The organism is uncultured Campylobacter sp. (genome assembly GCF_938030145.1).
Taxonomy (GTDB): Bacteria; Campylobacterota; Campylobacteria; order Campylobacterales; family Campylobacteraceae; genus Campylobacter_B.
Window position 1 is genome coordinate 1 of the sequence record NZ_CALHGM010000038.1, and the last position, 56,228, is coordinate 56,228.

Sequence of the window (56,228 nt, forward strand, 5' to 3'; positions counted from 1 at the left end):
TGGCCGATAGAGCTTTGGGATATGGTGCAGACGACGGAGATTTCGTTTTTGATATGAGTTCGTTAGTGCAAGATAGGCTTAAAAAATACGATAAAGTTTTAATAATCGGACCGTATCCGCCTCCTCTTGGCGGAGTGTCGGTTTATATTTATAGGCTTAGTAAGTCGCTAGATAATTCGCAAGTATTTGATGTGTCCAAAAATAGTTTTAAAAAATATATCGATTTGTTTGCAGTATTGTGTAGGACAAAATTTCGAGCTATAAATATCCACTCGTTTAGCATAACGATAGCTTTTATGCTTATGATTGCTAGACTTTTTAAAAATTTTGATTTAATTGCCACTAGCCATAATCCAAGGTTGTTTGAAGAGTCCTCTAAATTTAAGGCATTGGTTTATAGGGTTTTTTTTCATTACGTAGATGTTTTGGTGGTAGTTAATAAACATATTTTAGACGATTACAAAAGTAGAGATTTGCATATTCCAAAAAGCATTATAATCGAGCATGCTTTTTTGCCGCCGCCGTTAGAGGAGGAAGATAAAATTTTAGCTACCTACCCAGAATCTTTTTACGATTTTATAAAAAGTAAGACGCGAATAATAACGGCAAACGCATTTCAAATATCTTTTTATAAAAATACCGACCTATACGGACTTGATATGTGCATAGAACTTACGGCTAAGCTAAAAAACGTATATCCAAATTTGGGATTTGTTTTCGCACTAGCAAACGAAAAGGTTAATACGGAGTATATAGATAAAATGCATCTGCGTATAAAAGAGTTAAATTTAGAGGAAAATTTTTATTTTCTGACTGGGCAAAAAGAGCTTTGGCCTATATTTAAAAAGGCTAGTTTAATGATAAGACCTACGAATACCGATGGCGATGCCCTTAGCATTAGAGAGGCTTTATATTTTAAATGCCCTGCGATAGCTAGTGATGTATGTGATAGGCCAGAGGGAACAATTTTGTTTAAAAATAGAAATTTAGATGATTTATGTGATAAAGTAAAGGACGTTTTATGTTAGATAATGTGATTTTTAGAAAAGATGAAATAATAAAAATATGTTGTGATAAAAAAGTTTTACACCTAGGATTTATACAGCATAAGTTGTATGAACAAAAAATCAAATCCAACGATTGGCTTCATAGTAAAATTGCAGAAGTTGCTAGCTCCTTGGTCGGTTTCGATTATTTGCAAGAAGATGTAGAAATTTTGAAAGATAAATACGGATATATTGCATATTACGCAGATGTTACTCAACTGGATAAGCTTGAATATCAAGATAAATTTGATATTGTGGTATGTGGAGAACTGATTGAGCATATTGAAAATCCTGGCCTAATGCTGGATGGTATAAAAAGGTTTATGCATGATGAATCATTATTAATCATCACTACGCCAAATCCTTGGTCTAATGAGCGTATTAGACTAATAAAGTCTGGAAAGCTCGAAAATTTATGGTTAAATAAAGAGCATGTTTGTTGGTATAGCTTTGAGACATTAAAGCAATTATTGGACAGAAAAGGATATGTGGAGAAAAAATATGACTATTATTACTCAGAAAACAAAAATATGTTTTTTAAGACAAAATCCTTTTTAGATTATATTAAAATTTTGAAAAGAATATTAGTATACCGGTTCACTAAAAGACAAAATTATGACGGTCTATTTTTTATTGCTAAAGCAAAGAGTAGAGATGATTAGTAAAGCGAAATGGTTTTTAGATAAAACCTCCCCCATTATTTTCGGCATAGACGATATTACAAATTCAAAATGTCAGTCACGTTTTTTAAGAGAGCAATGTGATTGCGGTTATCTTGGATTAGGTGATGGAGGTCTATACAATTATTTTGTAAACTATTTATTAAATAAATATCCGGAAATTAGAGTTACATATTTTTTGGTAATGAATTCGCACTCAACATATTTAGATAACGGTAAAACTGGATCTATATACAATAATGATGATTTTTTAAAGCTATTAAATTCTATTCTTGGTAGATCTGATGAGATAGCATACCATGGACATAATCATGGATATTCAAATGCTACATTGATGGATAGAAAATGGTGCAGAGAATTTGAGCAGTATTCTCCGAGCGAATATTTTAATATTATAAAAAACGATTTAGATCTTTTCAAAAAAACATTTGGCTACCAAATTTTGGGAGGAAGGACTCCGTGCTATAGTTTCAGAGAGGATTTGGTTGGAGGACTAATTGACTTAAAATTTCGTTGGTGGTCCTTTGACTTTAAGCCTTTTACCAATAACATTTCTTTGAAGTATGGCGATAATAAAATTATAAAAATGCCGTCAAATATAAGCGGTGATGCTTTTATATATGGAGGAAATGCAATAAAAAGTAAAATTAAACACTTGCTAAATATCGTAAAGATAGAAAAAATGATGAAAAGTAGATATGCGATTAGTATAGCGGAGCATTTTATGAATGCTAGACCAGATGGAAAGAGGCAAACACCAAATGTTTATGATGATATAAATTCTTTAGATTTTCTCTTTGGCTATTTAAGGAATAAAGATGTTTGGTATGCTACTTTTAGCGAATGTGCTAATTATTACGAGAGCTATAATAATACCGATATTTTAGATATGGGAGACGGAGTGTTTGAAATAAGATATAAAGGTAATTGGAAAATGCTTCTAACATTTATCTCGAAGCATAGGTACTTAGAAAACATACAAACTAAAGAAATTTATGAAGGCTTTATGAAAAATAATAGATGGCTTTTTAATGATTTGGTCGAAGGAACATATAGGGGACATAAAGATGTATTTTGACAGACATTTTTCTTTGATTACCGGATATAGATTCTTGTTAAAAGACGTTATAAAATATATAGCGACAATAGATTCTTTTTTTGATTCTAAGTATAAAATTTTAGATATAGGTTGCGGAAAAAAACCATATAAGAAATTACTAAAAAAATCTGATTACGTAGGTCTTGATGTGTGTGAATGCGAATATGCAAATCCGGATATAATAGGTAGCTCTGAAAATATCCCTTGCGAGAATGATAATTTTGATGCAATTATGACAGTTTTTGTTTTAGATGATTCTTTTTATATTAAGAAGACTTTTTATGAAATTTCAAGAGTGCTTAAAGATGGTGGGTATTATTTTGCTCTTGAAGCGCAAAATGCAAGCATACATAATCCCCCCTTTGATTTTTTTAGATTTGCTCCAAATGCCATGATTAAGCTAGCAAAAAAAGTGAATTTAGAACTTATAAGATATGATACATATGGTGGAGATTTTGCAAACGTAGGCTTTTGTTTTATATCAATTATACGAAATACACTAAGTAGTCTCAGGATAGAACCCTTTTTGGGTCCTATATTTTACTTGCCGATAAACGTAATTTTTAGACTTTTAGATCTAATAGGTAGATTAAAGGTATTTAAAAATAAATATAAAAATAATTCCTTGGGGTATTTCTATGTTTTTAAGAAAGTAGAGAATGCTTAAAAGGTTTCTTAAGACGATATCTTTATATACTATTTTTTTGATGATTGAAAAAATTTTATCTGTACTATTTTTTTCATATATTGCTCATACTTTAAGCATGAATGATATGGGTGCATATGGACTGTACATGACTATATATGTATTTTTATCTTTTTTACTATCGCTAGAATTTAAATCCGGATACGCAAGATATTACTACGAATATTCTACAGAAGAATCCAGATATAAATTATTTTGCGGCATCGTTAATGTTACATTTCTTTCTCATGTAATTATGGGTATATTGTTATTGTGTATTATAAATTATTTTAATTTATTGAGTTGGAAAATTTTTATTGCTTTGTCTATTTTGTCATTTTCTGATAGCATGATATATCTTATACAGTATCAAAAAAGGTTGGAAGAAAAGGATATGCAATATGGAGTAATTATAATTAGTAAGATACTCTTAACAATTATATTTTATTTTATTATAAAAAATTACGATATAGGGGGTAATGCGATCAATATAATATATGCTATGTTGTTTTCTAGCACAGTTGTCTCCCTGGTTAGTTATTTTAGCTTTTTTATTAAAGGTTGGCTGTTTGGCGTAAATTATCACATCATAAAAAATTCCTTTTTATTTTCCATAAAAATTGCGCCCGGTATTGTCGGGTCATACCTATCATCATTAAGCCCACAATTTATCATTGATAAAGTTTTTTTAAATAGAGAATTTAATGGAATTTTTTCGGTTTATCAAAAAATCGCATCAACTATTTATATTATGTTTGATCCGCTTTATATAGTTTTTTCTCAGAGAGTCCTTAAATTTTATAAGGAAAAAAATTTTATCGGAATCTATAAGATGATGCTTAATATAATTTTTAACGGATATGGATTTATGATGTGCATTTTTATTTTGGGCTCATATTATGCCGTATATATATTTGCGGGAGAGAAATATATAGAGTATCAGCACTTCCTATTCATATTTTTATTCAGCGGATATTGCACATTGATTTCGAGAATTCTTGAATTAAATATTCAGATTTCTGGGAAAAGTCATTATTTTTCTTATTTGGAGATATTTGTAGGAGCGCTAAGCGTATCTTCTCTTTTGTTTTGTGCATATTATTTTGATTTTTACTTCTTTATATATTGTATAGCGGTTATTTCATTTTTTAGATTCGTTGTATATATGATAGTTTCCAAAAAAATATATCCAAAATTATTTTTAGGGTATTTTTATTATTTGTTATTTTTATTCTTTCCTAGTATAATTTATATATTTAAAATATTTAACATGCTATCGGAAGTTTTATTATTTCTATTAACTCTGATTTTTTATAGCTGGTTGGCTATTAGGGCAATCAAAGAATACAAAAGCTGTCCGCGTATAGGGAAAGCATAATGTTATATTATCTAAAGCGACTATATTCTACTCCATTTCGCATAGTTTTGATAAAGCTATTTAATAAAATAACTGTTTTTTTAAATAACTTTATCAATTGTCGCACTGATTTTATAAATAAAAATACTCACATAAATTTTAACGTTCCGACCATAAAAACTAGCTATATAAATATAAAAAATTTAGATGTATCAAATATCGATCCGGATGCCGCAAAATATCTATCTAAAATGTACATTGAGCATAAATTTGATCTGCTCGGTAGCGGCTGGGTAAAAAATAGCTATGATAGCGCGGCGCTCGGGCTTGAGGGCTACAAATACGATATGAATGTCACAGCGCCCGCGAATGTGCCAGAGGGCTACGAGCCGATCGATTGGCAGAAGGATTTCAAAAGCGGCTTTCGGTGGAGCGAAAAAAAATGGTACAAAGATCAACGCATAGCCCATAAGCCCGGCAGCGATATAAAGGTGCCGTGGGAGCTTGCGAGGTTGCAGCATCTGCCGCAGCTTGCTATTTTTGCGATGGCGGATCCGAGTTTAAAGGAGCAAAATTTAAAGGAATTTAAAAACCAAATTTTAGATTTTATCCGCAACAATCCGCCTCGAATGGGCGTAAACTGGACCTGTACGATGGACGTGGGAATTAGAGTTGCCAATATGCTGGCTGCTTACGATATGTTTTGCCAGATGGATGAGGGCGGAATTTTGGATCAAAATTTCAGGCAGACCTTTTCAAATAGCATCTATGAGCACGCTCTCCATATCGTAAATAATCTGGAATATTCGCCGCATCTTACATCAAATCACTATCTAAGCGACATCGTGGGCCTGCTGTTTGCGTGCGCGTATTTGGACGGCGGCGAGACAGACGCGTGGCTGGCGTTTGCCGTGCAAGAAGTAATTAGCGAAATGAAAAAGGAATTTTACGAAGACGGCGGAAATTTCGAGAGTTCTACGAGCTATCACCGCCTAAGCGGCGAGCTGATGGCGTATGTCACGGCTCTGATACTGGGTCTAAAAAGCGAGAAAATTTCATCTTTGCAAAATTACGATGCAAAGCTTTGGCGCAAAAAGCCGAAGCTTTTGCCGCCGGAGAAGCAGGAATTTAAAATTCTAAACGGTCAAATCGCGCTGCCGCAGTGGTTCGTGGACAGGCTGTATAAAATCGGCAGGTTTACCGCGGACATTACAAAGCCAAGCGGCGAAGTACCGCAATTCGGCGATAACGACAGCGGTAGGTTTTTTAAATTTAGCCCAAACGGCGAGTTCTTGAGCAATGAACAAGTCGCGCGAAAATATCTAAATTTAAGCGGCTTTGAGGGCGGTGACGAGCCGTTTTGGGACGAGAATATCTTAAACCACTCCACGCTAATTAGCTGCATGGGCGGAATTTTTGACTATAAGATATTTAAAAACGATATGCGCTTTGAGAGGAGCTTTGCTCACTCGCTCGCAGGGCGCACGCTGCAAGCAGGAGATAAAACATATAAAAGTCCGATTGCTTCGGGCGTGAAATTTAGCGAATTGCCGCACCGAAAAAGCATGGAATTTAAAATTCCAAATTCGCAAGAAATCAAAAATCTATTTTATCCGGACAGTGGAATTTTTATCTTTAAATCAGGTAATTTTTACCTAGCCGTCTGCGCTACGCCGCTCGGGCAAAGGGGTCACGGCGGACACACGCACAACGACAAGCTAGGCTACGAGCTGTGGATAGACGGCTGCGACATAGCGAGGGATCCCGGCACCTATCTTTATACGCCGATCCCCGGCAGAAGAAATGAATTTCGAAGCATCAAGGCCCACAACGCGCCGATTGTGGACGATTTGGAACAAAATAGTTGGGGCGAGAGAACGATAGGGCTATTTGGAATGTTTGCGGAATGCAGATGCGAAGTGGCGGATTTTGGAGAAAATTTTATAAGTCTAACCGCAGAATACAAAGGCGTAAAAATTATTAGAAAATTTGAGATAGAAGAGGGCAGGCTGGAGATTATCGATATGGCAAATAGGGAATTTTATTATAGTAAATTTGAGTTATATTCAAATGGATATGGGAAGCTGATGAAAAATGTCTAAAAAAGTTTTAATGGCCGTTGCAAATTACTATACTTCGCCGTTTCAGGTCGGCAGTCATCATTATGCCAGAGCGTTTGAAAAGCTAGGATATGAGGTGCTTTTTATCTCAAATCCCATCTCGCCGATACATAAAATTTTTGCAAATAGTAGCGAATTAAAAGAGCGGGAAAGAATTTATAAAAAAGGAGGCGAAAGCGCGGGCGGTATTTTTTATTATGTTCCACGCTCCCTTTTTACTCCTCAAAACAAGCCATTTCTATCGTCGAATTTCGTTTTAAATAATTGGCAAAATTTTACGTATCCAAATTTATTAAATTTTATAAAGGAGCGTGGTTTTGGCGAGGTTGATATATTGTGGTTTGATAGCCCATTATTTGGCTTTTTATTGGATGCTATAATTTATAAGAAATCTATTTTAAGGATAGCTGATTATTCAAAAGGCTTTAATGCGGTTTCGGACACGCAGTTTAATGCCGAGATAAATATCGCAAACAAGGTAGATGCAGTCATTTATACAGCGAAAAATTTAGAAGAAAAATACGATCAAATAAAAGATAAATCTAAAATGAAATATGTGCCAAATGGCATTGATCTTGATTTCTTTAAAGCGGCAGATAGGTCTTTGCCGCATGAGCTTGAAGATATTCCTGAGCCTAGGGTAATTTACGTAGGCGCAATACATGATTGGTTTGATGTGGACCTGGTGCATTACTGCGCTAAAAATTTGCCAAATTATAGTTTTATTATAATAGGTCCGGAGCAAAAAGACCTATCTTTACTTAAAAAGCTAAAAAACGTGCATATTTTAGGCTCTATTCCATACACTAAAATCCCCGCGTTTTTATATAATTCGCAAGTGGGCATAATTCCTTTTAATGTTAAGGATTATCCTGATTTAGTAAATAGTATAAATCCTTTAAAGATGTATGAGTATCTTGCCTGTGGATTAAAAGTCGTCAGTGTTGAGTGGGAGCAGATTAAAGATATGAGTGATATAATTTATTTGGTTAATACAAAAGACGAGTTTTGCAATGCAATAAAATATAGCCATGGTAAAGAATATGATTTGCAGAAACTTTCTTGGTTCTGTATCTTAAAATTTTTTTTGAAGGGAATCGGTATATATGTGGATTAAATATTATATTATAGGTATAAGATATGCTGTTTGTCAATGCTAGGTTTTTAACCCAAAATATCACTGGAGTTCAAAGATTCGCAATTGAAATTTCATTGTGGCTTAAAAGGATATTGAAAGATAATATTCGATTCATTGCTCCAAAAAATATAATTCACATAGATGTGGCAAAAGAGCTAGATGTAATTTGTATTGGAAATTTACAAGGATATCTATGGGAGCAATTGGAATTACCAAGGTTTTTGGTAAAGAGACAGAACCCATTGTTATTAAATTTAGCCAATATGGCGCCAGTATTCTATAAAAATAAAGTTACGGTCATACATAGTTTGTCTTTTTTAAATAAGGAATGGAATTCTTTTTTATTTCATAATATGTATAAATTTCTAATTCCGTTGATAATAAAAAATAGTAAATTCATTTTTACGGTAAGTAATTATACAAAACAGGAAATATTATCATACTATAAAAATATATATAATTTATATCGCAATATAGATGTAGTATATAATAGTTATATTGTTCGAAGTAAAAATAACATTGTAAGTAATATTTTTAATGGCAATATTGAAGAATATATTTTATATGTTGGATCAGTCTCTAAGAGTAAAAATATAGTAAATTTGATTGAAGCTATAAATAACATCAATAGTAAAAGCAAAAAAATTTTATTATACATAGTGGGCGGCTGTGATCAAAAAATATTTCGTTCAAGCGATATAGCTAGTAACGAATACGTAAGATTTGTCGGACAAATTAATGATGAAAATATCTTAATGGCTTATTATCAGAATGCGATCGCTTTTGTTTTTCCATCATTATATGAAAGCTTTGGAATTCCACCAATTGAAGCTCAGGCATGTGGTTGCCCGGTATTGTGTTCAGGAACTACGAGTTTGCCGGAGATCTGTGGTAGCGGTGCTTTGTATTTTGATCCAACAAATATTCATGACATAGAAGCAAAGATAGAATTGGTTTTAGATAATAAAAATTTACAAAACGAGCTTCGCGCTAAAGGTTTTGAAAATATTAAGCGATTCAGCTGGGAGGAATCAGCACATAAAATTATAAATTTAGTAAATAAGTTGTGAAGTATAAAGATATTCGCAACCAAACAGCTTGCCAATATGGTTTTTAGGATTACTTTTAAAAAAGGTCAATAAATTGTTTCAGATAATTTATATACCAATTGTAGGTTGTGGATTTTGTAAAATTAAGCCTTGGAGTAATAGAATTCTGGTTTGTAATAAAATTAATTGCTTGCAGCAAAACGTGATGAAAGTGATATTGTTTTGACGTGAATTGGCTTATATATACGCTGAAAGTAAAAGGATGTGGATAGGTAAATTATAAAAAGAAATTGATTATTTGTGAAATAGTATATATTATAAATGGAGATTAATATGAAAAAAATTTTAGTTGTTGATTGGCTGGATAAATATGCAGGCTCGGAACGCGTCATTAATTCTTTGCATAAAATATTTAAATTTGATGAATGCTACACTCTTGTGAATATAATGTGCAAAGAGGATCTTGATAAAATATTTAATGGAAATATCCCTAAAATCAACCATACTTTATTAAATTTATTTGGTAAGAGATTTAGATATTTTTTACCTTTGTTTCCATATTTTATAAAGAGCATAAAATTGCCACAAGACACTAAATTGGTAATTAGCTCTTCGCATGCTATTTCAAAATATGTAACATCCCAAGGAGCTTTACATATATCTTATTTTCAAGCTAGAAATTTGAAATATATATGGGAAGAACGAAATTTATACTTTACCGGAATAAAGAGAATATTTAAATTTATAATACCGTATTTGCAAAAATTTGATATAGAGGCATCAAAAAAACCTGATTTTATAATATCAAACTCAAAGTTTGTTCAGTCTTGGGTTAAGAGTAGGTATGGGAGAGATTCTGTAGTAATTTATCCGCCAGTTGATATTGATAGTTTTGGATTAGAAACAAAAAAGGAGTCATATTATGTTAGTGTTGGTAGGTTGGAACCATATAAAAGATTTGATATAATTGTGAAGGCCTTTAATGTGTTAAAAGATAAAAAACTAATAATAGTCGGCGATGGTAGCCAAAGAGAGTATTTAAAAAACTTATCTAATAGTAATATTGAATTTGTAGGTTTTTTGGATAAAATTGCTATCAGCAATTATGTGAGTAGAGCGAAAGCTTTTGTTTTTATGGCAGAAGAAGATTTTGGTATAGCACCAGTTGAGGCGCAGGCTTGTGGCACACCTGTGATTTGCTTGGGAAGAGGCGGCACAAAAGAGACTATTGTAGACATGCAAACAGGCGTTTATTTTTATAATCAAAATGTGCATGAGCTTATAGATGCAATTAATAAATTTGAAATAAATATAGATAAATTTGATCCTATAGCCATCAGAAAAAATGCTCTAAAATTTTCAAAAGAGAGATTTGAAGCCGAGATCAAAAGCTACGTCGAGAAAAAATATGAGGAATTTAAGGACGGCCTAAATGACTAATATAATCCTAAGCGGCGGCAGCGGCACGAGGCTGTGGCCCATCAGCCGCACGCTTATGCCAAAGCAGTTCGTGCGCCTCTTTGACGATCGCTCGCTTTTTATGATGAGCTACGAGCGAAACTCCACGCTATGCGAGCGCACGCTTGTCGTCTCAAACGAGCAGCAGTATTTTTTGGCGCTCGATCAGCTTGAGGTTTTAGGCGCGCGCGGCGTGAAATTTCTGCTCGAGCCCGTCGGTAGAAACACAGCTCCTGCGATTGCGCTTGCGTGTTTGAGCTTAAAGGCCGAGGAGATCGTTTTCGTAACGCCGAGCGATCATCTAATTAGAGATGAGGCGGCGTATAAAAACAGCGTCTTGCGCGCACGCGAGCTTGCGAAGCAGGGATTTTTGGTGACGTTTGGTATCAAGCCAGCGGATGCAAATACAGGCTACGGCTATATCGAAGCAAACGGCGAGGACGTGTTAAAATTTTACGAAAAGCCTGAGCTTGCAGCGGTGCAAAGCTACATAGAAGCGGGGAATTTTTACTGGAACAGCGGCATGTTTATGTTTAAAGCTGGCGTATTTTTAGGCGAACTAAAGGCGCAGAGCTCTGAAATTTACGAAGCCTGCGTTCGTGCGCATGAAAATTCTAACGCGGAAAATCCGATTAGAATTAAACTAGGCGATATGCAAGAGATACCCGCAGATAGCATCGATTACGCAGTTATGGAGCGCACGAGCCTTGCCAAGGTCGTACCTGCAGACATCGGTTGGAGCGATCTGGGAAGCTTCGATAGTTTAGACGCCGAACTGCCTAAAGACGCGAACGGCAACACCGCAAGCGAGCAAAATATCGCTCTAAATTCTAAAAACAATCTCATCATCGGCTCGGGCCGCACGATAGCCGCCATAGACATCGAGAATCTCGCTATCGTCGATACCAAAGACGCCCTGCTCATATGCAAAAAAGGCTCTACCCAAAAGGTAAAGCAGGTGGTGGAGCGGCTGAAGGATAGCGATCTAGCGCGCGTGCACGTAACGACGCACCGCCCGTGGAGCAGTTACACGGTACTTGAAGATGAGCGCGGTTACAAGATCAAGCGCATCGTCATTAAGCTTGGCAAGCGATTATCGCTACAAAAGCATTATCATCGCAATGAGCATTGGATCGTCATTAGCGGCACCGCAACCGTGACTGTTAACGAGCGAAATTTCTTGCTGCGCGAGAACGAATCGACATTCATTAGGATGGGCGAGGTCCATCGCCTTGCAAACGAGGGCAAAATCCCCGTCGTGCTAATCGAGGCTCAAGTCGGCAGCTACACCGGCGAGGACGATATCGTGCGCCTGCAAGATGATTTTAATAGGAGTTAGGATGAAAAAGCAACTCTGCGTTTTGATAATCTTGGCGGTCGATATTTTCGGCATCTGGCTTTGCTTCGGGCTTGCCGTGGTGCTTAAAAATTTGCTCTACGGCGATAACGTGCTGCTGGACATCGGCAGGTATCAGGGCTTCGCGCCGTCCTATGTCATAATGATATTTCTATTTTTCTATCAAGGGATCTATTCGAGGCGGTATGATTTTTGGCACGAGAGTAGAATTTTAGTAAAAAGCTGTTTTTTGGGGCTTTTGCTAAGCCTCGCGCTGCTTGCTTTAATCAAAGTAAATTATGAATTTTCGCGAGCTAGCTTTATTTTGAGCTTTGTCTTTATGGCAGTGGTTTTGCCGCTTTTTAAGCTCGTAACGAAAAGAAAACTTTTTAAATTTGGATTATGGCAAAAGAGGGCAAAAATTTTAGGCGAGGGCGAGGAGTTTGAAAGTGCTGTTTTAGGAAGCACATATCTTGGGTATGTAAGAGCGCTAGGCAATGATTACGACGTGCTGTTCATAGGAGGAAGCAGGCTTGGCGCAAAAGCCTTGAACGAGCTTATCGAGCATAATATCAGAAAGAACAAAGAAATTTTATTCACCCCCGTGCTGCGCTCATACGATTTTACGCAGGCAGATATTTACAGCGTTTTTGCCTCACGTACCAGCCTCTTTGCGATACGAAATTCTCTGAAAAGCCCTTTAAATTTAGCTCTTAAACGCGGGCTTGATTTGGCGCTAATTTTCTTAGCACTTCCTTTGCTGGTGCCGATTTTTGGCATAATCGCGCTAATGATGAAGCTAAAAGAGCCCGCGGGGCGCATATTTTTTTCGCATCAAAGGATGGGATTTGGCGGCAAACCGTTTGGGTGTCTGAAATTTCGCTCGATGAAAGAAAACGGGGACGAAATTTTAGCTCAGTATCTCAAGCAAAATCCGCAAGAGGTGGAGTATTTTGAAAAGTATCACAAATACGAGCACGATCCGCGGATCACGAAGCTGGGCGATTTTTTGCGCAGAAGCTCGCTCGATGAGCTTCCGCAGCTGATCAACGTCCTAAAGGGCGAAATGAGCATCGTAGGTCCTCGCCCGTGCGCGCAATACGAGCGCAAAGATATGGGCGAATACGCAGATCTTATACTCGCCGTTAAGCCCGGTATCACGGGGCTTTGGCAGGTGAGCGGGCGCAGCGACGTGGATTTTGCGACTAGAGCGGGCATGGATACGTGGTATATGAAAAACTGGTCGATCTGGAACGACATCGTCATTATTTTAAAAACCTTCAAAGTCGTTTTGGCGCGCGAAGGGGCAAGCTGATAGTTTATAGAGTTTAAGACGGGGCTGCCTCTTTTGAGATAAATTTTAAATTTAATACGGCGCTTCGATCAAGATATTAGAATCGCCACGGGTTTAAATTTTGCCACGATTAAAATATATATACACAACAATGCAAGCGCGCGGCAATAGCTAGTAATTTGCGGCGTAAAATTTGAAGTTCTGAAATTTTATTTCATACCTGTATGGAAATAAGACTACGCGAAAATAGTGATGGTTTAATGCAGACGATCAAGATTATGTAGTATCGCGGGAAAATTATTAGCGCGAATCGCATTGCTTAAGCATACAAAAAAGGCGCTACCCGATAAAATTTACTGCCGCTTTCCGCTTCTGCTCGAATACTACGATGTAAAATTTTTACAAGACAGATAAATTTTGCCCTTACTTTCTCGCCGACGTATTTTAAAATTTTAAATTGCCTATCTCGCAAAAGTGGTAGCTATTTTAAAATTTAGAGAATTTGCGGATAAAATTTTGATCTGTTTGAGGGATAGGGGATAGTGTCCGGTAAAATAGACAATGGAAATGAACTATTCGGAAATCATACTATTTCAAATGCCGCTTACGGATACACAGATAAAAAAGCGACCAACGGCTATGAGGCTCTAAAGGCCTATGATCCAAATGGCGACAACGTAATAGATGAAAAGGACGAGATATTTAATAAGCTTAAAATTTGGAAAGGTACGAATTCTAATGGCATTGCCGATGAAGGAGAGCTAAGCTCGCTTGCGGATAATAATATCAAAAGTATAGATCTAAACTACAAAGAGATAACGATAGATGAGAATTCTAATACCGTAAAACAAGGCTCTAAAGTTACTCTTAAAGACGGCTCTACCTTAGATGCTAACGACGTATGGATGAAGGTAAATTTAAACAAAACTGAAGAGATAATAGATCAAAGCAAGCTCCTGCCAGAAGTCCAAGCCCTACCTCAAGTAATGGCCAGCGGGAATTTAAGCTCTTTAAGAGTCGTGGCAGGTAAGAACGAAAAGCTGGCTACTATGATAAATCTATATCTGATGCTAAAGCCGGAGGATAGAAAGAAGCATATTGATGAGCTGATCTACGAATGGGCCGGAGTTAGCGATATGAATCCAAACTCTAGAACTACTTCTATCAATAGTAGGATTGTAAATGTTTATGAAAAGCTTACGGGCAAGCCTTTTACTTGGCATGGAAGCTCCAATGATACAAATATCAGGATATCTGCCAATATCATTAAAGAAAGATTCGATATTTTTAAACGCTATGTCTATGCTGCTATAGAGCCTCAAACGACATACTCCGATATGGATCAAACTTAGATCTTATGCACCTAGGAGAAAATGGAAAGCTAAGCTATAAATTTGATGCTTTAAATTCTAAGCTTATGCAGCTATATAAAGATGAGAAATATAATGAAATTGTAAATCTAATAGATAATGTAAGGGATACTAGCGCATATAAACCCATATTTCAAGAGAATCTAAAAGAAAATCTATTGAATTTTTGCGGTAGTGATAATAAATTTTTATCTATATGTTTTAATACATATATTAGTGGTACGGATGGTAATGATATTATCAATGGAAATTCCGAGAATAATTTTATAGTAGGAGGAAAAGGTAACGATACGCTTTATGGTGGATACGGCAATGATATGTATGTATTTGACAGAGACGACGGTAACGATATTATCTATGATACAATAGGCAATGATAAAATAAGATTCAGAGAAGGCATAACTCCTAATGATGTAAGTTTCAGACGAGAGCTTGATAAGCTTATAATCTCAATCAAAGGCGACAATGGAGCAAGTGACGATAGCATAACTATCCAAAATTTCTTTTCCGTAAATCCCGAAATCGGAAACAACACCGTAAGAACTATAGCTTTTGCCGATGGAACCGTTTATGATTTAAATAAAATTCTTGAGCTAGCTCCACTAGACTCTACCGATAAAAATGACAAGCTTTATTTAACGAATGGAAATGATACCTTTGATGCAGGTCTTGGTAATGATGAGATCTGGGGCGGCAATGGAGATGATGTCATCAATGGTGGAGAGGGAAACGATACGCTCTATGGAAATAATGGCAACGATACTATAATTGGCGGCAAAGGAAATGATATTCTTGATGGAGGATACGGAGATGATACTTATACATTTAATAAAGGTGATGGCAACGACATTATAACGGATGCCGGCGGAATCAATACCTTACAATTCGGAGAAGGAATTTCTAGAAGTGATCTAGAATTTAATGCGATCAATTTTGGCTCTGATTTAAAAATATCATTCAAAAGCACTCCTCACGATAGTGTAATTATCAATAGAATTTCTATAAAAAATATAAAATTCGCAAATGGAGAGATTTTAAAACTTAGCGATATTGATAACATAAAAATTATGGGGACCGAAGGAAACGATGTCATTCGTGCAGGTATAAATACTCCTCATATTATAGAAGGAGGCAACGGCAATGATGATATTAGAGCCAATAATTACACCAAATCAATTAATGGTGGTAAGGGTAATGATTGGCTTAATGGAGGAGAAGGCAATGACACCTATATATTTAATGAGGGTGACGGTAGCGATGTTATTTATGATACAAGCGGAATTGATACTTTAAAATTTGGGATCAATATAAGAAAAGAAGATCTAAAATTCAAAAGAGATCCCAATAAGCTTGTAATTTCAGTAAAAGAAGATTCCGGAATGCTACGGGACAGTATTACCCTTGAGAATTTCTACTCTATAAATTCCGGAATAACTCATAATAATACCGTAAGAACCATATCGTTTGCAGACGGTAGCGTTTATAATCTGGACGACATGTTAAAGTCTGCATTACCAAGTCCTACAGATAGAGCCGACATACTCTATCTTTCGGATGGGGATGATACCTTTGATGCGGGTCTTGAAAACGATATAATATGGGGCGGGGACGGCGATGATGTTATTTACGGTAACGAAGGAAATGATACTATTTATGGAGATAACGGCAATGATACGCTAATCGGAGGTAAAGGAGACGATAAACTCGAAGGAAGACGTGGGGACGACACCTATATATTCAATAAGGGAGATGGCAATGACGTTATTTACGATATTGAAGGATCTAATACTATAAAATTTAATGATTTTAGCGCGGATGATATAAATATCAAAAGAATATTTAATGATGTGGTCATCAATTCTAAAATTTCAAATGATACCGTTACCTTGCAACGTTTTTACAATAATAATGGTGAAAGTACTATAAATACTATAAAATTTAAAGATGGCACGTCTTGGGAATATCAAACTATTCTAAATAACTCTTCCATAAAAGCAACTGAAGAGGACGATAAATTTTTTCTTGACGACCAAGACAATGAATTTAATGCCCTTGGCGGAGATGATAAAATTTACGGGAACTGGAAGAGCAATATTATAGATGGGGGAGAAGGCAATGATATACTTATAGGCGGTCAAGGCAACGATACTCTCATCGGAGGAAGCGGTAATGACGAGCTTTATGGCGGTGAAGACAATGATATTTTAATAGGAGGAACTGGAAATGATATGCTTATCGGTGGAGCAGGCAACGATACCTACATCTTCAACAAAGGAGATGGAAATGACACCGTAGAGGATTATACCGGCAATAATACTATCAAATTTAACGATTTTGCTTTGAATGATATAGACATAAAAAAAGTTTTGGATGACATAGTTATAAGCTCAAAAATTTCAAACGATACTATAACTATCAAAAATAAGCTCTTCAGACATGCTATAGAAAATATAGTCTTTAAAGATGGTTCTGTTTTAAGCTATCAAGATATCCTTAATCGCTCCCATATAAAAGCAACCGAAGGAAGCGACAAATTTTATCTCAGCGATAAGGATGATGAATTTGATGCTTTGGGTGGAGACGATGAAATTTACGGACAAGATGGTAACGATGTCATAAATGGCGATAAAGGAAACGACAAACTTTACGGCGACAGGGGTGACGATACCCTAAACGGCGGATCAGGTTATGATCTTCTTGACGGCGGCGAAAGTAACGATACCTTAATCGGCGGTAAAGACGACGATATCCTAAACGGCGGATATGGAGATGATACCTATATCTTCAATAAAGGCGATGGCAACGATACCGTAACTGATAATGGAGGAGCCGATACTATAAAATTTGGCGAAGGAATAAGCAAAGAGGATCTCATCGTCAAAAGAGTTGCGCGAATGAATGATCGTACTGGACGAAAGGAATATTCGGATTTAGCCATCTTCTTTAAAAATTCTCCGAATGATTCTATTACTATACAAAACGTTATCGATAGTAACAAAAATAGAGATAATAACATAATAGAAAATTTTGAATTTGCTAATGGCGATAAGCTAAACTTTGAAGATATCAAAAAGCTATCTTTGATTGGTACCGACAGTAATGAGAACATTGTAGGTTATGTCCATGCAGATAATATCATCAAAGGAGAGGGCGGAGATGATAAGCTCTACGGTCAAGGCTGGAATGATACTATGTATGGCGGAGACGGAAACGACCTAATCGAGGGCGGTAGCGGCAACGATACCTTAATCGGAGGAAAAGGAGATGACACCCTCAACGGCGATATGGGGGACGACATCTATATCTACAATAAGGGTGATGGAGCGGATACTATAATAGATAGATATGGTAAAGATAAGATAAAATTTGGAGAAGGAATTAAAAAAGAAGATTTAAGCGCAACTATACAAGGCGATGGGTACATAAAAGATTTTGTGATATTTTTTAAAGATTCTCCGAACGATTCTATTATTTTAAAAAATATTGTTAATGGGAACAGGATTGATGCCACAATACTAAAAACCCTAGAATTTGCCAATGGCGACAAAATAGATATTAGAGATATTGAGAAATTATTTATAATCGGTACCGATAGAGATGAAACGATACGGGGTTTGGAAGATTTAAATAGTATCCTTGTAGGTAAAGACGGAAACGATGAACTCTATGGGTAAAAAGGCAATGATACTTTAATCGGAGGGGCAGACAACGATACCCTCAATGGTGGTTACGGCGACGATACCTATATATTTAATAAAGGCGATGGGGTAGATATAATAATGGATACGGACGGATCAGATACAATCAAATTTGGTGAAGGTATAAGCAAGAAAGATTTATCAGTCAAGATAACTTCAGGTACCTACTCCAATACTCAAAATCTAACTATCTCGATAAAAGGTTCCAACGACCGTATAGAGCTAAGCGATATTTTTAGAAACAAAGACAATATAGCCGATCGCTTAATAGAAAAATTCGAATTTTCTAATGGTGAAATTTTAAATTTTGAAGAGATGAAAAGACTTTCTTTAATAGGAACGGATGAAAATGATGAAATCAATGGCTTTCATAAAGGAGATAAAAATATTATTGAAGGCGGCAAGGGGGATGATACGCTTAATGGCGGATATATGGCAGATAATGTATTTGTATTTAATAAAGGCGATGGAAACGATATCATTGAACCCAACGGAGAGAACAACACTATTAAATTCGGCGAAAATATATCAAAAAATGATGTAATGATAAAAAGAGCCAACAAGGATAAATATGGATACGAAGACTTAATCATATCATTTAAAAATAATACTAGCGATAGTATGACAATTAAAAAAATCATAAGTAATGATAAATTAAATAAAGAACGTACTATAAATTTCTTGGAATTTTCGAATGGAGAAATTGCAAATTTAGATGAAATTGGGCGTATGTCCTTGATCGGAAGCGATATGGACGATACTATATCGGGCTATACCGGTTCAAATAACGTAATTGAAGGTGGGGCCGGAAACGATAAGCTCTATGGCAATACAGGCAGTGATACTTTAATCGGCGGTAAGGGAGATGATCTGCTTGAAGGAGGAATGGGGGACGATGTCTATATTTATAACAAAGGTGATGGAAATGACACTATACTAAATAAATATGATTGGATGCCAAATACTACCAATAATGATACTTTGAGATTTGGAGAAGGTATAAGCAAGGATGACTTAATAGTAACGAGAGTACCTATTAATAAAGAATATGAAGAATTTGGTGATTTTGTCATATCTTTTAAGAAATCAGATGGTTCGATAACTTTAAAAGATATGTTACACCGAGATTGGGCTAATGAGAATAATATCATACAGACCTTCGAATTCGCCGACGGAGACAAACTAAGCTTTATTGATATCAAGCAGCTATCGCTAAGCGGCACTGATAGTAGTGACACAATAAGCGGTTATCCAGATATGAGCAATATACTAGAAGGCGGTAAGGGGGATGATATTCTAATAGGTGCAGATTATTATGACAATTATGGACAAAAAGACAGTCCATATAAAAACACTTTTGTTTTTTCTAAGGGCGATGGAAAAGATATTATAAAGATGCTTAAAAATAAAGACCTTATTAAATTTAAAGATTGGGATAAAAAAGATGTAAGATTTGATCTAAATTTGATCAACTCTACCCTGCTTATCTCGAATGCCTCTTCAAACGATACCGTATTAATAGAGGACTATAGTACTACCTCGGGGTATAATTATGAAAAAAGGCGCTATTTTGTAACAAACTTAAATATCGAATTTAAAGACGGCATCACTTTAAATAATGACTTCATCTTAAAAAACGCTAAGCTTAAAGGCGATGCAAACACTATGATAGGAGGAAAGGAAGATAATATCTTTACCTATGACGGAGGAGCAAAAACCATAATGGATCTTGGAGGCTACGATAAGGTCATATATAAAAATCCCGTAAAAAGAGTCCGCTATGATTACGGCGAGAACGGCTCGGATGATCTTAGATTGATCATTACTCCGGCAGATTCTAATGCAAAGAACGATATCTTGGAAGTAAAAGGTTTCTTTAGCAACCGAGATAATGTCATAGAGGAATTTCGTATCGGTAAATATCTAAATATTAAGGCAGCGGATATTTACAGAGCATTCGGTATGGATTATGAAGCAAATAATGCTAAAGCGGCTTCTTTGGCAAGCACTACGGAGACATTTTCGCTAGCTGCAAAACCCGCTTTAATGATGAATGCCAAGCTAGACATAGATAACGAAGCTCAAATTTCGTCATTCTTGAAAAGCTCGGATGATGTAAAGCCTGCAACGCTCTCGCCGATAGACTCTGTATATTCTACTAAGAGCGATGAAAACGAAGTCTCATCTGCTTCAAAAGAAACCAATGAACTTAGCTTAAATTCCAAATCCAACTGGGATATGGTTTTAGGCGGCGGCGATAAGAACAAACTAAAGGCTATCGTTTCAAAGTATTGCGATAATTCAAATTTGAGTACCTCTAATCTAAATTCCAATCTTAGCGTTAGCAATACCGTGGATCTAAACTCTGCTCCGGGCGTTATTCAAGAGGATACTTTAAAAGACAATGCTTTCTTAAGCCAAGATACGGTAAACAAGATTATAGAGCAGCTAAACGTCTATGCCGATAACTCGGAAGCTTTGGAATTTAACCAAAAAGATATTCGCAAGGATGATATGCAAGTTTACATGAGTTAAGGGCTATTTAGGATTATACCTTTTAAGGGTTATGTCTTATAATTATGCTGGCATTTCATTCCTTGCCGGCATATCGCTTTAGGTTAGAAATTTTATATGAGGCGGTACATTTAAAACGTCGCCTTATAAGTTACTATCTTTCAAAATCGTAGCGAGTGTATTATTAAAGCGAACGATTAAATTTTGATACGGTAAATTTAAAATGCTTGCATGAGGACAGACAAAATTTTGCAAATATCTCCATCCTTACATGGGGTTTTTACGCTTGAGACCTTTACTCTTCTTAAAAATCCTGAAAAGAACTAGGTTGATTCCATAAGCTTACAACATATTCGCATCCTTTATGCCTTCAAAGCCCAACCCGCATACGCCCTTCAACAAAATATTCCACTCAAAACCAACCCCTGGAATCCTCCGCATAAAACGCAATCCTAAAAACGAATGCCTTGAACGCTTTCCTTGCTTAATATCCATCATCCTTCCTTTCTTATTATGCCTTTCATAACATCCACATATCAAGTTCTACCATTCTCTATCACCGAGCCTTTTTATAAGAAACAATGAGGCTTTATGAAAACAATGAAGCATAAGGTTCCTGAAAATAATGAAACTGCTGAAATAATAACGAGACTTCATAAAAGCAATGAATCTACCGAAAAGAACAACGAAGCTATTGAAAGACAACAAAGCTGCATGAAAATAATGAATCTCCAAGCTTTTTTATTTTCCCCGCTATAATAGGCCGGTAATCTTTAAATTTATCATAAAATCTATCACAAAGGAGCAGATATGCATTACGAAAATATTTTAAGAGTTAAGAAAGGCATAAAGGTCTTTAACGATAAAGCTCAAGAGACTACTAATCAGAATGAGCTTATATGGCTGGTAAATACCTTTATCTCATATATTAGTAGAGCAAGGCACGATAAGAAAAGAGCGGATAATGCACTTAATGGTATATTGCACTATTACAAAGATATGAAGGTAGATAAAAGAGCCTTAAGCGAAGTAGTAAATAAAGAGTATAAAAAGCTACTAGACCCAAAGAAAAAACCGACCAAATCAAAAATAGCAGATTATAAGGATTGCTTAAAATCCCTACATAAAAGCGGCCATAGCTATCAAAAAATAGCAGATATCCTATGGAAAAACTACGGCATACAAACCAGCAAATCAAACGTAGCAAGACTATTAAAAAGATAAAGGTATATATAATCATGGCTCTGCACACTAGAATGAACGCTAAGGCTATTATCTCTCAGATTATGAGGCAAGCAAACGGTATAGGAATATCAAAAAGTAACGTAAGACGTAATAGTAAGCTTAAAGGACAAAATGGTCATACAAAGAGCGTATACGCCCATAGCATTAAAAGTCTTCAAAACTTAAGAGCGGTAACTACTCAATATATAGAATTTCTTAAAGCCAAACACGGTCAAAAAATAATGCAAAACATTAATGCCGGTAGTGCAAGAGAGTGGCTACTGCTAAAAGCAGATGAAATAAGCGGCGGAGCGCTTAATACCTATATATCTGCATTAGCTAAGAGCTTTGATAATTGCAGTAAGCTAGGGCTAAACGTATCGGGAAAAGATATTACGGATATCCGCAAAGAGCTTAAGAAAAAGGGTATGAACCTTCGTAAAAGACATTATAACAGGGCCTATGAAAACCCATATAAAATCATAAGCAATATGCAATTAAGCTCATTATACTATATATCCGCCAAGCTTCAATTGGAAGCAGGACTAAGACTGGATGATGCCATTAACTCAAGCAAATGGCAAATTAACGACGATAATAGCATAACCATACTCGGCAGCAAGAACGGCTTATGCTATAGCACTAAAAAGCTAAGCGATAAAACCATAAAGCAGATAAGGCTTGCCAAAGAAGCGGGATACTATGCTCCAAGAAATTCTTACGTAAAAGATCTAAAAGCAGCAGGAGCGGATAGCAGAGGAACTCATGGGCTTAGATATAACTTCGCTCAAGAAAGATACCAAGAGTTAAGTAAAGAGGGTATGAGTCATATAGAAGCTTTAGCTCAGGTATCTATAGATATGGGACATTCAAGAGTAGAGATAACTAGGCATTACTTGGTTGGGTTAATAGTATAGGTGGATTGGTTTGATATAGGATAGGCATTATTCTTGGCTTGATCATAGGCATTCCTAGTTTTATTATGGGCATTGCTTGGCTTGATTAAAAGCTGCGGTTGTATCCACTTTGATCTTGCCATTGCTCGTTATAGGCATTCTTGGTTTTATTAAAAGATGAGATGGCTAGATAGATGCCTTCGGTATTTAAATGCCTTATCAAAGCAAAGCTTCATAAGAATATTCCCAGAATTTGCTATTTGCAATAAGGAGTTGCTTTAGCAAAGAAATATTCCAAAAAGTTATAAAAAGCATATTTAAACGGCACTTAGTAAAAAGAGAAATATCCCCGCAATGGATAAAGGGCTGATTTAGTTGAAAAATTTAAACTACCTATATATATATGAAACTCATGGATTATGGAATTAATGAATTAAATGGGCTTACTAATAAGCTTTAGAATATCTGAAATACGTAGTAAGCTCATCTTGTTCATTTTATAGAGACTTAATTATATTGAAAATCCTCTGTATGTTTATAAGTATTTGCCCGTTTATGGCAAATAGCTTTGCTATATCTATGGTATTTGCCGTATATATTACTTTTTTCAGCTTGCCGGATGTATTCTGTTCAATCAACAACTGCGCAAACCTTCAAAGAAACTATCCTTTTCTTTAACTCATCCTTGCTTCTCCCCTTAAAATTTAAACCCCAGCTCCTTTAAATAACCTAGCCACCATGTTAGAACCCTACGCGTATTCTCAATATTCGTAGCTTTGTTATAAATCTTTTGTATCTCTCTTTGTGCATGAAAAAGGGTGCGTTCAATGCTATAAGGATCCAGCTTGTTCTCATGGATTTTTTCATATGCAAAGGTTTCTAGTATCTTTCTAAAAGAGTGAAAAACCAGTCTATTCTTAGCTATTACGGGAGCATAGGTTTTAAGCGCTTTAACTAGAGTCATATCGCTTAGTACCTCTCCTTGAGTATTGGCAAAGCATAACGGGCAGTTACTATTATGAGCGTGTAACCTTTGCAGCCATTGCCCCACTTCTGTAGGAAGTCCCAGATGTTCATCTCCATTGCTTTTTACCTTATTTTCATCTTGTGGAAATAGCAAGTAGTATTCTCCATCATCGCCTATTTTTAAATGCTCATGGGTTAAATTTCTTACATTTGAGCTTCTTAGCCCGGTAAGTAGTCCAAAGATCAAAGCGTTCTTAACACCTATTTGATGAGGATAGTTCATGATAAATTTAATAAGTACGGTTAAATCCAAGTCATCTTTTATATATGGGTATTCGCTATGGCGAGGTATATTATAAAAGTCCTTAAACACCTCTTCTGCAAATAATGGATTTTTAGAAATATCTCTTATGCGAGCATATCTGAATAGTCTTTTAATAAGTTTGAATAAAATTTCTAAGGAAGCGTACTTCTCATTATCGTAATAATAATCCAGTATCGGCATAATATCCTTTTTGCTTATCTTGTTTATATCTTTGTCACAAATATCCCTTAAAGCTTTAAAGCTCATATCTCGTCTTTTAGAGGTTGCTAATGCGACATTGCCGTTATGTCTGCGAAACTGCTGGTAAACACTCGCTAGAGTATTACTTGGGGCGGCTAGTTTAGTAGAACCATCTACTATTAAACCTTTAAGCGCTTGCTTGGCTTCATTAAGACTTATCTCATCTGCATTGCCTAAAGACTTAATCAGCTTACCTCCTAGCGAATAGTGATAGTACCTATGGATTGTTTGCTCTCCCTTTTTAGTAAATGAGCGGTAAAATCTAACTGCTATATGCTCATCTATCATTTCCACCATAGTATTTTTGCGATGAGGCAGGGAGAAATTTCTGATCACTTTATCGGGGTCTATTTTAAAAACCGGATCGTCTTTAATTTTAGAAAAAATCTTCATAACTGCTTGTCCTTTAAAATTTAATATAGTTTCATAGGACAAATTATAAAAGCTTCCAAAGAGTTTAACAAGCTTAAGAGCTACTATACATTTTTTAATATATAGTAGTTTCTCTTAAACTACCTGTATAATCTAGCGTTTTTAGCATTTGAAATTTTTTTGAAAAAATTTGAAAAAGCCTCAAAACAGGGCTTTTAAAAAAATCAAAAAACTAAAAATAGGGGGGAAATTTGATAGATGGTGTCCCGTGTAGGATTCGAACCTACGGCCGCCTGATTAAGAGTCAGATGCTCTACCAACTGAGCTAACGAGACAAGAATTATAATTGTAGTGATAAAAATATAAAAAACTGATTAAATTTTATAAAAATTTCGTTAAATTTCATAAAATTTTATTCGGTCTTTATATATCTAATAACTCATAAAAATTAAATAAAATACTTTAGTAAAGAATCAATCAATCTTTTTAAAATAGCCTATGTGCTTTCAATTTCACGCTTGCGCGCTCTTGCACAAACTCAACGCAAAGCCAAAGCAAGAAGCCCCATAAGCGGGGCTTAACTCGATAATTTATTTTGATTTTTTAGCCTTTTTGCTTCGCGTAGCCTTAGCGTGAGTTCTAGGAGAGCGGTTTGAGATGATCGGCTTACCGTCAGGATATTTTTTCTGCACGTGATTTACAGGTATCGCCGCACTGCTGCTAGCACCGTATTTTTCGCCGTTTGTGAAATACTTCCTCATCACTTCCTTCCATCTTTTTGCGTATTTATTCGCGCGCGGAGAATCGTTTAAGATGTCCTCGTAGTCGTAAATTCTCTCATAGAAGTCGTTAGTTAGTTGATCGTCGATAGTGATTCTGCCGTTGTCGATCGATACGCCTAGGTAGACGCCTGTTTGCTCGCCCGGGCTTACCATCCATGCAGAAATATCAGGTAGATCGGTTGCGCGACCGGTTCTTCTACCTACGCCGCCTGCTGCGGCACCTACATTGATCTCAAGGGTGTCTGTGCCAGTAAAAATGTCTTGATATGACTTCGTAGTATGAAAGATCATCACGATGTCGCTCGTCTCGTAGCCTGCCTGTAAGCCCACGCCGTAGCCTTTATATTTGATAAAAATCGGTGAGCTCCACTCGCCGTTCTCGCCTTTGACGCTAAAAATTCCATCGCCGTACTGCAGCGATGCGCCCGCAGCTAAACGTTTTACGTCGGTTAGGATTGCGACGGCTTTGGCGCTGGTTAGATAGCGCTCATCGGTGCCGAAGTTATTAGCCGCTACGAAAGATCTAACAACGTTAGTCGCCGCTATAACCTCTTGATTTGCCACGACGTCCGCGTGCAAAAGACCGCAAAGTGCAACAGATGCTAGAAGCAAAAACTTTTTCATCATTTAATCCTTTTAAAATTGAATTTTCGTTATTATAACAGCAATTTCATTTGTTTTAGCTAATTTTTAACAAAAAATTGATGAAAAATAACGAATTTTGGAAAATTTATGAAATTTCTAGCTATTTTTGCACTTTTGACGATCAAAATTTTCGCTTTAGACATAGTAAATGGTGATGTTATTATCTTAAAATTAGATAAAAGCACGACCGAGTTGAGCTTTGGCTCAAAGAAAATCCCCCTCATCGAGGCACCAAATTCTAGCGATAAAATCGCCGTTTTGGCGGCGAATTATCGCGCTAAGGGGGATTTTGCGCTGCGGATAGTAGATCAAAGCGGCAGCCACGAGCAGATCGTCGCTTTGAAAAAGGGCGAGTATAAAAAAGAGGCCTTAAGCGTCGCTCCTGGCAAAGTTAAACCGCCAAAAGAAGCCGCCGCGCGTATCAAAAAAGAGCTCGACGAAGCCAACGCGATCTATGCGATTACCACGCCGCGCTATCTTTTTTCCACGCCGTTTGAGCTGCCTTTAAACTCCAAAATAACCTCTGCGTTCGGCAATGCCCGCACCTTTAATGGCGAGCTTAAAAGCTATCACAGCGGCACTGATTATCGCGCCGCGGTAGGCACTGCGGTGTGCGCAGCCAATGACGGCGTCGTAGTCATCGCCAAAGACCGCTACTACGCCGGTGGTTCGGTCGTGATCGATCATGGCGGCGGCATCTATTCGCAGTACTATCATCTAAGCGAGATCAAAGTGACGCTTGGCGATCACGTTCGCAAAGGCGATGAAATCGCGCTTTCGGGCGAGAGCGGTAGAGTTAGCGGTCCACATCTGCACTTCGGCATCGCGATCAACGGCGTGAGCGTCAATCCGCTAAGCTTCGTCGCTAAATTTAATGAAGTGGTTTTTGGCGAGCGCTAAAATGCCCTACAATCCGAAGGAATTAATGAAAAAAATTCTCGCAGGCAGCGATTTTAAGTTAAAAGGCTCGGTCAAAGGTCGTGTGCGCGTCGCGAGTAGGGACGGAGCGATCGTAAATTTTACCGCTGCAGACTTCGGCGTGCAGAGCCTAAACGACAAAATTTCGCTTAGTGGCGAGCAGTTCGAGCGTTTTAGAGCTAGAATTTTTGGAATTTTAAACTCCGGTGGACGCGAGCTTGCAGGTAGGCTCACGCTCTCTTCTACGCCCAAAAAGAAAGCCCGCGCAGATCGTCTCCGCGCGGCAGATGGCTATGCGGAGTTTGACGGTGCCTGCGATTTTGGTAGCTTTTGCGGCGGAGATTTGGGCGTAGTTTTGCCCGAGGCTGGTGGCGGCTTGGCAAAGACTTCGTATGCCACAAATGCGAGGCACGGTGAGCGAGATCTTTCTGCGTGCAGCGCTCAGAGTGCGCAAGGCTTTACTTCACAGGCAGAATTTCAAGATGTTTCGCAAGCAGAATTTTATGGCGCAGCTCGGGCGGAATTTTGCGTAGATACGGCGTGCGAGAATTTTATTTCGCAAAATGATGCTGCGCAGGATGACATGAGTATGGGGCTCGCTGCTAGTTTCGAAGAGAGCGCAAATGCGAGGAGTGAAAATTTTATACCACAAAACTCTGCGCCTACGAATTCTGCTAAAGGGCAAAGCTTCGTTCCTGCATCGCGAAATTTTATTTCCGCGCAAAGCTCTGCGCTCGTGAAAGATTCCATATTTGGGGCGCAAAATTCTAATTTTATGGCGCAAACGAAGAATTTTGTGGCTGAAAATTCGTTTGTAGCAGAGCAGGACGCGGACTTACGAAGTAAAAATTCTACGGCACAAAGCTCTGCATCAAAAAATTCTACTTTCGCAAATTCTGCGCTTGATATAAAGTGCGCAAATGATTGCAAGCCTCAAGGCTCCGAGTTTTCCAAGGGGCAAAGCGCTAATTTCGCTGGCCGCCGCGCCGCAAATTTTGCCTTAGAAAATGCCTTGGAATTTACGCCTCAAGATGAGAATTGCGTTGGTGAGAATTCCGCGTTTTTGGCAAAAGGGCAAAATTACGCGCTAAAAAATTCCGACGAGCAAAATTTAGCACAGAAAATCTCTGCACAAGAGTGGCACCCTTTAAATTTGCCACCGCAAGCGGGAAATAAATTTGTGCCCGAATTCGAGCAATCCGCGCAGTCTGCGTTAACGGGTGAGAATTCTACGTTTGCTTCTTCTATGGCGGAGGGGGCGCTTGGTGATGAGCCCGCGTCTGCTGCTTTTGGGAGCGAATCAACTTTTGCGACTAAGCCCGTAAATTTCTATGGCAAGCCTGCGCGCAAAGCGCCTACGAAAGAGCGCGCGAGCCTTCGAGAGCGTCCGCAGGCTCTGCCTATTGCAAGCACTTCGCGTCCTATTTCGCTACCGCAAGCGTCTAAAGCTAGGCTCATCGAGCTTAAGCCGCGTTTCATAGGCATCGCGCATAGGATTAAAATTTCGTTTTTGAAAAAGAGCGCGAGCGAGCCTGGCGAAGGGGTTTTGGCGCGCGTTCGTATTCCGCTTTTGATGGAGAATTTCGGTCTTAATGATATTTTGTCGTCCACGGCGAGCTACCAAATGGCGAAAAAGATGGTGCGCACGATCGCCGATCTTTACATCGCCAAGGATCTGCGCGGCGTGCACATAGGCGTGCCGGTGCGCCTTGAAATGGGCTTTAAAAGCGGTATCTCTGACGTCAGCAACCACGCCTTTATTTTCAAGCTCGTCGAGGACAGCCTCGTCAATAACGGCGTCATCGACGACGACAACGCAGATATCGTGCGCGAGATCAAGCTCTTTAAGCAGGACGTTTTCGACGGGGTTTTGGTAAACATCGTGCGGTTTGAGTAGAGACTTTGCGATGCTTTGCGTATAAATTTTAAAATTTTGCGTTACCGCATGAAATTCCATCGTTTTCGAGCTTTAGCTCGCACCGCAACAAGCGCTTTTTAAAATTTTTTTGATCAAACCAGTAAAAATTTGAAAGGATTAAGATGCAAAAAGCCTTTTTTAATTCGCCCATTGGAATGTTTGAAATTTGGGATGATGAGATCGGGATCTGCAGTATCGACTGGGTCAAAAGCTCTGCCTGCAGTCCCAATGATGAGATCTTTAAAAAACACGACGCAGAGCCTAAATTAGGCTTTGTGCGTGCAGCGGACGATAAAGGACGCGATTTAAGGCTTAGCGATTTAAGAAAGAATTTAGCTCTTTGCACCGACGAGCTTGGCGCCTATTTTAGGGGCGAGCTTGAGAGCTTTAGCGTTAAACTGAGCCAAAATGGCACGCAGTTTCAAAAGTCCGTGTGGAGCGCGCTTTTAGAGATCCCTTACGGCGAGGTCGTAACATACGGCGAGCTAGCTCGGGCTATCGGCAGACCGCACGCAAGCCGCGCAGTAGGCAGCGCAAATGGCAAAAACAAGATCCCAATCATCGTGCCGTGCCACCGCGTCGTAGCTTCGGGCGGGCTCGGCGGATACAGCGGCGCGGGCGGCGTAGCGACCAAAGCGTGGCTACTAAACTTTGAAAGAGAAAATTTAGCCAAATTTGGCAAGTAAAATTCGATTAAATTCTGCCTTGCAAGCACGGCGCTGATTTTAAAATTTTACCGCGCGACGCTGCGAAATTTCATAAAGCGATTTTGTAAATTTATAGTTTTTACAGCAATTGAAATATTTAAAATTTAGCAAGGAGCCTGCTAAGCCGGCTTTCAAGTCCTAACTTTAAATTTATCGCGCCGCAGACATTTGCTATGAGCGGTTGAAATTTTTCGCAGTGATAAATTTAGCCTCGCGAAATTCCGCGCTGAAGTCCTTCGATAAATTTTCATCTTGCGTGCATTTTGTGCAGCAGCGCGTAAGGCAGCAAAAATTTTGCAGCCCCCTTCGTGAAAATAGGCAAGGATAGCAAATTTTGAGGCGGAATTTTGCATAGCTTAAAAATTCTGCGTCACCGCGCTGCAAGGTAAAATTCAACGACGCCGTATTAAGGCAAAGTAAAATTTAATTGCGCTTGCCGAAGCGGGGTAAAATTTCCACAGAAGCGGTAAGCGGGGCAGAATTTATCTCGGCGGTAACGTGACTAAGTAAAATTTTATAAATCCACGAAGCGGGCGGTATCCCAGCAGAAACGGCATTGTCCTAGCCAAGCTTCTTGCGTAAGCAGCGGGCGCGTCAAAGATAAAATTTTTCACGAAGACGGCAAAGTACAGCAGTATGCCGCTAGAGTCACCTGACGAAGATGAAATTCTACGCAAAGAGAGCGAGATGAATTTTGCGCAAAGATCGCGCTATTTGCTGAAATTCGCGCAAAAGCAGTATTCTTTTAAAAAATTCCTAGCAGCGGTAGCGTTCGTTGTCAAAGCTCGCCTTTGAAGCGGTGGCGTTTTGCTAAGGCTTCTTGCGAAAGCGACGTTGCATAGCAAAGTAATTGTAAAAGCGGCGAGCGTGCTGTAGATAAAATTCTTAGCAAAAGCGGCGTAGCAGGGCAAAATTTCTACGTAAGACGCACGGCAAAGATAAAATTTGCCAAGCAGTTACGAGCGAAAACCCTGGCAAATTTGGCGAAGCTTGGCAGAATGCAGAAAATCTACGCAGCTTTACCAAATTCCTAAATTAGCCAAAATTTTCTATCAGATCGCTAAAAATTTTAGCTAAATTTTCGACGTCGCTAATCTCTACTCGTTCGTTGATCTGATGGATCGTGTCGTTTCGCACGCCAAACTCCGCTGTCTCCACGCCAAACTCCGCGAAGTATCTCGCATCGCTCGTGCCGCCTGCGGTGTTTAGCTCGGCTGCTGCGCCACAGATCTTCTGCACGCTAGCGCTTAGTTTTTGCACGATTTTGGAGTTTCGCTGAGTTAAAAAAGGCTTTGAGGAGCTTTTTAACGCAAGGTGTAGCGACGCGCCTGCTCGCAGCTGTGCGGTGCAGCTCATTTCTAGCTTGCCGCAGGATTCGCTTTCGCTGCACAGCGCATCTTTTGCATCTAACTCAAATAACCTCAGTACGTAGTTTCGCACATCTTCTAGTCCCAGCCCTACGCCGCCGCGGACGTTAAACATCACGCGTACGTCCTTGGGTGTTACGTTTACTACCTGCGAACCGCCGCGAATGTCGGTGATGACTATCTTGGCTGGAGCGAAATCCTCGCTACCCGCGTCCAGATTATGCCCCGCGAGGCTTGCAAGCACCGGCGCTAAAATGTGGACAGGATTGATGCATTTATCTGGGTAGGCTGCGTGCCCGCCGATACCCGTGAGTGTGAGGACGCCGTTAATCGAGCCGCGACGGCCGATCTTAATGGTATCACCGAAGCGCACTTCGCATGTAGGCTCCGCAACGATTGCGAAGTTGGGTAGGGCACTTTGCTCGCGCAATTTAGAGAGCATTTCGCGCGTGCCGTAGATGCCGTCACCCTCCTCATCGCTGGTTAGTAGTAGGCTTAGCGTGCCCTTAAAATCGTGTGCCGCCGCTAGCGCGCAGATTGCCGCTGCGATGCCGCTTTTCATATCCTGCGCGCCGCGCCCGTATAAAAAGCCGTCCACTTCCACTGGCACAAACGGATCGCTCGCCCAGCCCTCGCCTGGCGGTACGACGTCGATGTGCCCGGCAAAGCACAGATGCGGACCCTGCCCGAAGCGCTTGGTAAAAATCGCGTTAGTTACGCCGTTTAGCTCGAATCTATCCTCGCTAAAGTCCGCCAGCAGCATCGAGACGTAGTTGAAAGCCCCGTCGTCGCTAGGTGTGAGCGAGCGGAATTTGATGAGCTCTTTTAGAATTTCAATCGGTTTCATAAGCCATCCTTTGGTTTAAATTTTAGCGAAAATTATAGCGTATAAAAGCTTTAGTGCAAAAGATACCAAAATAAACGCCGAGATATATGCAAATGCCCGCACTGCTATGTTTGGAAGCTTGCTACGAGCTAGATATATAGCAAGCGGAAAAAGCGTGATCCAAGCTAAAATTCCGCTTACAAGCCCTGCAAGGGCAAGCGCAAAATCTGCTCGCGCGGTGCCGGCAGAGACGCTGAGCCAAAACATAATGACGTATGGATTTAGTAAATTTATCAAAAAGCCTTTGCCGTAAAGCGCCGCACCCGAGCAAGCCTCGACGCTTGCAGACTGCACCGAGCGAGTCGCGCCATGCCAGATCTTGTATGCCGTGTAGAGCAAAAAGCATGCGCCAAATACCGATATGCAGGCAAAAACGATCGGGATTTTGGCTAACTGCGATATACCAAACGCCGATAGCGCTAGATAGAGCATATCCGCGCTCATGGCGCCGAGGCCCAGGCACAGCGCCTTGGTGTAGCTTCGCAGCGCGTAGGACATCATCAGCACGTTTATCGGGCCGATCGGCACACTAACGCCCAGCCCCATCAAAATCCCTTGCACGAACGGTTGCATCCCTCTCCTTGCATTCCCCAAACTGCTCTAAAATTTCGGCATGCGGCGCTGCGAAAAAACCTATGGACGCGGCTTTGCGAATAGATCGATGACGCACAGCTTCGCGAATGGATCAATCCTAAAATTCCGCGCGATCGCCGATCGGTTTTAAATTTAACGCAATCGCCGCCATACGCGCCTTAGCTTTGAAATTTTAAAGCGAGCGTTGTAGCGCGCTCGGCTTTGAAATTTTAGCAAGCACGGCTCGCGATACACCTGCTTACCGAGCCTTGGCTGGCTCTGAAATTCTAATGCCGAGCATTGCGTGCGCCAGGGCATTTAAATTTAACGCGTGCGGTTGCATGCGCCTCGGCTTTGAAATTTTGGCGAGCGCTTTGCACGGCACGCATGATCGACGAGCTTTAAATTAGCTTTTAAATTTTAACGCGCAATCACGGTTTAAATTTGCAGCTTAAATTTACGGCTAGAATTTTGCGAGGTAAAATCCGCCGTCTCGCCGCGTCGCTAAGTTTGCCGGGCTAAATTTTGCCCTGCAAAATTTAGCCCGGCAAAAGGATTGGCGACGAACGGCGGCTCGCGCAAGTCGGTAAGTTTTAGTCGCGTAAATTTAAAGATCGCGGCGGTAAAATTTAGTCCGCCGAAATTTTATTTTGCGAAATTTCGCGTATCCGCGCTCATAAACGGCTCATGATCGCAGATAAAATTTTGCGAAGCGAAATTTCGCGCCTTAAAATTTTATCCGTAAATTTTAAAATCCAGCCGCGCCGCTTGAAATTTAATCCTGCTTCTGCTTTAAATTTAGCTACGCATTTGAAATTTAGCCGCGCCCTCATTTTAAATTTTATCGGCTCGCCGTAAACCTACCCGCAAAACAGACGTATCGCGGAGCTGACCCTGCCGCGAGGCTAAACGCGCCGTAAATTTTATCGTTTTGCAGTGGAGCAAATTTTACACTGCAAAGCAAAAACCTGCGCGCCGCCGGATTAAATCCGCACCGCAGAGCAATTCCGCGTCGCAACAGGTTTCGCGAAAATCCGCGATGCAGGGGCTTTAAACAGTCTGCTTAGTAAAATTCCGCGATCGCAATAGCGCAAATTTAAAACGAAAAATCCCCCGTCGCGCCGTGCGACATGCTCTCATAAACCGCCTTGACATACTTGTCGCGCACCGCGCAATCTAGCAGCTTCTCGCACTCCAGGCAGCTGGTGAGGTTGTGCTCGGCTTGGCACGCTTGTAGCGCGGCCAAGCTTTTATCTAAAATTTCGTCGTAAACGTCGCGCGGCGCGCTGCTCTGGGTATCAGCCATCAGTTTTTCCCGCCGTAAATTTCATGCATCTTCGCGATCTCGTACTTCGAGCCGAAAAAGCAAGGGGTGCTTTGGTGGATTTTTTCAATTTTAAGCTGTAAAAGCGAGCCGTTCGCGCCGTCGCTAGTGGCGCCTCCCGCGCGCTCGAAGATGAACGCAAACGGTAGCACTTCGAAGGTTACGCGAAGCTTGCCGCGCGGATGATCGCTGGTAGCGGGGTAGCTGAAAAGTCCGCCGCCTTTTAATAAAATTTGATGCAGGTCGCTTACCATCGCGCCGCTGTATCGCAGGCGGTAGCCCTCGTCAAACAGCGCTCGCACGAGCTTTCGGTGTGGTTCGCTCCAGCCCTTTTGCGTCGCACCGGTAGCGTTTAGCTTGCCTTTTTGCTGTAGGCGCAGGTCTTTTACGAAGCTAAATTTGCCCTCGCGATTTAGGCGGTAGAGCTTCGGCGCGTCCTCGCAAACGATCATCTCAAGGCGCGGTCCGTAGATGCAATAGATCGCCGCCTTTAAGTTTGCGGGCGAAATTTTATCCTCGTAGATGCCAAATATCGAGCCCACGGCGAAATTTACGTCCACCAAGCTCGAGCCGTCGAGCGGATCGTAGGCGACGATTAGGCGCGCATCCTCTCGCAGCGTTAAAATTTCATCTTTCTCCTCGCTGATTAGGGCGCGCACGAGCGGATTTTTGCGAAATTCCGCCTCGATTATGGCGTCGCTTTTTACGTCGAGTTTGAGCTGCGTATCGCCCGTGCTGTTGTGGTGATCGGTGTAGCCGAAGTCCGCGTATTTCAGCTCCTCGGCGATTTGTAGCGCGATATTTTGGATTGATTTTACGATCTCTTGCATTCTGATTCCTTTACATTTTTTTGGCGTTTTTTAAGATCCATTCACTGATACCCGCAGCGTCGTTGATGTCGAAATTTACGCGGCAAAGCTTATCCATCTGCTCGCCGCTTAAATTTGAAGCGATCGCGTCCGAAAATGGCAGATACGCCGGATCGATCCTGTCGCGAAACAGGCTTATACGCGGCAGCGGCAGCGTCTTTAGCCCCTCTACGAGCAGGATGTCAAATTCTCCGAGCATCCGCACGACCTCGTCGATTTGCATGCAGCGCTGCGAAAAATAGCTTGTCCGCGTCGGGCTCATCACGACGGTTTCAGCGCCGAGCTCGCTAAATTTGGCGCTGTCCTTGCCCTCTACGTCAAAGCGCGCCTTATCTCCCGGATCGTGCTTTACGATCGCAGTCCGAAGCCCGCTAGCGATAAAAATTTTAGCGATCTTGCAGATTAGCGTCGTTTTGCCGCTGTTGGAAGGGCCTGAAAATGCGATAGCAAGTCTTTTCATTTTAAAATCCGGCTTTTTAAGATGAGCAGATTGTAGCGAATTTAGCCTTTTAAAAAGCAAAATTCGTTAAAATGCGCCTAAAATTTCAAAGGAAGATCGATGAAGAAATTTGATTTTAGCGGCGCGCTAAACGGCTTACTGAAGGGCGCGCTCCTAGCCGCGCTAGCGCTATTTTTAAACTCCTGCTCCGCAAACGATCCCCGTCACGATCCGCTTAAAAACGAGTTTCTTGCTTACACGCAAAAATTTGAATCGGTGCGCGCGGGCGATCGATATTTGGGAGTGGCGACCTATCTAAATCCCGTCGCGCCCGAGCTTAGAAACGCCGCGGAGGACGAGGTGTTTTTGCTCACCTCCTATCCTAAAGAGATTCAGATCTTCGCGGTGCAGATCAACGGCGCAAACGCAAACGTAGTGCCGCTGCACGACGGCGATCCGCTTTTGCAAAAGGAGCTTTTTAAGATCGCGTGGTCAAGCCGCTACAAGATCACCGCGCCTAAGAGCGATAAGGACGAGCTGGTGCTTAGCTACCGCACCTCAAATGGTCTGGGTGCCACGATGAAATTTCGTAAAATTTCAAAGTCGCTGTATTGGCAGCCGCAGATCGATCTGAAAGATTAAAGGAGAGAGGGTGGGCTACGACATAAGCTATCACGCGATCGGCAAAGATGAAATTTCGCAGTGGTATTTTAAGCCGCTAAAGCTTGCGCAAAAGGGAGATTTTGAGGCTATCGCTAAAATCGCGCGCGAAGCGGGGATGGATGAATTTTATGTAGAAAAATACACGGACGGCTTCCGCTCGGCGCTGCAGTACGGCACAGGGGGCATTTTTAATAAAACGCACGGATTTCACCTCGCCGTGGCGCAGGGCTATTTTAGAGAGTATTTTTACACGCGCGGCACGGCTTTTAGCTTTTTGGCGGAGCAAAGCTCTAAATTTAAAACCTATATAAGCGATTGGCGCGAGGTTTTGCCGGCGGAATTTTTAGCGGAATTTAACGGGCAGATCCGCAACGAGATCGTCGAGAATTACTGCTGCGGCGCGTATCTTAGCGCTGCTAGCGTGCAAAAGCTGCTGCGCGATTATGAAGCGGGCGGCGAGGTTAAATCCTCCGTAGATAAGTTTTACGCGCAGAATTTGCCCGTGTTTTTAAAGGCGCTAAATTTGGCTCGCGAGCTTGGAGTAGGGCTACTTGAGGCTACCGAAGTGGTTGAGCCCAATCCGATCGATCTGAATAGGTCCGAGTCGTTTTCAAATCTTTTTAATTGCGATACTAAGGGCGCGCTGATCTACGCGGAAATCGCCGCACAGCAGATCGGCGAAGCGATGCAGCGAGATAAGGCAGGCGGAGGCGTTAGGATGGTCAGAGAGAATTTTACCTTGCGCAGCGCCAATGCGACGGGCGGCGGCAGTGCGACGGAAGCGGATGGCGGCGCAATGAAAGCAAGCGGCGGGAATTCCGTCCCGTGCAGCGGCGATACGATAGAAGGCGGCGGCAAGAATTCCGCCGCTGAAGATCATGAAGACGCAACCTCCACAGGCGGCGAAAAGTCGCTTTTCGGCAAGATTAAAGGGCTTTTTAAATAGCAAATTTGATCGCTTTATTCCGCCGAAGCTCGCGCGGAGTTAAGGTCGTAAAATTAAATCATCTCACATCCGCAGACCCTGCGCGGTTAAATTTAGCTAAAACGGCGCGGCAAAGAGGCGTAGATTTAAAATTTAAAACTTGCCGAAATTTTAAAACGGTGGCTTGCATATCCGAAGTTACGAAATTTTAAAGCATCGCAAATAGGTCGCAAAAGAGGCTAAATTTAAACCCGTCGCGGCCTTTGCGGAGGGTACATGCGAATAGCTTATCTGTTTAAATTCCATAGCCGAAAGTGCCCGATTTTGATTTCACGCCACTTAAAATTCTGCGCTCCGGCGCTAATTTAATCGCTCACAAAACGCCGCGATAAAATTTCAATAAATTTTAGATTTTAAAGCTCGTCGCCCCAGAAATAAAGCTCGAAAAAAGCAACCGCAAAGATAAAAAAGACTATCAGCGCCGCGCCGCCCGCGCGGACGTAGCTATCGTCCCGCACGCCGAATTGCACGCAATACGCAAACGCCATAAAAACAGGCAAGCCGCTAAATTTGCGGAGCGTTTCTTTTCGTCTTTCAATGACGATACGCACAAAACGGCGGCTAGCATGAGAACTACGGTCGCGATAATTTGCATGGCGCACTGCCTTTCGTGTAGGGCAGAAATAACCTTTGGCTAGCATCAAGAGATAAAATTTTGTCACTGAAACCAAAATAAATTCCGCACGATTTTATAGCGCATTGCCTATTCGCGCGGCAAAATTTCGCCGCTTTGATCTGCCCGTCTAGGCTCTTAGCGGGCAAATTTTGCGCTTTTGAGGCGACGGCTTTTAAAATTCCTCGCTCGCCGCCTCTTAAAATCATCCTCCAAGCCCGTCGCCAGCTTAGCGAAAGTCGTCGCTTCTGCTCGGTATCAGCAGATCTTGCAGCTCCTGTTGCACCGAGACTTTCGCGCGCGGATCGAGGATCTGCGAGTAGATGATGAAGTTTGCGAGTACCTTTTTGCCGTAGTCCCTGCTCTCGGCATATGGCACGAGCTCCATGCTAAGCCACGGCTCAAATTTGCCCTTATTAAACATATCGCCGCGCTGCAGCATCTTTTTAACGAGCCCGAGCCCGCCGTTGTAGGCGTATGCGATGAAAACCGGGCTGTAAATTTTGCGCTCCAACCAGTCGATATGGATGTTGGCGAAGCGGTAGGCGACTTCCGGACGGAACATATCGTCTTGATCGAAGCCGTCGATTTTGAGTTGCTTTTTTCCGATCTCGTTAGCCAAAAATGGCATAAATTGCATCATCCCAAGCGCATACGATGTAGATACCGATGCGGGCACGAAGCGGCTTTCTTGGCGGGCGAGCGCCAAAATTAGCGCCTTGCGGCGGTTATCGCCGTCGCCGATATATTCCATAAACGGCGCCGGATAGAAGTTGTCCTTGCCGCCGCTTGCTTTATTCATGATGTATGAGTACTCGCCGATGCTTTGCTTAGTGTCGAATTTTTTGGCAAATTCCAAAAGCTGTGGGCGCGACATCTGATCAGCGCTATTTTTCGTGCGAACCCAAGCGAAAGGATCGGTGATATCGTAGCCCTCGATGGAATTTTTAGCGGGATTTGGGATGATTATGTTTAAATTCCTATCCCCTAAGACCTCCTTGGCATAAAGCGCGTAGAGGCTGTAATAATCACTGCTAGCAAGCTGGCGCAAGACATTTTGATCTCCATTTAGCAGGTAGATCCAAAATTTCGCATTGTGCACGTCGTGAGGCTTCTCAAAGCTCGCTGCTGCGCGGCTAAAAAATGCAAGCGCAGCCCCTTCATCGCCCTGCATGACGGCATTTACGCCCAGCATAAACGCTACGTCCTTTTCTACAGCCGACGGATCGACGCCCGTAAGCGAGCGGCGCAGGCGCGGGTATTTGCGGTTGATTAGCGCGTCATTGAGAACCGCTTTGAAGCCTTTTTGCGAAGCCAGTTCGCTTACGAAGGCTGCGTCGGCGTCGATATCGATCAGAGCGTCCTTGCCCGCACCTTTTAAGTAGTCGTAATATAAAAAGTAGTTTTGCGCGTTGCGGCTCTGCATAAAATACTCGCTCGGATTTTCGTCGTTAAATCCGCGCAGTAAATTTACGGCGTTTCTACTTGCCGCGTCTTGGTGCTTTTCAAGCTGCGAAGCGAGCGTCTCGCGCACCGACGGGCTTAGCTTGGCGATGAAATTTGGATAGGAGCGCGCCTTTTTGCAGGTTAAATTTGCATCTAAAATATTTGCCGCCGTTACTCCTGCGCAGCGATCCGGACGCTTAGGAGGGCGAATGGCGCCGAAAATTCTATCTAGCTTCTCTTTTAGTTTGCCTTTGTAGCGAAAGATACTTTGTTTTAAAATTTTAATCTCCGCTTTGTTGTATTTCGTCTCATCTATTAGGCGATAGATGTAATAGTCCTTGGCTAGGGATTTTGGCTCGTCTTTGATCTGTTCGTAGTTTAAAATTTTACCGCTACTTGCGGCGCACAGCAGTCCTAAAACAAGGCTAAATTTCAGAAATATTTTCAAATGACCGTCCTATTGATGATATAGATTATCGCGCTGTCAAAGAAGTTAAGCACGAGTAGGATAAGAAGCGGCGAAAGATCAAATCCGCCGAAAGTCGTAGGCAGATAGCGGCGCACCAGCGCGAACGCGGGCTCCGTAAGCGCAGAGATCACGCGGATGATTTTATAAAATTTACCGAACGGATTTGGACGGATGAAACTTAAGACGCAGGCGACGAAAATTAGCATCATATAAGCTTGGATCACGTAGTGAATACTTACTAAAATGCCGTAAAATACGCTATTTAGTAGCATCGAGTATCTCCTTTAAATCGGCGCGGATCAGCGGATACAGCTCGCTAAGCTCCGGTCCGTGAGGTGCGCCTGTGAGTAAAAACCTAAGCGGCATAAATAGGCTCTTGCCCTTTAAGCTTGTAGCCTGCGAAAGCGCCTCTTTGAAATCATTAAATTCCATTGGAGCGCCGTTTGAGCTTAATAAATTTAAGATCGCCTCTCGTAGCGCCTGTGCCTGCGCCGCCCACTCTTGCGGGATATCTTTCGCGCCGTAGATCGCTGCGATCTTTTCTTTAATCTGCGGGATAAGGCTCGCTTCTTGAGTGTAAAATTTTATCAAAGGCGCAAATTTTGGCTCAAGCTCAAAAAGCTCCGCCAAGCGCTGCTCGCTCGCTCTTTTGATATGTTCGCGGTTTATAAAGGCGAGCTTATCCTCGTCAAATTTCGCCGGGCTTTTTGAAATTTTAGCGATATCGAAAAACTCCACCGCTTCATCCATACTAAAGACCTCGCGCGGCGTTTTATTGCCCAGCAGGATCAGATAGTTCGCGATCGCCTCGGGTAGGTAGCCGCTTTGAAGCAGCCATTTTACCGACGAGCTATCCTCGCGCTTGCTCATCTTTTTGCCTTCGGAATTTAATATGATCGGCAGGTGCGCGTATTTGATCTCGCCCTCGTAGCCGAGGCTTTGGCGGATCCAGTTTTGCTTCGGGGTGTTTGAGACGTGATCCTCACCGCGGATTACGAAGCTCACGCCCTGCATCATATCGTCGCAGGCGCAGGCGAAGTTATAAGTTGGCGTCTTGTCCGCACGCATGATAACAAAGCTGTCGATATTCTGCGGCTCAAATGCGATACGGCCCTTGATTGCGTCGGTAAATTCCAGCGCGTGATCAGGTTTTTTAAGGCGGATAGTAAAGGGCTTCTCACAGTTTAGCACCTCTTCATCGCTTAAATGCTCGCAGTGCCCGTCGTAGCGATAAGCCTCGCCCGCGTCCTTGGCGGCTTGTTTTTTCGCTTCAAGCTCCTCCTCGCTGCAAAAACAGCAAAACGCCTTTTTCTCGGAGAGCAGCTTGGCTGCGAACTGCTGATGAAATTTTAAATTTTTGCTTTGATAATACAGGCTCTGCCACGAGATGCCGAAGCGCTTTAAAATTTCGATTATCTCTTGATCTTTGCCTTCGATATTGCGCGCAGTGTCGGTATCCTCGATACGTAAGATGAAGCCGCTTTTATCCTGTAGCGAGCAGATGTAGTTAAAAATAGCCGCGCGTAAATTTCCGATATGCATATCGCCGGTGGGCGACGGAGCGAAGCGATACAATTTAGGTCCTTTGGGTTTAAATTTAAGCTGAGATTATACTTTTTACTTCCTAATAAAAAGCAAAAACAAAGCAAAAATAGGCTAATATCGGCGCATCTTATTCAAGGAGACAATATGAGTTTCATTCAGGAATTCAAAGAATTCGCGATGAAAGGAAACGTCATCGATATGGCGGTGGGCGTCGTCATCGGCGGGGCTTTCGGCAAGATCGTAACCTCGCTCGTAAGCGACATCATGATGCCGGTTTTAGGACTTCTTACGGGAGGAATGAATTTTACCGATCTTAAGATCGTGCTAAAAGAAGCGGTGGGGCAGACTCCCGCCGTTACGATAAACTACGGCTCGTTTATCCAAGTAACGGTCGATTTTATCATCATCGCGTTTTGTATATTCTGCGCGATCAAGGCGATCAATAAGCTTAAAAAGCCAGCCGAGCCTGCGCCGGAGCCTGCCGCACCTGCGGAGCCTAGCGAAGAGATTAAACTTCTTACCGAGATAAGAGACCTGCTTAAAAAATAGGTCGCGGCGATGCTTGAGAGAATTCCTTATTTCAAAGCTCTAAGCGCAGCGCAAATCGATCGTTTGGAGCAGATTAGCATCCATAAAAGCTACAAAAAGGGCGAAATTTTATTTTTCGAGGGCGAGCGCTCGCAGTATCTATTAATCCTGCTAAAAGGAATTTTAAAAATCTATAAAACCTCCGCAAAGGGGCGTGAGATCCATATGCGCGAGATCCGCCCCATCTCGCTCGTGGCGGAGATGGTAAATTTCGAAGAGACGAGCTATCCTGCAAGTGGCGTGTTTTCGACAAACGGCGAGGTGCTAAAGATCGATTATGAAAAATTTAAAAACGAGTTTATGAGCGATCCAAAGATTTGCCTGGAGCTTTTAAAATCGATGTCTGAGAAGATCCGCGCGCTAAATGCGGTCTTTGATAATCAAGTCGTGCTTAGCTGCGACGGCAAGATCGCTAAGTTTATCAGCGAGAATTTTGATATTTTTATGAGCACGAAATACACCAGAATAGCCAGAATTCTAAACGTGACTCCCGAAACATTTTCGCGCACCATCACTAAATTTAAAAAGAGCGGCGCGCTAATTTTAGACGATAAGCAAGAAATCACGGGCTTTGATAAAGATAAGCTGGACGAGTATATCCAAGGCTAGAGTTTGAAAAGCGCCTATATTTTCCCGATCGTCGGTACGGTTTTATTTCTGTTTTTTAATCTTTACGTCTACAGATCGATCAGCGCGCGCTTTACGCCATATAAAGGCTTCGCTACGTTTCGCCCTGCCTTGAGCTTGCTTTGCGTAGCTTTGGCGATTTTAGATGCGATATTTTTTGTGGGTTTTGGGCTTAATGGAAGCTTTAAAAATGAGTTGCTCTATAAAGCTTGCGTATTTTGCATGGCAGCGTCCTTTTCGCTCTTTTTTATCTGCCTTGCTTACGATGTGCTAAGCGCAGCCGCGCATGTAGTTAAATTTAGCCAAAACAGGCGAAAATTTTTAAAAACCTTTATCGACGTAACCTTCGTAATAATGGCGTTTAGCTATATTTTTAAAGGGCTTTATAATGCACTAAAAATTCCAAAAATCACCGAGCGCGAAATAAAAATCAAAAACTTAGCTCGCGAGCTAAGCTTCGTCGTCATCTCGGACGTGCATCTGGGCGAGTTTTTGAAAAAGGAATTTTTGCAAGGCGTCGTAGCGCAGATAAACTCGCTAAATTACGATGCGCTACTGATCGTGGGCGATATGTTTGATCTGCGCTCGGATGAGCTCGGGGATATTTTGCAGCCTCTTGAGGCGATCAAAAAACCTATATTTTTCGTCACTGGTAACCACGAGTATTACCGCGGCGACGCAAGCGGGCTTATCGCGGCAATGCAAAAAGCGGGCGTGCGGGTGCTGCAAAACGAAAGCGTGGAATTTGAAGGGCTAAATTTAATGGGCGTGCACGATCTTAGTGGCTTTCGCTTCGGATATATGCAGCCCGATCTCGGCGCTGCGCTAGCGCAGACAGACCCCGATAAACCAAAAATTTTACTCGCGCATCAGCCCAAATACGTCGTGGATTTCGTGCGTGACGAGGTCGATCTGTGTATCTGCGGACACACGCACGCGGGGCAAATTTTCCCATGGACGCTTTTGGTGCTGCTTAGCCAGAAGTATCTTTACGGGCTGTATAACGACGGGCTGAAGCAAATTTACGTAAGCAGCGGCGTAGGGTTTTGGGGCCCGCCGATAAGGGTCTTTGCCGATGCCGAGATCGCGCTACTTAAGCTTAGAAAGGCATAGATGAGAAGTTTTATTTCGAGGATTTTTGGGATTATCGCCGCGGTGAAATTCCTTAAATTTATACAAAATTTTATCAACCGCAAATATGTGGAATTTTTTAAAATCGATATGAGCGAATTTGATCCGCCGCAAAGCTACGCGAGCCTAAACGCGCTTTTTACCCGCCGCTTGCTGCGTCCGCGCGAGATAGCGGCAGACGAGACGGCTTTCATAAGCCCTAGCGACGGCGTGATCTTTGAGAGTGGATGCTGCGACGATCTGCGGGCTTTTAGCGTAAAGGGCTGCGAATATAGCCTTAGCGAGCTGCTGGGGCGGACGTTTACGGCGAGCGAAAGCGGCGGAGCGGTTAAAAATTTAGATGACGGGGCAGTTGCTACGAACGGGAGCGGCGAGGTTAGAACCGGATGCGCAAAAGATGCCGGCGCAGGGATGAAATTTCGCGCCGCGCAAGCGAAAATCAGAGGCGATGAAAGCGGCGTAACTTATGCCGCGAGCGGCGTGCAGGCTGAAATTTATAGCGATGAAAGCGGTGCGAGCCGCGAAACGAGCGCAGAGGACGCCCAAGGCTGCGAAAATACAAAGGGCGTAAATTTAAGCTACGCAAACATCTATCTAAGCCCGCGCGATTATCATCATTATCACGCGCCGTGCGACCTGAGCGTGCTGCAGGCGCTTTATATCCCCGCCGATCTTTACAGTGTGGCGAAGAAATTTTTACTTAAAATTCCAAACCTCTACGCTAAAAACGAGCGCGTTATTTTGAAGTGCAAGATACGTAACGGCGGGATTTTGTGGATGGTTTTCGTGGGTGCTTTAAATGTCGGCAAGATGAGATTTGATTTCGATGCGCGAATACAGACGAATGCATGCACAAATAGAGCTGAGGCGCTTTACGAATATGAAAATTTAAAATTTAAAAAGGGCGATCATTTGGGAAATTTCGAGCTGGGCTCAACGATCGTACTCGTAGCGCAAAGCGAGTTTTTAAAATTTGAAACCCCGGCTGATACGTCCGTAAAATTCGGACAAAAAATCGCAGAATTTAATGAAATTTCATAAAATTCCATTTAAAATGCAGGATTTTTTCTTTAACTAAAATTAATTTTATTTAAATTTGGCTATAATCATCTCACTTTAAATCAAAGGATTTAACATGAAAAATTTAAAAGCTTTTACGATGATAGAGCTTGTTTTCGTCATCGTCGTTTTAGGTATTTTGGCGGGCATCGCGGTGCCTAGATTAGCCGCTACGCGCGATGATGCTACGATCGCTAAGATGCGTGGGGATATCGCTGCTATTAGAAGCGGACTTTCGCTAGTTAGAAGCGAGAACATGATGAGAGGTGTGACTACGTGGCCTGGTCTAGAAGCTAACCCTGATGTGGCCGGTACGCTTTTTGAAGGTGTTTTGCAGCAGCCCATCTATCCTATGAGAGCTGGTGGCAGAAACGGCTGGAGCTTAGTTACAAATGGTAATGCTAATGCTACATCCACATATACAGCTACCGTTGCCGGTCAATCAACTACTTTTAACTACTATCCGACTGCTGATTCTAGACCTGCAGGCTCAAGGGCTAATGTCGGTTCGTTCGACTGCAATCATCAAGAGCCTCTTTGTCAATCCTTAGCTCAATAGCTAAATGCTCTATTATGAAGTTGCGGTTTTGGGCGCCAGTCTAAAGCCGCTTACTTACAGTTCAAATTTTAAAATCCCATCATATCAAATCGTATCCGTTCCCGTAAAATCGAGCGTCAAATCCGCCGTACTCCTGCGCGAGGTTTCAAAGCCGAGCTTCAAAACTAAGGAAATTTTAGAGATTTTGCAGCTTAAATTCACTCCGTTTCAAAGCATGCTTGCAAATTTTATCGCTAATTACTATGTTTGCGAAAAGGGCGTTGCATTTGGGATTTTCGAGCCTTCAAGCGAGACGACGCAGGATTTGCGGAATTTGCAGGAGGATCCTACGACTGAGCGGAATTGCGCTTGCGAGCAAATTCCCGTTAGTGAGTTGGTCTCCGCTTGCAAACAAGCTTCTACCCGCGAACAAAATTTTATTTTCGAGCAGGATTCCATCACCACACAAAATTCTACGCTCGATGGGAATTTTAATGCCACACACAATTCCGCCTCAATTCAAAATTCTGAATTGAGGAGGAATTCTACTACCGCAGAAAATTCTGTTACCGTCATAAATTCCGTCATCGCGCCAAATTCCATGCAAAAGCAAAATTTAAAGCAGGCGCAAAATATTATCTCGCAAAATTTGGCGTTAAATTCTACCGCCGCACAGAATTCTATCCAAGAGAGGAGCTTTGTCGATGAGCAAAATTCTGTTTCAATCCAAAATTCTACATTGGCTCAAAATTCCGCTACGACAATAAATTTTGTTGCCGCCCTCGAGCCGACACACAAACAAAATTCCGCCATCGCGCAAAATTCGATCCAAGAGCGGGATTTTACTGAGGGAGAGAATTCCATTTCGATTCAAAATCCTACTTCAGCGCAAAATTCCGTCTCAATTCAAAATTCAGACGCCGCGGCACAAAGCCCCATCCCGACGTCGCTATCCCCGCTTCAAATAGATAAAATTCCAAACCTTACCCCCGCGCAGGAGCAAGCGCGTAAATTTGCCGAAGCTAATGAAACTTCGCTGATTTTCGGCGATACCGGCAGCGGCAAGAGCGAAATTTATATCGCGCTGATCGCGCAGGCGCTCGCCGCGGGCAAGCAGGCGCTGTTTTTGATGCCTGAGATTTCGCTTACGCCGCAGATGACGAAGCGGCTACAGAGCTATTTCGGCGAGCGGCTCGGCGTCTGGCACTCTAAAATTTCGCCCAAAAAAAAGCGCGAAATTCTAGCGAAATTTAACGCAGGCGAGATCAGGCTCATCGCGGGCGCCCGCTCGGCGCTATTTTTGCCCTTTAGCGATCTGGGCCTCATCGTCGTGGACGAGGAGCACGACGACAGCTATAAATCCACCGCCGCGCCGCGCCTAAATGCCCGCGACGCCGCAATTTTCGTCGGCAAGAAGCTCGGCATCCGCGTGGTTTTGGGCTCTGCGACGCCCGCGCTTAGCACCTATGCGAAGCAGCCGCACTTCCGTCTGCGCGGCACCTACTTTAGCAGCGCCAAGCGCTTCATTTTCGACGAGAGCGAAACGGGGCTGAGCCCTAAAATTTTAACCGAGATCGGCCGCAGCCTCGAAGTGGACAAACAGGCGGTCGTGTTTTTGCCGACGCGCGCGAACTACAAATATATGGTCTGCGAAAACTGCGGGCAGATCGTGCGCTGCCCGTTTTGCGCCGTCGGGATGAGCTATCACGCGGATGCTGCGGCGCTGAAGTGCCATTACTGCGGCTTTAGCACGTTTTACAGGGCGTCTTGCGAAAACTGCGGCGGCGAGGTGATGCAGGCGCGCAAGATCGGTACCGGCGAGCTTGCGGCACAGCTCGCGGCGCATTTCCCGAGCGCCCGCATCGCAAAATTTGATCGCGACGAGATCACCACGCAGCGCAAGCTTGAGGCGCTGCTAAATAACTTCAACGCCCATAAAATCGACATTTTAGTAGGCACGCAGATGCTTAGTAAGGGGCACGATTACCATGGCGTCGATCTTGCGGTGATAATGGGGATCGACGAGCATCTGAGCTATCCCGATTTTAGGGCGCGTGAAAAGACACTGGCGCTTGCGATGCAGGTGGCTGGCCGCGCGGGCCGCTCGGGACAGGGCAGGGTCGTCATACAGACGCGCCAGAGCGGCTTTTTTAGGGATTATATCGAAAATTACGATGATTTTTTGCGCGACGAGGCGGAGTTTCGCGAGGGGCTCTATCCGCCGTATATGCGGCTTTTGCGCGTGCTGATCTCGCATAAAAACGAAAAGGCGGCGAGCGAAATAATGAACGTGGCGCTTGATCTTTTGCGCCGCAAACAGGCGGGAAGTAGCGCGTTTGCATCGCATGACGGGCTGAATGCGAGGAGAGCAAATTTAAGCGCTTTAAATTTGCAAAATTCTGCGCAGCAGAGCGGCAAGCAAATATCAAATTTTAAATTTCAAAGCTCGGATATGCGTGAGGGTGATGTAAATTTAAACCGTCAAAACGCTTCAAATTTAAAAAATGCCGCGCAAATTTCAGCTTGCGACGCAGACGCGGGTAGCGTAAATTTAAAGCCCGAAAGAAACGGCGCCGCGCAAAATTTTATAAATTTAGCGGCCGAAAATCTTGCCGAAAATTCCGCGCAGCATTTGAAAGAGAAGGCGAGCGAGAGCTTTGAGATCATCGGCTACGGCAAGGCGGGTATCGCCTATATCGCGTCGAAATTTCGCTTTGAAATTCTGCTGCGCGCTAGCTCGCACGTGCCGCTCATTAATGCTGCGCGCACGCTTGAGCATCTGCCCGTCGAGATCGATATGGATCCCGTAAACTTCGGCTAAGCGCGATTTATAAAATTTTATTCGCATAAATTTTGTCCATAGAACCTGCAGGATTTGATGTATTGCAACGCTGAATTTTTATGCTTTACCGCCTATCTCATATTAAATCAAAATCAAAAAATAATATCAAATTGTTAAGTATAATTTAACTTGAGCGAGGATATAATGCATTCATAAAGCTAGTATGATATTTCTCTTTTTGAAAGGAGGACAGAATGCCTAGATTTGCTTTACTTATAAAATTTACGCTTGTGATCATACTTAGCGTATCGTTTATAGATGCAAACGATACGAACAATACTACTACTGCTATGCCTTGGATGTTAGATTCGATTTTATCAAAGGTACGGGATAGAAATATTACTAGAAAGAGCAGTGAAACCAATGCGACTTTTGGTATTACTACTTTTAACAGTAAAAGCGTGTATTTTTGGCAAATGGATCAAAACGCGACCCTTAAGAAAGAGTATGAAGAGCATTTGGCTAAAGAAAGAGACTTTTGCACCGATTTTTACGACGATCTGTTTAAATGGAAAAATATAAGCGCTATCCGCCCTGTAGTTAACGATAGCATAGATTATAATGATCCTGAGCTAAAGCAAAATATGAGTGATTGTTGGTATATGGATATGAATAGAACGGTTCAAGTAGGGTATCGTGGCAGAGGTTTCACTTTGTATAAGATCGGCGATCATAGGCTTTTATATATAATGTTCTATAAGTATGCGGAATATAACGTATCGAACAATCTTGCTAAAAATTTAGCCTATATTTTAGATATCAAAGAGTGTACCAAAGCTATAAGGGATTTTAATTATGATCCGTATAAAAGTAGGATTCATCTAGAAAATTATAAAAATTATGTGGAAGGCGTTTATTTTAGACCCATTTTTTATGAAGATAGATACTACGCGTTGGATATTGAGAGAAATCTTCCTGGTTTGGGCTTCGGCTTTACTATAAGGCTTAAGGAGATTAAAGATAGTAGGTTGGAGACTAAATGTGAAATATCATATCTGATAGATAAAAAGAAATTTTTTACTAAGAAGTAAATCATGCAAACGCATTCAGTTGGTTCGAGAGATACCTATTTAACAGAGTTAAGAGAGTTTTATAATAGGTGCAGAAGGCTTTAGAAGTAGAGTATATTTGGATGATAATGGGAATTTAACCATAGGTTATGGCTATAATATAGATAGTAGTAATTTCATTTCAGACTTTTTAAACGCTGGAATAAATTTAACACAGGAACAAATCAATGGTTTGAATGAGTTAATAAGGAATAGAAACTTAAATTCCTATAATTCGAATCCAAATAGTATCACTATTAATGAAGAAGAGGCGGATGCTCTATATAATACAATAATCGAAAGCAGATTTGAAGTGCCTGTACTAGCTAAATTTAATGAAACAAGAGCTAATGAACTTGAAAATACTGAAGAATTGATTGCTTTGGTAAGCCTAGCTTATAATGGTGGAGTAAATGAAATGATAGGACCTAATTTGACTGCCGCTATTAATGATGAAGACAATGATGGAGATAGGGTTGTGGCATGGTATGAAATCAGATATGCTAGTAATAAAATAAAATTTGATCCAGAAACTGGTACCTATTATAGGCATAATGGTATACAAAATAGGCGTACTGCAGAATCTGATAAATTCAAATTATATGACGATGAGAGCAATGTAGGAGATAATGAGGCTAAACATGTCATTAGTTTTTTAGAGAAAAAACGAGCTCATATAACCGAGTATTTGGAGGATTGCTATAGAAAGGGAAAAGATGAGAATCGTAATTATAGAAGAGACTAATTGAATATCAAACTTACCCCCGCTATAAATTGGTTAGTTGGGAAATTTGGAGATGGACAGATCAATGCGGCTGACATTATAGGCAATCGTGGGAAAATTCTCGTCGGTCAGGGTGTTGGAAATAATGCTGACGAAGTTTATGCTGATCGAAATGGAAATTTCAACGATACGATAACGGGTACTAATAGAAATGATCTGATATTCGGCGAGCGAGGAAATGATACTATAAATGCCGAAGACGGCGATGATGTCATATACGGCGGAGAAGGCAGTGACACGCTAAACGGTGGTAATGGCTACGATATATATCATGCGGATGAGAATGACACGATAAACGATTCCGATGGCAGTGGCAAAGTATATTTGAGCGAGACTAAACTAAAAGGCGGAAGGTTTATAAAAGAGCAATCGCACGGAAATATCGAAATTTATAAAAGCAATGACGATTCTATAACTTATGAGTATAATACTTCCACGAAGGTATTGAGCGCGAACGGTCTAAAGATAAACGATTTCGACAATAACGAGTTAGAGATAAATTTGCAAAAAGAGCAGTCGAATGAATTCTCCATACTTAGTGATACTACGGGCTCGATGGGCGGGGCGATAAGCTCGGTAAAATCCCAAGCAAAAGAGATCATAAAAACCGCCTTTGCTAGAGATAAAAATACTAAGGTAGGGGTATTTGGTTATAACGATCCTGGCGTTCAGACTTTTACCAATCTCACGAATGATCAAAACGCGATAATGTCCGCTATAAACTCTCTTTACGCAGATGGCGGAGGCGATACGTCAGAGATGACTTGGCACGGGATTTATAATGCCGCAAATTCTAACTGGAGCGAATACTCCGTAAAAAGAATTTTCGTTTTCGGCGATGCTCCCGCGAAGGACAATGAGTTCAAATCTAAAGCAATGGCGGCGCTTTTGCCCAATAAACCAAGAGCGGTAGCAAGAAGTTTAAGTGCAGCAAACGCGCTTTATGGCAATAATCACAGTGATTTAAATAATATTCAGGTCTTTACGATTCAAACGGGCGGTGGTGAAGATGTGGCGGCGGAATTTAAAGAATTAGCCGAATCCACCGGCGGCGGCTATGTAAATATGACAAACTCGGGCTATACATCCGTGGCGGATGCTCTTTTTGACGCTATGAATACAGGTACTTCCAAAAATGAAACCATTGTCGGCAATGAGAAAAACAATATCATAAACGGCAAGGGCGGGGATGATGTACTAGAAGGAAGAGAAGGAAGCGATACCTATGTTTTTGAAGAAAATTTTGGTAAAGATACGATAATAGAAACCAACAAGGAAAATAAAGACAAAAATATCATAGATATGTCCGCCTTCAGTTTAAAAGATGTCGTTTTTAGACAAAATAAAAATGATGTCGTCGTAAATAGGTCAAAATTTGACACGGTCACTATAAGAGATTTTTATTCAGAGGAAGAGAAGATATCGCAGATCAAATTTAAAGATGTAACGTTGGGCTATGAAGAGATCAAAGAGATAACTGCGCTTCAAAGCAACAAAGAGGTCGTTAAATTTGCAAATAAAGGCGAGAATAAGCTAAAAGCTTTACTGAAAAAAGTATTTTTCAAAGCTGATGATGAAACCGCTACGACGATAAAAGGTGGTGTAAGAAGCGATGCGCTAGTGGGATCAAATTTGAACGATAAAATTTACGGAGGTCTCGGGCACGATACGCTCATCGGCGGGAAGGGTGATGATTATTTAGACGGCGGCTTGGGTAACGATAAATACATATTTTGCAAGGGAGACGGCAAAGATATTATTAAAGATTGTGGCGGAAAAGATACTTTGATATTAAAAGATATAAATCAAAACGAGCTTAAATTATCTAAAGATAAAAACGATTTGATTTTGAAATTTAAAGAAGGAAGCGATCAAATTATAATAAAGGATCATTTCAAGCGAAGCTTAGGATACAATCACAGGCTCGAAAATATTAAATTTGCAGACGGCGCGCAGATGAATTACAAACAGATCGAAGATATTGTTCGCGCTGGCGAATATGCCGGTGGGTTTAAACAAGCAAGTTTCTTGAAAAACGATTATTTTGTGCCACAAGATACAGTAAATAAAATTATCGAGCAGTTAAATTCGTACGCCGATAATTCGCAAGCATTAGAATTTATGTCAAATAATGCGCAAAAAGATAATATTCAAATTTATATGAGCTAGCTTATTTGCATAGTGTGAATGGTTATGACAAGCGAGTATAAATTTGGACAGATCTTATAAATTCAGCGAGATTAATATTCTCGCTGAATTTATATTTTATAATCCTCATTTAGTAGAATTTATATGCTATAGATTTAGCTTACCGTTCTTCGATATACAGCGCCTACTCCTCATTTCCTTCCGTTCGTACGATCAGGCTTTTTGGAAGGCGGAATTTCTCGATGATCTCACACTCTTTGGCGCGCATCTGTCCGTCGTCGCTTTCGTGGTCGTAACCTAGCACGTGCAGCAAGCCGTGCGTAAAAAGTAACGCCGTCTCGTCATCCCTGTCGTGCCCAAGCTGCACGGCATCAAAATACCGCTAAGCCTAAAGATATATAAAATAGATAGCGAGCAGAATAAATTTAGGCTCGGAAAAGAGTATTTTTATTATAAACTAAAACCCGTGTTTGCAGGCATAAAGAATTTACGCTCCGCGTATATGCAAACAAGTATTTATATAGGTGAGAAACACTATGGCACAAGTAGTGCGACAATCGCTTACATACCCCTACAAAAGGGCATATATAAGGTAGAATTAGAGAATTTACGAGATTTGCCTATTTTTTCGAATGTAGAAATTTATTTTACTACGAAAGATAGCGGTCTTAAATATTAAGAAGGCCGCAAGAAAAGGTATTTGATAATTGCGATGTAGAAGCTAGCTCGTACAAACCTTTGTTTCTAGGCTTTTTATTTCGCGTTTGTAATAAAAATATTAAGCAGCATTTAATCCGTCGCACAATACAATATATCTTTATATCGTTTGAAATTTAATGAAAATGCAGTTAGATTTTGTGCGCCCATTCGCACTTTGCGGATATCGAGGGTAGCCGCTAAGTCTAATTACCGAACTTGCGATAGCATGCGCTTTTTGGGCTACCATCTATGTTTATTTAAAGGAACACAATGAAAAATCCGCTTCGTTACGTGGATTATTGTAATGATTTAATAAAATTCGGCTTTGCTAAAAAGCATAATTTTTTAGCGATGATTGCCGTATTTTCTATGGTTTTTATGCCTATATGTTTTTTGGCTGCTTATGCAGTTGCACCTAGTGAGAAGTCCTTGCGGAATCCATATATTTTTTCCGGAACAGTAGAGTAATTTTCCAGATTTCATAGTTATAAAAGCGGTAATGGTTGCAAGATATCCGTAGCGGGAAATGGCAAAATCTTTTCTTGGGAATTTATCGACTTTCATATTGATACAAATAAATACGACTATCAAGAAAAATACTTTTGTGATTTTATATTTAGCAGATACATTAATAATAAATGCGTAATCTTAAAAATGATAAATCTTCATATCGTAGAATTTGGAGATTGTGATAATAAAGTAATCATCGAAGTTGATCTTAGGCAAAATTTCTTTGAACAAAAACTCTTTTTATTCAGCGGAATTATCTTGGCGCTAGTTTTATTTTTTACATTTTTTCAACTAAATAAAGCATATAAAAATTCATTAAAAGGGGCATAAATATGTCGTATAACGTTTCCGCAATGTCTGATGCGATAAGAATTCTACTTAAAAATACGTGCAGGAATTCATTCTGCTAACGTCAAATAAACTTTTTCAATATATATCGCAAAATTTTTCTCACTCATGCCTCGACACTTCAAATTTATTGCTCGAATATAAACTTTACTTCGTGATCCATATAGAGCTTACCGCGCAGCTTGCTATCCGCAGCGCCTACTCCTCGTTTCCTTCCGTTCGTACGATCAGGCTTTTTGGAAGGCGGAATTTCTCGATGATCTCACACTCTTTGGCGCGCATCTGTCCGTCGTCGCTTTCGTGGTCGTAACCTAGCACGTGCAGCATGCCGTGCGTAAAAAGTAGCGCCGTCTCGTCATCCGTGCCGTGCCCAAGCTGCGCAGCTTTCAGCTCTACGAGGTCTAAATTTATCACGACCGAGCCGAGCAGCGCGGGAGCGAAATTTCCGCCGTCAAAATTTTCATTCTTTAAATTTTTATCGTTAGAACTTTTGCCCTCGGAATTTTCGGAATTTATAGTATTAGAATTTTCGCTCGCAGAATTTGCGGCGCTTGTATTTTCATTAGTAGAATTTGCAGCGTTTAGAATTTTGCCGCCGCTGTTTTCATACGCGGAATTCTCTTTGCTCAAATCCTCGCCAAAGCCCGCAAATGCTGCAGGATCGAGCGGGAAGCTCAGCACGTCGGTCGCCTTATTGATGCCGCGCGTTTGCGCATTTAGCTGCCGCATCTCCTCGCCGCGCACAAAAATTAGCTCGACGCTCCCGCCGCCCAGCTCCGCCGCGATAGCGTCCAAAATTTCGGGATAGGGCTGCTCGCAAAGTATCATTTTTACCCCTCTTTTATAAAATTTCCGTATAATTTTAGCAAAAAAAGGACGAAAATGAGAGCTTTATGCGTGATCAGCGGCGGCATGGACAGCGCGACCTGCGCCTATATCGCGAGGCGCGAAGGTTACGAGATCGTGGCGCTGCATTTCGATTATAATCAGCGCACGATGGGCAAGGAGCGCGAGTGCTTCGGTAAAATTTGCGACGATTTGGGGGTCGCAAAAAGGCTGATTTTAGACGCTCGCTTCATCGCACAAATCGGCGGTAGTGCCCTTACGGACGGTGCTTTGCCGATCAGAAAGGGTGCGGCGGAGCTTTGCGGTGCGGTAAATTCCATTGGCGCCAAGATTGACAGCGCGGCAAATTCCAAGAGTACTGAGCTCAGTAGGCAAAATTTTACCGAGACAAATTCTGCCGCCGAATTAGATGGGCAAAATTCTATTGTAGCGAATTCTACTAATGCCGAGATCGGCGGGCAAAATTTTACTGCGTTAAATTTCTCGGCGAGCCCTGCGGACGCTACGCTCGGTGCAGATTCGGCGCGAGACAGCCGCTTGCAGAGCGGTGAAATTTTAATTCAAGACGCTGAAATTTTACTAGGGGGCGATGAGCCTTCGCCGCAAGGCGGTAAAATTTTAGCCTGCGACGACAAAATTTCACCGCAGGGCAGCAAAATTCTGGTTCAAGAAGGTGAAATTTCACCTCAAAGCGGAGCCGAGCCGCAGCAGGGCGATAAAATTTCATCAAAGCACGCAGGGGGTAAAATTTCACCTCAAAGCCAAAGCGATAAAATTCCACCGCCAAGCGGCGAGAGCGCGTTTTCAGATCTGCCGAGCACCTACGTGCCGTTTCGCAACGGCGTGTTTTTGAGTATCGCCGCCGCCCTTGCCGAGAAGGAGCGCTGCGACGCGATCTTCATCGGCGTGGTGCAGGAGGACAGCAGCGGCTACCCCGATTGCAGCGCGGAGTTCATCGGCGCGTTTGAGCGAGCGCTCGATCTGGGCACGAGCCGCGACTTTCATCCGCGCATCAAAACCCCGCTCGTGCACCTTAGCAAGGCGCAGATCGTCTCGCTGGCGCTTGGGATCGGCGTGCCGTTAGAGCTTACGTGGAGCTGCTACGAGCGCGAGGACGCTGCGTGCGGGCTTTGCGACAGCTGCCTGCTGCGACTTAAAGGCTTTGCGGGCGCCGGCGCGAAAGATAAAATCCCCTACGCGATAGAAGCTTAGGCACGCCGCGACGAAATTTATCGAGCCCGTGCGACTCAGCGTGTCATCGCAGCTTGATATGCGCGGGTTTTGGATACGTAGCGCCGCACGATTTGTGGCGGGATTTCAAACATACGGCGGCGGCTTGTGCTTTGGCGCGCGCCGAGCCGCGGCTGTAAATTTAAACTGCGCTTTGAAATTTTAAAAATTTTAACGAGAGCGTTGCATGTGGTTTGAGGCGAAAATCAATTATAAATTTAACCCTACGATATATTTATTAGCGCATAGGCGGATATAAACATATCGTAGTATAATCCGAGAATTAAATTTTAAGGAGGAGAGAATGGCGTTTGAAAATGCTATCATCACTAAAAAGGATGATGAAAAGTACGGGTTGAGTAAAATTTTTTATCAATATAGTCCGTATTATGAAGAACTACCTAGAAATTTTGTTGTTGATAGACAAAAAGATATTTGGTTTCTTTTAATTAAAAGACTACCAAATGAAGGGTATGATTATGGTTATGGGAGCAAAAAGCTATGGAGGCTTTATATTCAAGGAAATAATTTAGATATTCTTTTGGACTACGAATATGATCAAGAAGTGGATGGACGCAAATTTCAAAGGGTGTGGAAAATTATCGAGGTAAATGTTATAAATTCTATTATTCCAGATAATGAAGTTATTAAAATATTGAGAGATATTTTGATTGATTTTAAATTTAGACCAGGCTGGGAGGATAAGGATGATTTTAGTGTAGCGTTAATAGATGTAAGAAAGGAAAAATAAAATGGCATTTGTAGCAGAATATATTTCTAAAGAGGATATTAAGAAATATGATATTATAAATC

At 41.5% G+C, this 56,228-nt stretch carries 49 protein-coding genes, 1 tRNA gene and 4 pseudogenes; 39 read left to right on the plus strand and 15 right to left on the minus strand.

All coding sequences use genetic code 11. The features are described 5' to 3' along the window. The 15 genes and pseudogenes from Q0323_RS08140 to Q0323_RS08205 form a co-directional block, all read left to right on the plus strand. Positions 1-1,028 (plus strand): glycosyltransferase (locus Q0323_RS08140; RefSeq protein WP_298053395.1); only part of this gene is annotated, 1,028 nt, incomplete at its 5' end. Further along, positions 1,022-1,708 carry a methyltransferase domain-containing protein gene (locus tag Q0323_RS08145; protein ID WP_297989521.1) on the plus strand — a complete coding sequence of 229 codons (687 nt, stop codon included), beginning with the start codon at positions 1,022-1,024 and terminating at the stop codon, positions 1,706-1,708. The genes Q0323_RS08140 and Q0323_RS08145, both read left to right, overlap by 7 nt. After that, positions 1,701-2,804: a hypothetical protein gene (locus tag Q0323_RS08150; protein ID WP_297989520.1), complete on the plus strand. Its 1,104-nt coding sequence runs from the start codon at positions 1,701-1,703 to the stop codon at positions 2,802-2,804. Before Q0323_RS08145 ends, Q0323_RS08150 begins: the two co-directional genes overlap by 8 nt. After that, a complete protein-coding gene (locus tag Q0323_RS08155; protein ID WP_297989518.1) occupies positions 2,794-3,492 on the plus strand; it encodes a class I SAM-dependent methyltransferase in 699 nt (232 codons plus the stop codon). The genes Q0323_RS08150 and Q0323_RS08155 overlap by 11 nt, the downstream gene beginning before the upstream one ends. Positions 3,493-3,619: 127 nt before the next feature. Continuing rightward, positions 3,620-4,888, plus strand: a complete 1,269-nt coding sequence (locus Q0323_RS08160; protein ID WP_298053397.1) for a hypothetical protein — start codon at positions 3,620-3,622, stop codon at positions 4,886-4,888. Beyond that, complete coding sequence (locus Q0323_RS08165; RefSeq protein ID WP_298053401.1) at positions 4,888-6,969, plus strand: alginate lyase family protein; 2,082 nt, start codon at positions 4,888-4,890, stop codon at positions 6,967-6,969. The genes Q0323_RS08160 and Q0323_RS08165 overlap by 1 nt, the downstream gene beginning before the upstream one ends. Beyond that, the gene (locus Q0323_RS08170; RefSeq protein ID WP_298053404.1) at positions 6,962-8,104 is read left to right on the plus strand and encodes a glycosyltransferase; all 1,143 of its coding nucleotides are present in this window, start codon (positions 6,962-6,964) and stop codon (positions 8,102-8,104) included. The genes Q0323_RS08165 and Q0323_RS08170 overlap by 8 nt, the downstream gene beginning before the upstream one ends. 23 nt (positions 8,105-8,127) lie before the next feature. Further along, on the plus strand, positions 8,128-9,195 hold the full coding sequence (locus Q0323_RS08175; RefSeq protein WP_298053408.1) for a glycosyltransferase family 1 protein: 1,068 nt from the start codon (positions 8,128-8,130) through the stop codon (positions 9,193-9,195). A 312-nt stretch (positions 9,196-9,507) separates the two neighbouring features. Next, the gene (locus tag Q0323_RS08180; RefSeq protein WP_298053411.1) at positions 9,508-10,614 is read left to right on the plus strand and encodes a glycosyltransferase; all 1,107 of its coding nucleotides are present in this window, start codon (positions 9,508-9,510) and stop codon (positions 10,612-10,614) included. Beyond that, the gene (locus tag Q0323_RS08185; protein WP_298053414.1) at positions 10,607-11,971 is read left to right on the plus strand and encodes a mannose-1-phosphate guanylyltransferase/mannose-6-phosphate isomerase; all 1,365 of its coding nucleotides are present in this window, start codon (positions 10,607-10,609) and stop codon (positions 11,969-11,971) included. The genes Q0323_RS08180 and Q0323_RS08185 overlap by 8 nt, the downstream gene beginning before the upstream one ends. A 1-nt stretch (position 11,972) precedes the next feature. Further along, on the plus strand, positions 11,973-13,283 hold the full coding sequence (locus Q0323_RS08190) for a sugar transferase (RefSeq protein ID WP_298053416.1): 1,311 nt from the start codon (positions 11,973-11,975) through the stop codon (positions 13,281-13,283). A gap of 521 nt (positions 13,284-13,804) precedes the next feature. Next, complete coding sequence (locus Q0323_RS08195) at positions 13,805-14,614, plus strand: hypothetical protein (RefSeq protein ID WP_298053419.1); 810 nt, start codon at positions 13,805-13,807, stop codon at positions 14,612-14,614. A 5-nt stretch (positions 14,615-14,619) separates the two neighbouring features. Then, complete coding sequence (locus Q0323_RS08200) at positions 14,620-18,306, plus strand: calcium-binding protein (RefSeq protein ID WP_298053421.1); 3,687 nt, start codon at positions 14,620-14,622, stop codon at positions 18,304-18,306. A gap of 15 nt (positions 18,307-18,321) precedes the next feature. Beyond that, positions 18,322-18,384: pseudogene (locus Q0323_RS11280) on the plus strand (hypothetical protein); the annotation flags it as partial. Between the two features lie 27 nt (positions 18,385-18,411). Further along, positions 18,412-20,865 carry a calcium-binding protein gene (locus Q0323_RS08205; RefSeq protein ID WP_298053422.1) on the plus strand — a complete coding sequence of 818 codons (2,454 nt, stop codon included), beginning with the start codon at positions 18,412-18,414 and terminating at the stop codon, positions 20,863-20,865. 321 nt (positions 20,866-21,186) lie between these two features. Here Q0323_RS08205 and Q0323_RS08210 read toward each other — a convergent pair whose 3' ends face one another. After that, positions 21,187-21,339: a hypothetical protein gene (locus Q0323_RS08210; protein ID WP_298053424.1), complete on the minus strand. Its 153-nt coding sequence runs from the start codon at positions 21,337-21,339 to the stop codon at positions 21,187-21,189. 96 nt (positions 21,340-21,435) lie between these two features. On the opposite strand from Q0323_RS08210, the gene Q0323_RS08215 reads away from it, so the two are divergent. From Q0323_RS08215 to Q0323_RS08225, 3 genes are read left to right on the plus strand one after another with little or no spacing between them, the layout of a single operon-like run. Further along, the gene (locus tag Q0323_RS08215) at positions 21,436-21,603 is read left to right on the plus strand and encodes a hypothetical protein (protein ID WP_298053426.1); all 168 of its coding nucleotides are present in this window, start codon (positions 21,436-21,438) and stop codon (positions 21,601-21,603) included. A 51-nt stretch (positions 21,604-21,654) separates the two neighbouring features. Then, positions 21,655-22,068: a hypothetical protein gene (locus Q0323_RS08220; RefSeq protein ID WP_298053428.1), complete on the plus strand. Its 414-nt coding sequence runs from the start codon at positions 21,655-21,657 to the stop codon at positions 22,066-22,068. Next, on the plus strand, positions 22,008-22,985 hold the full coding sequence (locus tag Q0323_RS08225; RefSeq protein ID WP_298053430.1) for a hypothetical protein: 978 nt from the start codon (positions 22,008-22,010) through the stop codon (positions 22,983-22,985). The genes Q0323_RS08220 and Q0323_RS08225 overlap by 61 nt, the downstream gene beginning before the upstream one ends. Positions 22,986-23,661: 676 nt before the next feature. On the opposite strand, the gene Q0323_RS08230 is transcribed toward Q0323_RS08225, so the two are convergent. From Q0323_RS08230 to Q0323_RS08240, 3 genes are all read right to left on the minus strand, one after another. After that, positions 23,662-24,888: a tyrosine-type recombinase/integrase gene (locus Q0323_RS08230; protein ID WP_298053431.1), complete on the minus strand. Its 1,227-nt coding sequence runs from the start codon at positions 24,886-24,888 to the stop codon at positions 23,662-23,664. Positions 24,889-25,126: 238 nt separating this feature from the next. Next, positions 25,127-25,202 (minus strand) — tRNA-Lys (locus Q0323_RS08235). 255 nt (positions 25,203-25,457) lie between these two features. After that, positions 25,458-26,273 carry a lipid-binding SYLF domain-containing protein gene (locus Q0323_RS08240; RefSeq protein WP_298053433.1) on the minus strand — a complete coding sequence of 272 codons (816 nt, stop codon included), beginning with the start codon at positions 26,271-26,273 and terminating at the stop codon, positions 25,458-25,460. 108 nt (positions 26,274-26,381) lie between these two features. On the opposite strand from Q0323_RS08240, the gene Q0323_RS08245 reads away from it, so the two are divergent. The 4 genes from Q0323_RS08245 to Q0323_RS08260 all read left to right on the plus strand — a co-directional run bounded on the left by Q0323_RS08245 (position 26,382) and on the right by Q0323_RS08260 (position 30,632). Further along, complete coding sequence (locus Q0323_RS08245; RefSeq protein WP_298053434.1) at positions 26,382-27,194, plus strand: M23 family metallopeptidase; 813 nt, start codon at positions 26,382-26,384, stop codon at positions 27,192-27,194. A gap of 25 nt (positions 27,195-27,219) precedes the next feature. Next, positions 27,220-29,109, plus strand: coding sequence for a hypothetical protein (locus Q0323_RS08250; protein WP_298053441.1), 1,890 nt, complete (start codon positions 27,220-27,222; stop codon positions 29,107-29,109). A gap of 143 nt (positions 29,110-29,252) precedes the next feature. Beyond that, positions 29,253-29,816, plus strand: coding sequence for a methylated-DNA--[protein]-cysteine S-methyltransferase (locus Q0323_RS08255; RefSeq protein ID WP_298053442.1), 564 nt, complete (start codon positions 29,253-29,255; stop codon positions 29,814-29,816). Positions 29,817-30,473: 657 nt separating this feature from the next. Continuing rightward, positions 30,474-30,632: a hypothetical protein gene (locus Q0323_RS08260; RefSeq protein ID WP_298053443.1), complete on the plus strand. Its 159-nt coding sequence runs from the start codon at positions 30,474-30,476 to the stop codon at positions 30,630-30,632. 240 nt (positions 30,633-30,872) lie between these two features. Here Q0323_RS08260 and dapE read toward each other — a convergent pair whose 3' ends face one another. Next, positions 30,873-32,051 (minus strand): succinyl-diaminopimelate desuccinylase, encoded by a 1,179-nt coding sequence (gene dapE / locus Q0323_RS08265; RefSeq protein ID WP_298053444.1) that lies wholly within the window; start codon positions 32,049-32,051, stop codon positions 30,873-30,875. Between the two features lie 15 nt (positions 32,052-32,066). Beyond that, the gene (locus Q0323_RS08270; RefSeq protein ID WP_298053445.1) at positions 32,067-32,663 is read right to left on the minus strand and encodes a LysE family transporter; all 597 of its coding nucleotides are present in this window, start codon (positions 32,661-32,663) and stop codon (positions 32,067-32,069) included. A gap of 687 nt (positions 32,664-33,350) precedes the next feature. Here Q0323_RS08270 and Q0323_RS08275 point away from each other — a divergent pair. Further along, complete coding sequence (locus Q0323_RS08275) at positions 33,351-33,521, plus strand: hypothetical protein (RefSeq protein ID WP_298053447.1); 171 nt, start codon at positions 33,351-33,353, stop codon at positions 33,519-33,521. 238 nt (positions 33,522-33,759) lie between these two features. Here Q0323_RS08275 and Q0323_RS08280 read toward each other — a convergent pair whose 3' ends face one another. Genes Q0323_RS08280 through mobB form a run of 3 tightly spaced genes read right to left on the minus strand, consistent with a single transcriptional unit; the run spans position 33,760 to position 35,316 of the window. After that, on the minus strand, positions 33,760-33,969 hold the full coding sequence (locus Q0323_RS08280; protein ID WP_291936097.1) for a hypothetical protein: 210 nt from the start codon (positions 33,967-33,969) through the stop codon (positions 33,760-33,762). Beyond that, the gene (locus Q0323_RS08285) at positions 33,969-34,817 is read right to left on the minus strand and encodes a class 1 fructose-bisphosphatase (RefSeq protein WP_298053449.1); all 849 of its coding nucleotides are present in this window, start codon (positions 34,815-34,817) and stop codon (positions 33,969-33,971) included. The genes Q0323_RS08280 and Q0323_RS08285 overlap by 1 nt, the downstream gene beginning before the upstream one ends. A gap of 10 nt (positions 34,818-34,827) precedes the next feature. Further along, positions 34,828-35,316: a molybdopterin-guanine dinucleotide biosynthesis protein B gene (mobB, locus tag Q0323_RS08290; protein ID WP_298053450.1), complete on the minus strand. Its 489-nt coding sequence runs from the start codon at positions 35,314-35,316 to the stop codon at positions 34,828-34,830. Positions 35,317-35,415: 99 nt separating this feature from the next. Between mobB and Q0323_RS08295 the strand changes: the two genes are divergently transcribed. Beyond that, positions 35,416-35,937: a hypothetical protein gene (locus Q0323_RS08295; protein ID WP_298053452.1), complete on the plus strand. Its 522-nt coding sequence runs from the start codon at positions 35,416-35,418 to the stop codon at positions 35,935-35,937. 10 nt (positions 35,938-35,947) lie between these two features. Then, positions 35,948-36,904 carry a hypothetical protein gene (locus tag Q0323_RS08300; RefSeq protein WP_298053453.1) on the plus strand — a complete coding sequence of 319 codons (957 nt, stop codon included), beginning with the start codon at positions 35,948-35,950 and terminating at the stop codon, positions 36,902-36,904. A gap of 392 nt (positions 36,905-37,296) precedes the next feature. Here Q0323_RS08300 and Q0323_RS08305 read toward each other — a convergent pair whose 3' ends face one another. The 4 genes from Q0323_RS08305 to gltX form a co-directional block, all read right to left on the minus strand. Beyond that, complete coding sequence (locus Q0323_RS08305; RefSeq protein WP_298053455.1) at positions 37,297-37,614, minus strand: hypothetical protein; 318 nt, start codon at positions 37,612-37,614, stop codon at positions 37,297-37,299. Between the two features lie 171 nt (positions 37,615-37,785). Then, positions 37,786-39,450 carry a lytic transglycosylase domain-containing protein gene (locus Q0323_RS08310; RefSeq protein ID WP_298053457.1) on the minus strand — a complete coding sequence of 555 codons (1,665 nt, stop codon included), beginning with the start codon at positions 39,448-39,450 and terminating at the stop codon, positions 37,786-37,788. Further along, the gene (locus Q0323_RS08315; protein ID WP_298053459.1) at positions 39,447-39,743 is read right to left on the minus strand and encodes a YggT family protein; all 297 of its coding nucleotides are present in this window, start codon (positions 39,741-39,743) and stop codon (positions 39,447-39,449) included. The genes Q0323_RS08310 and Q0323_RS08315 overlap by 4 nt, the downstream gene beginning before the upstream one ends. Then, the gene (gene gltX / locus Q0323_RS08320) at positions 39,730-41,046 is read right to left on the minus strand and encodes a glutamate--tRNA ligase (RefSeq protein ID WP_298053460.1); all 1,317 of its coding nucleotides are present in this window, start codon (positions 41,044-41,046) and stop codon (positions 39,730-39,732) included. Before gltX ends, Q0323_RS08315 begins: the two co-directional genes overlap by 14 nt. 114 nt (positions 41,047-41,160) lie before the next feature. Between gltX and mscL the strand changes: the two genes are divergently transcribed. From mscL to Q0323_RS08365, 9 genes are all read left to right on the plus strand, one after another. Then, positions 41,161-41,565 carry a large-conductance mechanosensitive channel protein MscL gene (mscL, locus tag Q0323_RS08325; RefSeq protein WP_297897758.1) on the plus strand — a complete coding sequence of 135 codons (405 nt, stop codon included), beginning with the start codon at positions 41,161-41,163 and terminating at the stop codon, positions 41,563-41,565. Between the two features lie 9 nt (positions 41,566-41,574). Further along, complete coding sequence (locus Q0323_RS08330; RefSeq protein ID WP_295151931.1) at positions 41,575-42,213, plus strand: Crp/Fnr family transcriptional regulator; 639 nt, start codon at positions 41,575-41,577, stop codon at positions 42,211-42,213. Between the two features lie 3 nt (positions 42,214-42,216). Continuing rightward, on the plus strand, positions 42,217-43,344 hold the full coding sequence (locus Q0323_RS08335) for a metallophosphoesterase (protein WP_298053462.1): 1,128 nt from the start codon (positions 42,217-42,219) through the stop codon (positions 43,342-43,344). Then, positions 43,345-44,403, plus strand: a complete 1,059-nt coding sequence (gene asd / locus Q0323_RS08340) for an archaetidylserine decarboxylase (protein WP_298053464.1) — start codon at positions 43,345-43,347, stop codon at positions 44,401-44,403. It begins immediately after the preceding gene. A 94-nt stretch (positions 44,404-44,497) separates the two neighbouring features. Beyond that, positions 44,498-44,980 (plus strand): prepilin-type N-terminal cleavage/methylation domain-containing protein, encoded by a 483-nt coding sequence (locus Q0323_RS08345; protein WP_297897748.1) that lies wholly within the window; start codon positions 44,498-44,500, stop codon positions 44,978-44,980. Between the two features lie 4 nt (positions 44,981-44,984). Continuing rightward, entirely contained in the window at positions 44,985-47,780 is a 2,796-nt protein-coding gene (priA, locus tag Q0323_RS08350; protein WP_298053465.1) for a primosomal protein N', read from the plus strand. A 215-nt stretch (positions 47,781-47,995) separates the two neighbouring features. Beyond that, a complete protein-coding gene (locus tag Q0323_RS08355; protein WP_298053467.1) occupies positions 47,996-48,832 on the plus strand; it encodes a hypothetical protein in 837 nt (278 codons plus the stop codon). A gap of 97 nt (positions 48,833-48,929) precedes the next feature. Then, positions 48,930-49,595, plus strand: a complete 666-nt coding sequence (locus Q0323_RS08360) for a hypothetical protein (protein WP_298053469.1) — start codon at positions 48,930-48,932, stop codon at positions 49,593-49,595. Further along, complete coding sequence (locus Q0323_RS08365) at positions 49,596-51,803, plus strand: calcium-binding protein (protein ID WP_298053471.1); 2,208 nt, start codon at positions 49,596-49,598, stop codon at positions 51,801-51,803. Between the two features lie 163 nt (positions 51,804-51,966). Here Q0323_RS08365 and ybeY (Q0323_RS08370) read toward each other — a convergent pair. Beyond that, positions 51,967-52,152, minus strand: a pseudogene (ybeY, locus tag Q0323_RS08370) (rRNA maturation RNase YbeY); the annotation flags it as partial. Between ybeY (Q0323_RS08370) and Q0323_RS11285 the strand changes: the two are divergent. Together Q0323_RS11285 and Q0323_RS08375 are read left to right on the plus strand one after the other, a co-directional pair. Beyond that, on the plus strand, positions 52,135-52,461 hold the full coding sequence (locus Q0323_RS11285) for a DUF5625 family protein (RefSeq protein WP_366939568.1): 327 nt from the start codon (positions 52,135-52,137) through the stop codon (positions 52,459-52,461). The pseudogene ybeY (Q0323_RS08370) and the gene Q0323_RS11285 sit on opposite strands and share 18 nt — an antisense overlap. 290 nt (positions 52,462-52,751) lie before the next feature. Beyond that, positions 52,752-52,949 (plus strand): hypothetical protein, encoded by a 198-nt coding sequence (locus Q0323_RS08375; RefSeq protein WP_298053472.1) that lies wholly within the window; start codon positions 52,752-52,754, stop codon positions 52,947-52,949. Positions 52,950-53,537: 588 nt separating this feature from the next. On the opposite strand, the gene ybeY (Q0323_RS08380) is transcribed toward Q0323_RS08375, so the two are convergent. Next, on the minus strand, positions 53,538-54,167 hold the full coding sequence (gene ybeY / locus Q0323_RS08380; RefSeq protein WP_298053473.1) for an rRNA maturation RNase YbeY: 630 nt from the start codon (positions 54,165-54,167) through the stop codon (positions 53,538-53,540). 54 nt (positions 54,168-54,221) lie between these two features. Between ybeY (Q0323_RS08380) and Q0323_RS08385 the strand changes: the two are divergent. The 3 genes and pseudogenes from Q0323_RS08385 to Q0323_RS08395 all read left to right on the plus strand — a co-directional run. Continuing rightward, a pseudogene (locus Q0323_RS08385) lies at positions 54,222-54,488 on the plus strand (7-cyano-7-deazaguanine synthase); the annotation flags it as partial. A 456-nt stretch (positions 54,489-54,944) separates the two neighbouring features. Next, positions 54,945-55,397, plus strand: a pseudogene (locus tag Q0323_RS08390) (7-cyano-7-deazaguanine synthase); the annotation flags it as partial. Between the two features lie 322 nt (positions 55,398-55,719). After that, positions 55,720-56,166, plus strand: coding sequence for a hypothetical protein (locus Q0323_RS08395; protein ID WP_297880200.1), 447 nt, complete (start codon positions 55,720-55,722; stop codon positions 56,164-56,166). Positions 56,167-56,228: the final 62 nt, after the last annotated feature.

Excerpts from the sequence above, each read along its gene's own strand:
- Q0323_RS08145 (WP_297989521.1), top strand. The coding sequence starts at position 1,022 with ATGTTAGATAATGTGATTTTTAGAAAAGATGAAATAATAAAAATATGT.
- Q0323_RS08150 (WP_297989520.1), top strand. The coding sequence starts at position 1,701 with ATGATTAGTAAAGCGAAATGGTTTTTAGATAAAACCTCCCCCATTATT.
- Q0323_RS08155 (WP_297989518.1), top strand. The coding sequence starts at position 2,794 with ATGTATTTTGACAGACATTTTTCTTTGATTACCGGATATAGATTCTTG.
- Q0323_RS08160 (WP_298053397.1), top strand. The coding sequence starts at position 3,620 with ATGACTATATATGTATTTTTATCTTTTTTACTATCGCTAGAATTTAAA.
- Q0323_RS08165 (WP_298053401.1), top strand. The coding sequence starts at position 4,888 with ATGTTATATTATCTAAAGCGACTATATTCTACTCCATTTCGCATAGTT.
- Q0323_RS08170 (WP_298053404.1), top strand. The coding sequence starts at position 6,962 with ATGTCTAAAAAAGTTTTAATGGCCGTTGCAAATTACTATACTTCGCCG.
- Q0323_RS08175 (WP_298053408.1), top strand. The coding sequence starts at position 8,128 with ATGCTGTTTGTCAATGCTAGGTTTTTAACCCAAAATATCACTGGAGTT.
- Q0323_RS08180 (WP_298053411.1), top strand. The coding sequence starts at position 9,508 with ATGAAAAAAATTTTAGTTGTTGATTGGCTGGATAAATATGCAGGCTCG.
- Q0323_RS08185 (WP_298053414.1), top strand. The coding sequence starts at position 10,607 with ATGACTAATATAATCCTAAGCGGCGGCAGCGGCACGAGGCTGTGGCCC.
- Q0323_RS08190 (WP_298053416.1), top strand. The coding sequence starts at position 11,973 with ATGAAAAAGCAACTCTGCGTTTTGATAATCTTGGCGGTCGATATTTTC.
- Q0323_RS08200 (WP_298053421.1), top strand. The coding sequence starts at position 14,620 with ATGCACCTAGGAGAAAATGGAAAGCTAAGCTATAAATTTGATGCTTTA.
- Q0323_RS08205 (WP_298053422.1), top strand. The coding sequence starts at position 18,412 with ATGGATACGGACGGATCAGATACAATCAAATTTGGTGAAGGTATAAGC.
- Q0323_RS08210 (WP_298053424.1), bottom strand. The coding sequence starts at position 21,339 with ATGGATATTAAGCAAGGAAAGCGTTCAAGGCATTCGTTTTTAGGATTG.
- Q0323_RS08215 (WP_298053426.1), top strand. The coding sequence starts at position 21,436 with ATGAAAACAATGAAGCATAAGGTTCCTGAAAATAATGAAACTGCTGAA.
- Q0323_RS08220 (WP_298053428.1), top strand. The coding sequence starts at position 21,655 with ATGCATTACGAAAATATTTTAAGAGTTAAGAAAGGCATAAAGGTCTTT.
- Q0323_RS08225 (WP_298053430.1), top strand. The coding sequence starts at position 22,008 with ATGGAAAAACTACGGCATACAAACCAGCAAATCAAACGTAGCAAGACT.
- Q0323_RS08230 (WP_298053431.1), bottom strand. The coding sequence starts at position 24,888 with ATGAAGATTTTTTCTAAAATTAAAGACGATCCGGTTTTTAAAATAGAC.
- Q0323_RS08240 (WP_298053433.1), bottom strand. The coding sequence starts at position 26,273 with ATGAAAAAGTTTTTGCTTCTAGCATCTGTTGCACTTTGCGGTCTTTTG.
- Q0323_RS08245 (WP_298053434.1), top strand. The coding sequence starts at position 26,382 with ATGAAATTTCTAGCTATTTTTGCACTTTTGACGATCAAAATTTTCGCT.
- Q0323_RS08250 (WP_298053441.1), top strand. The coding sequence starts at position 27,220 with ATGAAAAAAATTCTCGCAGGCAGCGATTTTAAGTTAAAAGGCTCGGTC.
- Q0323_RS08255 (WP_298053442.1), top strand. The coding sequence starts at position 29,253 with ATGCAAAAAGCCTTTTTTAATTCGCCCATTGGAATGTTTGAAATTTGG.
- Q0323_RS08260 (WP_298053443.1), top strand. The coding sequence starts at position 30,474 with ATGCCGCTAGAGTCACCTGACGAAGATGAAATTCTACGCAAAGAGAGC.
- dapE (WP_298053444.1), bottom strand. The coding sequence starts at position 32,051 with ATGAAACCGATTGAAATTCTAAAAGAGCTCATCAAATTCCGCTCGCTC.
- Q0323_RS08270 (WP_298053445.1), bottom strand. The coding sequence starts at position 32,663 with ATGCAACCGTTCGTGCAAGGGATTTTGATGGGGCTGGGCGTTAGTGTG.
- Q0323_RS08275 (WP_298053447.1), top strand. The coding sequence starts at position 33,351 with ATGATCGCAGATAAAATTTTGCGAAGCGAAATTTCGCGCCTTAAAATT.
- Q0323_RS08280 (WP_291936097.1), bottom strand. The coding sequence starts at position 33,969 with ATGGCTGATACCCAGAGCAGCGCGCCGCGCGACGTTTACGACGAAATT.
- Q0323_RS08285 (WP_298053449.1), bottom strand. The coding sequence starts at position 34,817 with ATGCAAGAGATCGTAAAATCAATCCAAAATATCGCGCTACAAATCGCC.
- mobB (WP_298053450.1), bottom strand. The coding sequence starts at position 35,316 with ATGAAAAGACTTGCTATCGCATTTTCAGGCCCTTCCAACAGCGGCAAA.
- Q0323_RS08295 (WP_298053452.1), top strand. The coding sequence starts at position 35,416 with ATGAAGAAATTTGATTTTAGCGGCGCGCTAAACGGCTTACTGAAGGGC.
- Q0323_RS08315 (WP_298053459.1), bottom strand. The coding sequence starts at position 39,743 with ATGCTACTAAATAGCGTATTTTACGGCATTTTAGTAAGTATTCACTAC.
- mscL (WP_297897758.1), top strand. The coding sequence starts at position 41,161 with ATGAGTTTCATTCAGGAATTCAAAGAATTCGCGATGAAAGGAAACGTC.
- Q0323_RS08330 (WP_295151931.1), top strand. The coding sequence starts at position 41,575 with ATGCTTGAGAGAATTCCTTATTTCAAAGCTCTAAGCGCAGCGCAAATC.
- asd (WP_298053464.1), top strand. The coding sequence starts at position 43,345 with ATGAGAAGTTTTATTTCGAGGATTTTTGGGATTATCGCCGCGGTGAAA.
- Q0323_RS08345 (WP_297897748.1), top strand. The coding sequence starts at position 44,498 with ATGAAAAATTTAAAAGCTTTTACGATGATAGAGCTTGTTTTCGTCATC.
- priA (WP_298053465.1), top strand. The coding sequence starts at position 44,985 with ATGCTCTATTATGAAGTTGCGGTTTTGGGCGCCAGTCTAAAGCCGCTT.
- Q0323_RS08355 (WP_298053467.1), top strand. The coding sequence starts at position 47,996 with ATGCCTAGATTTGCTTTACTTATAAAATTTACGCTTGTGATCATACTT.
- Q0323_RS08375 (WP_298053472.1), top strand. The coding sequence starts at position 52,752 with ATGAAAAATCCGCTTCGTTACGTGGATTATTGTAATGATTTAATAAAA.
- ybeY (WP_298053473.1), bottom strand. The coding sequence starts at position 54,167 with ATGATACTTTGCGAGCAGCCCTATCCCGAAATTTTGGACGCTATCGCG.
- Q0323_RS08395 (WP_297880200.1), top strand. The coding sequence starts at position 55,720 with ATGGCGTTTGAAAATGCTATCATCACTAAAAAGGATGATGAAAAGTAC.